Genomic DNA, 57,671 nt, shown 5'->3' with positions numbered 1-57,671 from the left:
ATTTACTAAGTTAAAATTTTCATAACCTTTACGGTCTTCATCCATCGCATCGAGTGCAACACCTAAACTTACTGTCGTATTTGGCAGCAGTTCTTTACCTGTCCAACGGAAATCAGCACCATAATAATTACGTTCAAAATCAATCACGCCACCAGCATGATTAATGCTGGCATCTTGTGCTGACTTAGGAATAGATTGATATTGAGTAACTTGGCGATTGCCTAAATATGCCATGGCATAGAGTTCATTTTTATCATTAATAGGCTTAGACCATGTCACCCCTGTCTGGGTTTGCTCAATGTCTTTTCGAACCTTATAAATGTTTTTTGAATCATTAACCTGTTTGGGATTCGCATTCCACTGAGCATGAGTTAAACCTTGCGGGTCATCTGCATTGATTTTGACATAGTTAGTCACCCAGTTGATTTTGCTTCCATCGTCAAGGTTCCAACTGAGCTTGGCGTTATTTAAGATTTTATTTGCACCGCTATGATCTCGGTAACCGTCGGTATCGAAGTACGATGAACTAATAATATAGCTTGGTTCATTCGCACCCTTTGCCCCACCTTGTAGTACTAACCCTGCTCGGCTTTTATCATGGCTACCTCCCGAATAGCTCAGCTCGATTGAGTCTTTTCCTTGACCTTCTTTAGTAGACGTTAAAATTGTCCCACCCGATGAGTTTCCATATAGTGAGGAAAAAGGTCCCGTTAGAACTTCAACATGATCGAGACTACTTAAATCAATATTAGAGGTTTGGCCTTGCCCATCTGGCATTGTTGCGGGAATACCATCCACATATAGACGAATACCTCGGACACCAAAAGTAGAACGTGCGCCAAAACCACGCATAGATAGCTGCAAATCTTGCGCATAATTTTCACGATTACGAATCTGTAAGCTCGGTATCCCTTTCACAACTTCAGTTAAATTCACTTGTGAAGAGCTATCAGCTTGAGGTGCATCTATTCGAAAAACTGAAGCAGGTGTTTGTAAGTAAGTGGTATCGGTACGCGTTGCTTCCACATGTAAAGTAGGCAATTTGGCAACGTCTGAATTTAGGTCTTCTGCCCATACAATTGGACTAGAAATACAGCCCATACTCATCAAAATACAGTAATGAAGTCGGTCTAAGCGTAATAAGGACATGCTTATTTCCTTTATTTATATTGTAGTTATGATAACAAAAAGCAGTGTCTTGTCTGGATATTGAATTCGATCTGCATTGTTGTAAATCTAGAACACTATATCGTTATTTAAAAATTAATTTCTAAATTTGGATTATCGGCTCAAAGATGGATGATCTTTCCAGCAATACCGTTCAGGCCAGTCTTTTGCCTCTTCAGCATAGTCAATTCCAATACGTGGTGTTAAAACAACTTCTGGTTGTTTAGTGGCTGCTTCAATCCATAGCCCAGATTCTTCACCTAGAGTCTGGCCTTTTAAACTACGGTCAATACCCAAATAACGTGTCAGTTTGCCCGGTCCAGCTAAAAGCTTATATTCTTTTTTTGTTGAAGCATTACTTAAAAATACAGCCCGAATCATTACTCCTTCAGGCACACCTTCTGTTTGAGTAATAATATTAAGCATTTCATACATGCCATAAATTAGGTAGACGTAAATACTACCACCATGGCCATACATTACCTCAGTTCGAGCTGTTCGTTTATCATTGTAACTATGGCAAGCTTTATCTCGAACGCCCAAATAAGCTTCTGTTTCACTAATTGTGCAACGGATGATTTGACCATCGGGCTGTCGCTTACATAATACACAGCCGATCAAATCATAAGCCACTTCTGAAGTTTCTCGTTGAAACCAGCTTAATGGTAAAATATCTGACATAGTATTCTCTGAAATATTACATACCACACGTTATACTTGATTAATCCAGTATATCTGTTAATTCTGCGAGTTGGCATGCCTGAGTTACCCGAAGTCGAAACCACCAAAACCAGTTTATTTCCCTTATTGAATCAAAAAGTTCAAAGTGTAGAAGTCCGCAACTCTAGCTTACGCTGGCCTATACCAGATGATATTCAAAAACTTGTTGGGCAACGTCTCATTGGGTTAAACCGACGTTCAAAATATATTTTGGCAGAGTTTGAACAAGATCAAATGCTCTGGCATTTAGGCATGTCAGGAAGTTTTCGTCTCACCGAACCAAATGATGAACTAAGAAAACATGACCACCTGATTATTCAATTTGAAGATCAGCAGTTACGTTACCATGACCCACGCCGTTTCGGTTGCATCCTTTGGCTTAATTCGGAAACTCAAGGCAAACTCATAGATACTTTGGGGCCAGAGCCTTTAAGTACTGACTTTCATGCAGAATATTTAGCTTCTAAGCTAAAGAATAAATCTGTCGGCATAAAAATTGCACTCATGGATAATCATGTAGTGGTTGGTGTAGGCAATATCTATGCAACTGAAAGCTTATTTAATGTAGGCATTCACCCAGCTCAGCCTGCTGGCGATTTGACTATGCAACAAATTGAAAAACTCGTTGTCGAGATTAAACGAATTTTGAAATCGGCAATTGATTTAGGTGGCTCAACTTTACGCGATTACAGTAATGCCATGGGTGAAAATGGTTATTTCCAGCAAACACTTCTTGCTTATGGTCGTGCTGGAGAAATGTGTGTTAACTGTGAAACCCCATTAGAAAATTTAAAACTCGGTCAGCGTGCCAGTGTATTTTGCCCACAGTGCCAACCACTTAAAAAGCTGAGAAAGCCTTAATTTTTTGGAGGAAGACAACATGCAAACAGCAATTGTCCGACATATTTTAGTCAAAGATAAAGACTTAGCTGAACAGCTAAAAAAGAAGCTACAAAGTGGTGCAGACTTTGCCAAACTTGCCAAGCAATATTCCACCTGCAATTCAGCTAAACGTGGCGGTGAACTTGGCGAAGTTAAAAAAGGTCAATTAGTACCTGTTATCGACAAAGTTGTCTTTACAGCTGCTGAACGCGTGTTGCAAGGTCCTATTAAAAGCCAGTTTGGCTATCATCTTTTAGAAGTTAAATTCCGAATGGGCAGCTTACGCTGATTCCATTAATTTAATTATGGTTTTTCAGAAGTTTTAGCCTGTGCATTCATTTGATATGTCCAGGCTTTAATATATTCACCCGACTCTAGTTTTACATCTGCGATGACACGCTGGTATTGAAAACCTTCAAAATCATCCAGCATCTGCCAGTTTTCAGCAAGTTTTTCTGTGCTAAACACATAACCATCTATCCAATCGGCTTGCGAATCTAACTCAAGTGCTTTTAAACCCTTGTCTGGTCCCCAATCTAAAATATGAATCACGCCTCTTACACTGGCTTTTATCCAGTGACCATCGATTTGTTCTAAAATATGAGCATTAACTTGATTCGGACATAAAGTGCCATATACAAATAGCTGATTCATAATAACTTACCTTTACTAATATAAGTTTAATATTAATATCCTTTAAAAATTAGTCTTCTAAGATAACTTAAATGCAAAAAGACTATTAAGAATACTCTCATTTTGGTATTCTTTAAGCATAAAATAAATTGTATTTTACAAGCTAATAAAATGAATTATAAGTAGTTTTAGTTTAATGAATTTATTTTTAACTTTAATAAATATTTTACTTATCTAAGGAATTTTAAATGGGGATGTACACATATGTATCTTTACGAGTTTGGGTGCATGAAGAAAAACGCCCAGCTAATCGTGATGAAACACGTAAGATCATTCAAGCGTTATATGATGATGCACAATCAAATTCACATCATGAAGCTGAATATGCCTTTAATTTAGATGGTAACTCTGAAAATGAAGTAAAATGGTATAGCCTTGAAAAAGATATGCTTAATTTTAGCCAGAAATATCCTGAATACAGTTTTATTGTACAAGAGGAAGGGACTGGAGAGTTTGAAGGTAGTTATAATTTTAATACTTACTTCCAAGGTAATAGTTACCAATACGATCAATATTTTTATTTATTAGATTTCATTGATTTTGACTATTATGTCGAAGATTTATTTAACAAAAATTTTACTCTCTTTAACAATATTAAAGAAATTAAAGAAAATTTAATTATTAAACAAAATGATAAAACCCTTAAAATTTATATCCCTACAGTAACTGAACAACAGTCTGATCGAGTACACAGGATTTTAGAGTTTCAGGCTCAAAAAGATTTTTCAAAACTTGGCATAAATGTTTCTAAATATCATAACGATGAGCCTTCTAATTCTATTCTAATTGAATATTACTTACAGAATTGTACAGATAATCAAACTACTCAAGATATTATTTCTAATTGCTATGAAATTACTGAAAGATTCTTAATTGGAGAAGTTCGATAAAATAACTATAAAAAACGGTACGCTAGGTACCGTTTTTTATTTGAAATCTGCTTAAGCTTTCTTTTTCAACTCATCACGAATTTCGCGCAGTAATTGCACATCTTCAGGCGTTGCAGCTGGAGCTTCTGGCTCATTCTTATCACGGCGAAGTCTGTTTAATAATTTCACCATTAAGAATACAACCCAAGCTAAAATCAGGAAGTTAATTAAAATGGTCAGGAAGTTACCATAAGTTAATACATTGACACCTGCCTTTTGTAAGGCATCCAAAGACTGTAAATTGTTAGGGTTTGCACCCAACACAATGAATTTTTGTGTAAAATCAACGCCACCACCAGTAATTACACTGATAATTGGCATGATAATATCTTTCACCAAAGAGTCCACGATTTTGCCAAAAGCACCACCAATAATCACACCAATGGCTAAATCCATCATATTGCCTTTAATGGCAAATTCTTTAAATTCTTGAATAATACTCATCTAAACATCTCCAGATGTCGGGGGGTCGAAACACGTCATATTTTTCTTTTTCATTGGCATCTTATCGAATTAGATAGTACTCGCCATGATATTGATAATTTAATATTTTTATCAAAAAAAAGAAAACTATCTCACACTTTAACAACATATTCGTTTATAAGAAAAATATGAATTTAAGGTTAATTTAATTTCAAATATAACAATTAAAAAAACCGCTAAATTAATTTAGCGGTTTTTTCTTTTTCAATTAAGAAAAATTATTTATCACGGTTACGTTTACGTTCGTTTTCAGTCAAGTAACGTTTACGGATACGGATTGATTTAGGTGTTACTTCTACTAACTCGTCATCTTCAATGAATTCAAGCGCTTGTTCAAGCGTATATTCAATTGCAGGTACTAAAGTTAAAGCATCATCTGTACCAGATGCACGAACGTTAGTTAATTGTTTCGCTTTAGTTGGGTTTACAACCATATCGTCTGAACGAGAGTTAATACCCACGATCATACCTTCGTAAACTTCTAACTGTGGCTTAGCAAATAAACGACCACGGTCTTGTAAGCTGAACAATGCATAGCCCAAGCAAGTACCTTGAACCATAGAAATCAACACACCGTTTTGACGCTTCGCAACAGTACCTTGTTTAACAGGACCATAATGCGAGAAGCTTGAAGTCATGATCCCTGTACCAGAAGTCATGGTCAAGAATTCAGAACGGAAACCGATTAGGCCACGTGAAGGCACAGTCGCTTCAATACGGATACGGCCTTTACCGTCAACTTCCATATTAGTCATTTCGCCTTTACGGTGACCCATTTGTTCCATTACAGCACCTTGATGCTGTTCTTCAACGTCAAACGTTACGTTTTCGTAAGGCTCTTGTCTTTCACCATCAATTTCTTTGATGATTACTTGTGGACGTGATACGCCCATTTCAAAGCCTTCACGACGCATGTTTTCAATTAAAACTGAAAGATGAAGTTCACCACGACCAGATACTTTGAAGCGGTCTGGACTGTCAGTGTCTTCAACACGTAAAGCTACGTTATGGATTAATTCGCGATCAAGACGTTCACGGATATTACGTGAAGTTACGAATTTACCTTCTTTACCAGCAAACGGAGAGTTGTTTACTTGGAAAGTCATAGATACCGTAGGTTCATCTACAGATAAAGCTGGTAATGCTTCAACATTTTTCGGATCACAGATTGTGTCAGAAATGTTAAGTGCATCAATACCAGTAATACATACGATGTCACCAGCAGATGCTGAATCTACATCAATACGTTCTAAACCGTGGTAACCCATGATTTTTAAAATACGACCGTTACGTGTATTGCCATCTTTGTCAATTACAGTAACAGGAGTGTTTAATTTTACTGAACCACGTTGAATACGACCAACACCGATAACGCCTACGAAGCTGTTATAGTCAAGTGATGAAATCTGCATTTGGAATGGACCATCAACGTCAACTGCTGGTGGCTCAACGATGTCTACAATCGTTTCGAACAACGGAGTCATGTCTTCTGCAAGTTCTTCAGGAGCTGGACCCGCTACACCACGTAAACCTGATGCATAAACGATTGGGAAATCTAATTGCTCATCAGTTGCACCAAGGTTATCAAACAAATCAAATACTTGATCGATTACCCAGTCTGGACGTGCACTTGGTTTATCAACTTTGTTGATAATAACGATTGGCTTCAAACCACGAGCAAAGGCTTTTTGCGTTACAAAACGAGTTTGTGGCATTGGGCCTTCTTGAGAGTCAACAAGAAGTAATACGCAGTCAACCATCGACATAACACGTTCTACTTCACCACCGAAGTCGGCGTGTCCCGGGGTGTCCACGATGTTGATACGGTAAGTTGTATCAGTACGCTTATCCAACCAAGTAATAGAAGTGTTTTTCGCTAAGATGGTAATACCACGTTCACTTTCAAGCGCATTCGAGTCCATGACACGCTCAATCTCGCCTGCTCGGTCACCGAGAGCACCTGATTGCTGAAGTAGTTTATCGACAAGTGTGGTTTTCCCGTGGTCGACGTGCGCAATAATTGCGATATTACGGAGATTTTTGATATCTGACATGAAAATTAGAAACGCCTGAAATTTGAGGGCAAATTATACAGAAAAACACTACTCTTGAGTAGTGACAGTTTATTGACATTGACAAAAAAATTTCCCAATAGCCTGTATTTCGTTTTGTAAAGATAGGTATCTCGATTAGAATAGCGCCAATTTGCGAAATTGTGGCGTATTTACTCCCATGTCCAATCAACCATCACCAGACCATCTTGACCTTGTTTATGGATTAGATGACCGACCAAAACCCTTCGTGGCTTTTTTAGCTGCTTTTCAACATTTGCTTGCAATTATTGTCCCAATTATTACACCTGGGCTTCTTATTTGTTTAGCTTTGGGTGTTTCACGTACCGAAACCAACATGATTTTATCCATGTCTTTGGTCATTTCAGGAATTGCAACTTTCTTACAATGCAAAAAAGTTGGTCCTTTCGGTGCAGGTCTACTCATTGTTCAGGGTACTAGTTTTAACTTTATTGGCCCAATTATTGGTATTGGGAGTGCAATGGTTGCCGCAGGTACACCAGTAAATCAGGTTATGGCTGCTATTTTTGGTGTGGTGATTGCTGGTTCATTTATTGAAATGGGTGTGTCACAAATCCTACCATGGGTAAAAAGACTTATTACTCCGCTTGTGACAGGTATTGTTGTACTGCTGATTGGTTTAACGCTTATTAAAGAAGGCCTCATTAGTATGGGTGGTGGTTACCAAGCTATGCAAGATCATACTTTTGCAAGTTCTGATAACCTTATAATGTCTTGTACAGTTCTAGCTATTATTATTGTTTTAAATCGCATACGCGTAGTGTGGATTAAAAGCTCAGCTATTTTGATTGCTTTGGTTATTGGCTACATTCTTGCCGGCTTCATGGGGTACCTAGATTTTTCTGGTCTAAAAGACGCGCCAGTTATTCAAATTCCAACACCAATGCACTTTGGCTTAAGCTTCTCATGGGGCTTATTTATTCCAATGGCATTCATTTATTTGGTGACTTCATTAGAAGCAATTGGTGATGTCACAGCAACCAGTAAACTTTCAAACCAACCTGTAGATGGTCCTCAGTGGATGCAACGCATCAAAGGTGGCGTGTTAGTGAATGGCGCAAACTCTTTACTTGCAGGATTATTTAACACCTTCCCTAGTTCTGTTTTTGCCCAAAATAATGGTGTAATTCAACTCACTGGTGTGGCAAGTCGTTACGTAGGGATCTGGATTGCTGCTTTACTCATTATATTAGGTCTATTCCCTGCTGTAGCAGGTGTAATACAAGCCGTACCACAGGCGGTATTAGGCGGAGCAGTTATGGTAATGTTTGGTGCGGTTGCTGCCTCAGGCATTAACATTCTTTCATCTATTCATTTAGACCGTCGTGCCCTTTTAATTATCGCGATTTCACTTGCACTAGGTTTAGGTGTTGCTCAAGTTCCACAAATTTTGGAACACTTACCAGAGTTATTTAAAAATATTTTTAGTTCTGGTGTAGCAACAGGCGGTATTGCGGCATTAATTTTAAATGTTGTGCTGCCTGAAACACATAAATAACCCTTTTTTAATTTTTTGATTACTGCCCAGTTCCCACTGGGCATTCTTCTTCATGAGAGATGTACATGGATCCTAGAAGTGAAGTGGTATTAAGACAACAAGACTATTTAAAAGGTAGACTCTTGTTGATTAATGCACCCAATGATGCCTTAGTCAGTCAATTACCATCTGGGGTTGATGCATCAGTCTGGACGTGGAATTATGTGGACTATAAAGGCTTTGTTAATGCAGGCACGACAGCACATTTCTCGGTTGAGTTTCCATCACAAGAATTTGATCAGGCTATAATTTTTGTTCCAAAATCAAAAGAGCTTTTAAATTATATATTGCATGTGGTGATGAGCCATCTAAAAACTGACCAATCAGTTTTTTTAGTAGGTGAAAAAAAAGGTGGTGTTGAAAGAGCTGCTAAACAACTACAAAGTTTTGGCAAAATTCTTAAACTTGATAGCGCTCGACATTGTCAGTTATGGCATTTAAAAATTGAGAAAACTGAAAAGCTCAAACCTCTTGAAAGCTGGTTAAAAACCTATACTGTTCAAGCAAATGGACATGAACTTACCATTTGTGCTCTACCGGGGGTTTTCAGTCAAAATCATCTAGATGTGGGAACTGCTGTTTTACTCCCTTATCTTAATCAGATGAAATCAGGTAGAATTGCCGACTTCGGGTGTGGTGCGGGAATTATCAGTTGTTATTTGGCAAAAATAAATTCAAGTAATATTATTCATGCCTTAGATATTGATGCTTTCGCTTTACGGTCAACGGAAATGACTTTTAGTCGAAATGGAATAGGTTCAGACCAGTTGAGATTGCAACCTGTTATAGGAATTGCAGACGCCCCAACAGAACTTGATGCCATTGTCAGTAATCCTCCCTTTCATCAAGGTATTCATACCAACTATGATGCAAGTGAAGGACTCTGCCAGAACGCTAAAAAACATTTAAAGGCATCGGGTGAGCTATGGATTGTAGCAAACCGTTTTTTAAACTATCCGATCTTAATTGAGAAGCACTTTGGTCAGTGTGAGATTAAAACTGATCTTCAAGGCTTTAAGGTGTTATATGCCTGTGCATAACAAACTATGTAAGGAATCTCCATGAGCGAAACACATGCTCCTGAAAAACTCCAGCGAAAGCTTGGAGCTCGTCATCTGAATATGATCGCCATTGGTGGTTCTATTGGTACAGGTCTCTTCCTTGCTTCTGGATCAACCATTGCAAACGCAGGCCCTGGTGGGGCTCTACTCGCTTACTCTCTTATTGGTATTATGATTTACTTCTTAATGACCAGTTTAGGTGAGCTTGCGACTCATACCCCAACATCTGGTGCATTTTTTACCTATGGCAGTCGCTATGTTGAAGATGGCTTTGGTTTCGCTCTAGGCTGGAATTATTGGTACAACTGGGCAATTACGGTTGCATTTGAACTTGTTGCTGTACAGTTTATTATGAAATTCTGGTTTCCAGATATTCCCGGTTTTTACTGGAGTGCCCTTTTCCTCGTTATCATTTTCATGATTAACGCAATGAGTGTAAAAGGTTTCGGTGAAAGTGAATTCTGGTTCTCAATGGTTAAAGTTATTGCAATTATTGCCTTCATTATCATTGGTATCGCCATGATAATTAAGCTCATGTTGACACCGGGCGTAGCTACTTTTGGCAACTGGACTTACAAAGACGCACCTTTTGTGGGTGGTTTGCAGGCTATGATTGGGGTCGCCATGATTGCAGGGTTCTCATTTCAGGGAACCGAAATGGTGGGTGTTGCTGCGGGTGAATCGAAAGATCCAAAGAAAACTATTCCACTTGCAATTAAACAGATTTTCTGGCGAATTTTATTATTCTATATCTTGTGTATTTTCATTATCGGCACACTTATCGCCTATGATGATCCAAATTTATTACAAGCTGCAACAACAGAAAATGTTGCCCTTTCTCCTTTTACCTTGCTTTATGAAAAGGTAGGCTTTGCTTTCGCTGCGAGCTTAATGAACGCGGTTATTTTGACTGCTATTTTGTCGGCAGGTAACTCGGGCATGTATTCTTCTACCCGTATGTTATTTGACATGGCTCAACAAGGCCGTGCACCAAAATGGTTTGCAAAACTCGATAATCGTGGTGTTCCAATGAATGCGCTATATGCAACGACATTTATTGCTGCATTCTGTTTCTTAACGACATTTATTGGTGAAAAACAAGTCTTTAACTGGCTACTCAACATGTCAGGGATGTGTGGTTTTATTGTCTGGTTAGGTATTGCAATTTCACATTATCGCTTCCGTAAAGGTTATATCGCTCAAGGGTATAAACTTGAAGATTTAGCATATCGTGCCAAGTTTTTCCCATTTGCACCTTGGTTCGCATTCATTCTGTGTTCAATCATTATCTTAGGCCAAAATTATCAAGCTATTTTGGGTGGAAAAATTGATTGGATCGGCTTACTTTCTACTTATATTAGTTTGCCTTTATTCTTAGTAATTTGGCTCGGATATAAATGGAAATATAAAACTAAATTAATTAGTTACGACAAAATGAATGTAAAACCAGAGCAAGATTAACAGTAAGTTTAAGTCGTTAATTAAAGTAAGCTGAAGATCCGAAGCTTGATCTTTAGTTAAAAACAGGTAAAATGCCGTTCAAATTTTCAACGGCACTTTTTAAAAAGGAGGACATCATGCCAACACTACAAGGTAAAAAACAGTAACGATTTGGCACGATGTCAGCTCACGGACAAGTGTACAAATTTAATTCACTTGTCCGAATGCTCGAATTTAAGACCTAGCATTCGCTAGGTTTTTTTATGCCTATTCGGACAGAAAAATAAGAGAAAAATTATGGGCATACAAAAAATATTAAACGAAGAGGCACTTTACGGTGTCCCCGTTAAAATTTTCACTCAAGATATAGACAGTGAAAGTATTGAACAATTGAAGAAAATGGCACAACTGCAATTTATATATTCACATATTGCTGTTATGCCAGATGTTCACGTAGGAAAAGGTGCGACTGTAGGAAGTGTTATTCCGACTAAACATGCCATTATTCCAGCTGCAGTCGGTGTAGACATTGGCTGTGGAATGAATGCAATTCGTTTAAGTCTAAAGGCTTCACAGCTTCCTGATAACTTGAGTCGTTTACGTGATGCAATTGAACGTAAAGTACCAGTTGGATTTGCTTTACATAAGCAGGTCAAGGCTAAAGCATCGAGTATTATTCCACTCGAAAAGCGTTTACAACCGATTGTAAAAAAGCATCCTGGTTTAATTAGAATGCTTCGGCAGTTTGATGCGACTTGGCAAAAACAATTAGGCACATTAGGAGGTGGCAATCACTTTATAGAGTTATGTATTGATGAAAATCAAGATGTATGGGTAATGCTACATTCAGGTAGTCGAGGACTTGGTAACGTCATTGGTACTTATTTTATTGAACTTGCCAAGAAAGAAGCACAACATCGCTTTGGGCATGTACCTGATAAAGACTTAAGTTATTTTGCTGAAGGTTCAAACAGTTTTAATGATTATGTAGAAGCTGTGGAGTGGGCCCAAGAATATGCTTTTGAAAATCGTAAAGAAATGATGCGATTAGTCTTAGAAGCAATCCGACCTATTCTACCGTCGTTTCAAATGACAAAAGAAGCAATTAATTGTCATCATAATTATGTAAGTCGAGAAACCCATTTTGGTGAAAATCTTTTAGTTACCAGGAAAGGGGCGATTAGAGCAGGTTTAGATGAGTTAGGAATTATTCCTGGCTCTATGGGAGCACGCTCTTATATTGTTAGAGGAAAAGCTAATCCTGAGTCTTTTTGTTCATGTTCTCACGGCGCTGGGCGTAAAATGAGCCGCAGCAAGGCAAAAATTCTTTTTAATCAACAAGACTTAATTGAGCAAACCAAAGGTATTGAGTGCCGTAAAGATAGTGGCGTTGTCGATGAGATCCCAAGTGCTTACAAGGATATTGATGAAGTCATGGCGAACCAATCAGATCTTATTGAAGTGGTCCATACACTTAAACAAGTTTTATGTATTAAAGGTTAAAACATGAAAATTAAAGAAATGCCAAAAATTAAGGTCCGTAACCACGTAGCTCTGTCCCCTTTACTTCAAAAAGGTGGTATGCATGAGACAGAAAAACCTCGTGCACAGCATCGTCGAGATAGACAAGATACTAAACAGCAATTAAAAAAAGGTGTTTGGTAAAAACTTATCTATAAACAATTAACTGAATAGATATTATTGAGGAGATATAGAAATGAAAAAATATTTGAAAAATCGCAATAAAAAAAGCGACTCGTTAGAGTCGCTTTTTTACTGTTCAGAAACTCAAATTATTGAGCTTGTTGACCAGGTTGAACTACTACAGTACGGCTACCAGTGATTGTCGCGAATACACGACGGTTCATAGCACGACCTTCTTTAGTTTTGTTGTCAGCAATCGGTTGATCCCAAGCGAAACCTTGAGTAGACAAACGAGAAGCGTCAACATTGTATTCGTTTACAAGAGCTGATTTAACAGAGTTAGCACGAGCTAAAGATAAACGTTCGTTCAACTTACGTGGACCAGTGTTATCTGTGTGACCTTCGATACGTGCAGTAGCGTTAGGGTATTCAGTTAACTTCTCAGCAACTTTAGCGATTTCTGGCTTGTATTGGTCTTTGATGTTTGACTTGTTAGTATCAAAGAACACACGAAGTTCCATGTTAAGGTCTTCAGTTAACTCTTGTGGTTGTGGAGCAACTGGAGTTGGTTCAACTGGAGCAACTTCTACTACAGGAGCAGCAGGCTTCAAGTGACCACCAAGAACTACGTTTAAACCAGCAAGAGCTGTATAGTTCCAGAATTGTTCGTCAAAGTTATAAGTACCACGAGCTTCTGTACGAAGAGATAAAGCATCGTTGATGCGATAGAACGCACCGATACCAGCATTACCTAAAGTACCTTCTTCGCTAGTGTGGTAACCAAGATCAGGAATATCGTATTTGTAGTGACCAGCACCTAACAATACGTATGGCTTGAATTTGCTGTCATAGTTTTTAGTAATCAAATCAGAAGTAACATAGAAGTTACCATTGATTTGTTTTTGTTTGTATTCAGCATTTGGAGCACTAGGAATGCCTTTTACATCACCTTTAACTTGGTTATATTCAGCTTCAAAACCTAACCATGGTGTTAACTCAATACCTAAAGCTGCACCAACGAATAAATCGTCTTGTAACTCAGGTCCGTTAGTTAAACTACCTTTGTCACCACCGTTATTGTGTTGGCTGTCTTGGAAAGTGTAACCAAGCAATAATGGAGTAACTGTTACGCCAGCATTAGCAGCAGCTAATGGAGCAGCAACAAGCATAGTAGCAAGTGCAATACGACTCAATTTCATGGATATCCTCCAGAGATAACAATTGTTGTTCAAGCTCAGCCTAAATTTATTGGCCCCTGAGATATTTTTACCCCAGTATTATTTTTAAGCTATTCACATTTGAATCATACAAACACTTGATAAACTTTCCAAGTGCTTGATAATTTTAATCAAGTAAATTATTGACAAAATTACTTACAATTTCCGTTGTAATTCGGTAATTTTTTACTCAACTAGCAAAAATGAATAACTTCTTTGTTTCGCTTGCGGTGATTTTACCAGTATTCTAGCCAACTGATAACCCTTATTTAATTTTGTGTTTCCTTATTATAAAAAATAATATAAATCATTGTCAGAAAACATAAAATTGCTCTATTTATACATATATTAAGGTTTCTTAATGTTTAAATCTCCCGGTTTTACTATAGTTGAACTCTCTATAACCCTCGTAATTATTGTAATTATGTCAGTTATAGCCATTCCTTTATACCATCAATTTATGGCATCTGCAGAATTAAAAAATACTCCGCGTGTACTCACAATTCATATACAAAAAGCCAAATATGACGCGATTGTTAGGCATACAAACATTGTTCTGTGTCCCAGTTCCGATCAATTCATTTGTAATACGAACTGGAATAGTCAACTCATTAGCTTTGTAGACAATAATCGTAATCTACAACATGATTTAAATGAAGAGTTATTAACTTCCGTAGATCTTAACCATCATTATGGTTCTATGAAATTACAACGTTTTGGAAAAAAACAAAATAGTATTGTTTTTCAGGGCAGTTCCGGACTTCCAATCGAGTCTAATGGCAGTTTTATTTATTGTTCTTATGATCAGCTTAAAAATTTTAAGTTAATTCTCAGTAAAATGGGGCACGTCCGCTTAGAAGAATCTCAAAATTGTTAGAACTCTACAGTCTAATGCAGAACCCAATAGCATCCCCATTTTGCAATATACTGCTTAAGTTTTAATGTTTTCTTAATTTGAGATAAAGAACAATCGGAGATTACAACAATGACTGACATCGTAATTGTTAATGGTGCTCGTACTGCTATGGGTGGTTTTCAAGGATCACTGTCTGGTCTAACTGCTCCCGAACTAGGTGCAGTAACAATTAAAGAAGCAATCGCACGAGCAGGTTTGCAGCCTACTGATGTTGAAGAAGTCATTATGGGATGTGTTCTTCCTGCTGGTTTAAAACAAGGCCCTGCTCGTCAAGCGATGCGTAAAGCTGGTTTACCAGACTCTACAGGTGCAGTGACGATTAATAAACTTTGTGGTTCAGGCATGAAAGCCGTAATGCAAGCAGCCGATATGATCAAAGCAGGCAGTGCTGAAATTGTGGTTGCAGGTGGTATGGAGTCGATGACAAATGCCCCTTATGTTTTACCTAAAGCACGTGCTGGTTACCGTATGGGTCATGGCGAAATTAAAGACCACATGTTTCTTGATGGACTTGAAGATGCTGAAACAGGTCGTTTAATGGGTTCTTTTGCTCAAGATATGGCAAATACTCGTGGCTATACACGTGAGCAAATGGATGACTTTGCAATTCGCTCTTTAAAACGTGCTCAAACTGCAATTACCGAAGGCTATTTCAAAGATGAAATCGTTCCTGTTACCGTACCTAGCCGTAAAGGTGATGTCGTTGTTGATCAAGATGAACAACCTTTAAATGCAAAGATCGACAAAATTCCTTCGCTTAAACCAGCTTTTGCAAAAGACGGTACAATTACCGCAGCAAACGCAAGCTCTATTTCGGATGGTGCATCTGCATTAGTATTAACTTCAAGTGAGGTTGCTAGTCAACGTGGTTTAAAGCCACTGGCAAAAATTATTGCAACAGCTTCAAACTCTCAACATCCTTCAGAATTTACAATTGCTCCTGTTGGTGCCATTGAAAAAGTTCTAAAAAAAGCAGGATGGAATGCTCAAGATGTCGATCTTTGGGAAATTAATGAAGCCTTTGCTATGGTTACAATGTGTCCAATTGATGATTTCAAACTTGATGCAGAGAAAGTGAATATCAATGGCGGTGCTTGTGCACTAGGTCACCCAGTAGGCTCAACAGGTTCACGTATTATTCTTACCCTGATTCATGCTCTTAAACGTACTGGCGGTAAAAAAGGTATTGCAGCACTCTGTATTGGTGGTGGCGAAGCAACAGCCGTTGCGATTGAACTTATTTAATTAAAATTAATTATTTTAAAATCCCACTTCGGTGGGATTTTTCATGAAAAAATTACAAAAAAAGACCCACAAAATCACTTTTAAGTTTTAACTTATTCCTCTAAATGAAAACAACAATGGACAATAACAATGCAACTCAATCACTATCTCAACTTTCAAGGTCAGGCGGAACAAGCGTTTAACTTTTATAAATCAGTATTTGGTGGAGAGTTTGCCATGCTGAGTCGCTATGGTGATATGCCCGCTTCCGAAGGTGTAACCTTATCAGAAGCCAATAAAAACCTGATTTTACATGTGTCTTTACCCATTAACGAATTCACAGTACTTATGGCATCAGATACCAATGATCAGTTCTGTACTCCTAACAGTGTTTTTACTCAAGGCACTAATCACTACATTGCAATAAACCTTGAAAAAGATGAGCAAGAGAAAGCAAAGCAGCTTTTTGATAAGCTATCTGTAAATGGCCAAATTGAAATGCCTCTAGAAAAGACTTTTTGGGGAGCATTGTATGGTGCTTTTACTGATCAGTTCGGCATAAAGTGGATGGTTAATTGCCAATTAGACACTTAATTTCCAACATAAAAAATCCCGCAAATTGCGGGATTTTTTATGTCAGCATATCTTAAGCACCAGTTTGGTAGCTCGCTTTTGGCACAGCAGTTGAAGCTTGATACGGATTGGTAAAATCTTGCAAACCTGCCGCAGCTTCTTGTACGTCTTTGCCTTCTTTTACGATAAAGCTATCAAAACCAGAACGCTTTAAGTAGTTTAAAACATCCTTAAACACATCACCTGTTGCACGTAACTCACCTTTGAAACCTTGGCGGCGCAATAGTGCTGCAAATGAGTAACCTCGGCCATCGCCAAAACCTGCAAACTCAATGAAGATTGCATCAAGTTCATTTAATGGAAATGTATGATCTTCAGGTGAATCATTTACAGTCACATATAAAGCTTTTTTGCCTTGAACGTTAGCTAACTGGTCTAGTTGAGCTGTTGTTACAACTACATCACCTTGAGGAACAACACCATCTTCAGCAATGATTTGATAAGTATTATCTGCAATCGTGCCATCTTTATAAAGCACTGGTAGAGCTATATTAAGCATATGCACGCTCCTTAAATGGTTGAATTCCTACACGGCGATATGTATCGACGAAACGCTCACCTTCAGTACGCAAATCAAGATAAGTATTTAGTACTTCTTCAATTACGTCAGGCACAGCATCTGCTGCAAATGATGGCCCTAAGATGTCACCGATTGAGGCATCATGGTCCGAATTACCACCTAATGTAATTTGGTAGAACTCAGCACCTTTTTTATCTACACCTAAAATACCGATGTTACCAACGTGGTGGTGACCACAAGCATTCATACAACCAGAAATATTTAGATCTAAATGACCAAGATCATAAACTTTGTCTAAGTCATCGAAACGACGTGTAATTGCTTCAGCAATTGGAATTGATTTCGCATTTGCAAGTGAACAGAAATCACCGCCCGGGCAACTAATAATATCGGTAATAAAGCCAATATGTGCACGTGCCATATTTTGTTGTTCAAGCGCTTGCCATACATCGAACAAGTCTTTTTGAGGTACATCTGCCAAAGCAATATTTTGTTCGTGAGTGGTGCGAAGTTCACCGAAAGTATATTTATCAGCAAGATCTGCAATAAAGTTCATTTCTTCAGTAGTCATATCGCCCGGTGCAATACCTGCACGTTTTAGAGAAATCGTAACAATACGATAGCCCTTCACTTTATGCGCATGCGTGTTGATGTTGAACCACTGTTTGAATTTTGGATGCTCAGCAAATAAAGCGGTAAAGTCCTCATCTGCCAAATCTTGATAATCAAACGGGGTGAATTCTTCATCCAGTTTTTTCAAAATTTCTGGCTGAATTTTCAATGCTTCACGTGTATGTTCAAATTCAGCTTCAACTTTCTGAGCAAATACTTCAGGCGTTAATGCCTTAACTAGAATTTTAATACGTGCTTTATATTTATTATCACGACGGCCATGCAAGTTATAAACACGTAGAACTGCTTCTAAGTAAGCAATTAAATCTTCACGTGGTAAAAACTCGCGAATAACGCTACCAATGATTGGAGTACGGCCTAAACCACCACCAGCCATAATTTTATAGCCAATTTCACCCACTTCATTACGCACGATGTAAACACCAATATCGTGGAATGCCGTTGCTGCACGATCTTTTTCTTCAAGTGCAGAAACGGCAATTTTGAACTTACGTGGCAAGAATGCAAATTCAGGGTGGAATGTACTCCACTGACGAATCAATTCACATGTTGGACGTGGGTCTGCAATTTCACCAGCAACCACACCAGCATATTGGTCAGTTGTTGTGTTACGAATACAGTTACCACTCGTTTGAATGGCATGCATTTGTACAGTTGCAAGCTCAGCCAAAATATCTGGTACGTCTTCAAGTGCAGGCCAGTTTAACTGAATGTTTTGACGCGTAGATACATGCGCATAGCCACGGTCATAAGCAGTTGAAACTTCAGCAACTTTACGTAATTGTTTAGAATTCATTAAGCCATACGGCACAGCAATACGCAGCATAGGCGCATAACGTTGCACATATAAACCATTTTGCAAACGTAATGGACGATATTCATCTTCAGAAAGTTTGCCAGCTAAATAGCGTTCAGTCTGATCACGGAACTGAGCAACTCGTTCATTAACCAGCTGCTGGTCGAAATCGGTATATAAATACATGGCGTATGGCTAGTAGATTCATTATTAAGGCGGATAGCATAGCGAGCTTTTATTCATCAATAAAATGCTTTTTTTGCATATTTAATAACGGTTTTATTGATAAGCTTTAATATAAATCAATATAAAAAAAGCCCAGATCAATCTGGGCTTTTTTTAGAGCAAAGGTTTATTTGTTATCTGGCAATGCATAAGCTACTAAATAGTCGCCCATTTTTGTACCAAATGAACCATGACCACCGGCCATGATCACAACATATTGCTTACCATTAATTTCATAAGTCATTGGTGTTGCTTGTCCACCGGCTGGTAAACGCGCTTCCCAAAGTTTCTTACCATTCGTAACGTTAAAGGCACGGATGTAGTTATCTTGAGTTGCACCAACAAACATGACATTACCTGCGGTAGAAATTGAACCACCTAAACCAGGAACACCAATTTTCACAGCTGGTAATTGGAATAGTTTTGGCAAGCTATCACGGATAGTACCAATACGTTTTTTCCATACAACCTGATGCGTTTTCAAATCTACACCAGCTACATAACCCCAAGCTGGTTGTTTACAAGGTAAACCAAGTGGAGATAAGAATGCGCTGATTTCGACACCATAAGGTACGCCATACATTGGCTGAATACCCTGCTCAGTTCCTGCACCTTTTGCAGTTTGTGCACGGTTTGGATCTTCAGGAATTAAACGGCTTACGAATGGCAGACCAATCGGGTTCATTACAGCAACCTGACGATCAGGGTTAACTGACATACCGCCCCATTCAAACACGCCTAGGTTACCAGGGAAAACTAAAGTACCGTTTTCTGATGGTGGTGTATAAATACCATCGTAATTTAGACGTTTGAAAGATACACGACACATGAGCTGATCAAGCATTGTGGCACCCCACATATCTTTATCAGTCAATTTATCTTGTGGTGCCAAGTTCAAGTCAGAGAATGGCTGAGTTTTTGAATAGTGCTCGCCTTTGGTTTGTGGACCGCGCTTAACTGTTTGTGGAACTGGTTTTTCAGTTACAGGAACAATCGGCTGACCATTACGACGATCAAGAACAAAAGCATTACCTGTTTTAGTCAATACATAGATTGCTGGAACAGTTTTACCTGCTTTATCTTTAATATCTGCCAAAGATGGCTGAGATGGCACGTCCATATCCCACAAGTCATGATGAGTGGTCTGGAAGTTCCATATCAATTTACCAGTCGAAGCATTAATCGCTAACATTGAGTTCGCATAACGTTCTTTCAACTCAGTACGGTCACCACCCCAGATATCTGGAGTACCTACGCCTGTTGGAACATAAACGATATCAAGTTTGGCATCGTATGCTAAAGGTGCCCAAGCATTTGGAGAGTTATGAACAAATGTTGTACCTTGTCCAGGCATAGCATTTGGATCTGCTGCACCAGTGTCAAATACCCAAAGAAGCTTACCAGTATTTACGTCATAACCACGAATAACACCTGATGGCTCTTTATTTGAGTAGTTATCTGTTACAGAACCAGCAATTACGACAGTTGAACCTGTCACAACACCCGGAGATGTTGGGTTATAACCACCCGGATAAGCATATGGCATAAACTCTTGCAAGTTCACTTCACCATTTTGACCAAAGTCAGTACATGCTTTACCAGTGTCAGCATTTACAGCAACTAAACGTCCATCATTGACTGGAACAAAGACTTTACGAGGACATTGAGTTGAAGTCGACTTCTTAGTTTGCAAGCTTGTCGCAAACTCAGTTGTGTTGTTTGCATCGTAGTACATTACACCACGGCACGTTAAATGCTGGAACGATTTATCCGTTTTAAGCTTCGGATCAAAACGCCATTTTTCTTTACCAGTCGCTGGATCAATCGCAATTAACTGTTGGTGAGCTGTACAGATAAACATGTTATTGCCAATTTTAATTGGCGTAACCTGATTGGTTGTTTCACCCGAATCATTATCTGTCTTGAAATCGCCAGTACGTAGTGTCCAAGCCACTTTCAAATCTTTGACATTTTGGTCATTAATCTGTTTAAGTGGAGAATAACGTTCGCCTGCTTGAGTACGACCATAAGCTGGCCAGTCACTCTCAGCTACACCTGGAACGGCTTGAGCAGTTTCTGGTTGTGGTGTTTTAATCTCACCATTAATTTCTTGCGGATCGTTAAAGATAGAATAAACCATCAATACGATTGCAATCACTAAAGTTGAAGATAAGGCAACTTTACTTGATCCAAGGTTGTTGATTCCACGAGTCACAGCCGGAACCAATAACCATAAACCAAGAATACCTAAAATATCTAAACGTGGTGCAAGCGCCCAAAAGTCTGTTCCAACTTCCCAGACACTCCAGATAATGGTACCTAGCATTAATGCGGCATAAACCCACAAAGCAGTTGAAGCGCGCTTGTAGAGTTGCCATGTAACAATGAGAAGCAAGACTCCAGCTACAATGTAGTAAATTGAACCGCCTAGTGTAGCGAGCCAAATACCTCCAATTAGCAGGAATAACGCCAATAACCCAATAATGATTACGGTAAAAGTCGTTAAACCTGATCTTGAAGAAGGTTGATTCATAAACCACCTCTTATTAATCATCATTTTTATCGGAAAGATGTGCCAAAAACCTTATAGAGAAATGGCATCACCAATACATCTAAAACAAAATTCAGGCATAAAGAAAAAAACGGAAGGTCTGGATACTTCAATTAATGATTTAGCCATCGACAATCCGTTTTTCGGAATAGTTACTTAGAATACGGTTGAGAATTTAATACCGCCTACCCAAGTGTTATCACCATTTTTTAATGCACCAACATGACGAACATATTGCACATTTGGACGAATAGTTAGCCAGTTAGTGGCATGAATACCGTAGTAAAGCTCGGTATTGTATTCAGTGTCATATTCTTTGGCTTGAATATCGCTCCAGTCATCATTGATATGAATACGAGCAACACCAAGTGCTAATTCATCTTGAGGACGTTGATTGAGCAAACCTTTGTAGACCAAGCCTACATTTTGCATGTTGTCGACTTTATTGGTATCTGAGTCATGGAAAGTCAGATTCACAAAACCTGTTAAACCACGATCAGTTTGGTCAGCTGGTTGGAATAGTTTTTGTTTTGCAGTTACCCAAACACCTTGTTTATGCGATGTTTTAGTTGGATTGGTAATTTCCTCTGCATCAGCAGTGCTGTAGTAATAACCTAAACGGTATTCACCAGGCATGCTTTGCACACCTAATTTAGGTGACCAAACGACCTCTGCTGGAATAATTGCACCGTGAGATCCGTCTGTGCTCAGGTTAAAGCCTTTGCCTCGTTCCAAGTTCTCTGGGTTATATTCATATACACCGACTTGCGTATATAGATCAGGTTGCACGTTATATTTAACACGCATTGCCCATTGGCTCACTGGCCAGTTATACCATTGGTCGCCAACCCAGTTACCCACTTGTGAACCACAAAGTGCCAAGTTCTGGAAGTCACAGTCAAAACTATTAAAGTCTTCACCTTCACCAAAACGACCAACTTTCACATCTAACTTTTGATCAAGGAATTTTTTCTTAATCCATAAATCAGTTAAACGCCAAGTTTGCTCACGACCCCACACTTCTTGTGCAGAACTAATGTGTCCAGCTAAAGCTGGAGAATGTTCAGAAAGTGATTGCCCATCACGATAAGTTAACGTGATTTGAGCTTCTGTATCTTGCCACCCTAAAATTTTACCTAGGTCCAAATGCGAACCTAAAGCGAGTTGCCCTGTATAAGCACTGCCATGCGAAGAAGTATTCTTTGAATCTAAAATACCGGCATATTCACCGGTATATCCAAAAGAAAAATCATAACCTTGTGCTTGTAACGCTGTGCGTTGCCCGTTCCAATCACCCAACATCCAAGAACCATTTGGGTCAAATGCAGCAGCAGCTTGTGCATGCTGAACAAAAAGAGTAATTGATAAAACGGATAAACAGGAAACCATCAAAGATTTATGCGTTTTCATGTTTACGTACCTTTTATGTCTTTGTTTATAAAGGTTACGCTAATTTTATGTAAAGAAATTATTCAAAATGTTAATCAATTGATTAATCAGATAATAATCTTAATACATACTGTATAAGAAATAGCCCTAAGACATTACCACTGTCCCTCGCCAAGCTTTTGACCTACAAAGGAATATCGCATTTGTGAACGTGAAAACTTAATTGGGCATGCGATCTGTGGTTCTGTATCTGTTGTATTATTTTGCAAAGGAACATCCACAATCCATCCACGTTGTTGTGCTAATGGCGAGTTTAAAGCCTCACTCAAACTCAATACTGGCTCTACACAAACATCCAAATTTGCAAAAATTTCATGCCATTCTTTAAACGTTTTGCTTTTAATTTTTTCTTGAATGGCTTGCTTAACGTCCTGTCGATCTTGGACATCTAATGAAGCGCCTTTTTGCAACAGCACAGGTAAATCTAATGCAGCAGACAACCCAGCCATAAATTGTGGCTCAAGACTACCAATAGAAAGATAACGCCCATCTTGAGTTATATAATAGTCATAGAAAATGCCACCGTTGAGCATGCCCTGCTCTGGTGCCTGTTCAACTTGTCCTGCAAGTGCGGCTGATGCTGCCATGCTATTTAGACTCGCCACACAGTCAGTCATCGAAATATCAATATATTGTCCCATACCGCTACGACTGCGTTCGACGACCGCAGCCAAAATAGCAATAACTGCATGTAATGATCCGCCTGCAATATCGGCAACTTGAATGCCAAGCGGTGGTGGACCACTATCTTGTCGGCCACTATATCCAGCAATACCCGCTAAAGCTAAATAATTAATGTCGTGTCCTGCTCGATCTTTATAGTTTCCAGTTTGTCCATAACCTGTGATCGAGCAATAAATTAAACGCGGATTAATTTCTGCAAGCGTTGCATAGTCTAGCCCTAAGCGACGCATAACATCTGGCCGAAACTGTTCTATGACAATATCAAACTCGGAAATCTTGGCTTTTATAAGATCAATACTGGCAGCATCTTTTAAATCGAGAACAATCGACTGTTTATTTCGATTTAAATAACTATGTGCAGTCGCTTGTCCATTGGCATAGGGCGGCATAATCCGAATGAGATCTGGACGTGATGGGGATTCGATATGGATAACTTCTGCGCCCATATCGGCTAAGTACATTGTGGCAAAAGGTCCAGGTAAGAGCGTAGAGAAATCGAGAACTTTAAGTCCGTTTAATGCTGTCGTCATCGTATTTTTAACCACTATTATTCGAATTTTCTTTTATATTAGTTAAGCAAATATTCTAAAACAATGTCATGTTCAGCCATTTACCTTGATCATTTCGGCAATTTAACATGTAAAAAGTGCTTTTACACTGTTGTAAATCGCCAATTTATTTTTTTAGACGGTCATTTAGGTCAATTTAAAGTGAACATCAAAGAGACTGAAGGATTCAATATGAGTCGCGATACGATTAGCATCCACTTCGTGAATGCGGCTTTGACAGGCGTAAAACGCCTTGGCATGGATGTCGAGACGTTACTTTCACATGTGGGTATCGAAGCGGAACTATTACGTCAACCTAAAGCTCGAATCTCACCAGAACAATATACCCGTTTTATAAAAATGCTATGGATGGTCACCCAAGACGAACACGTCGGTTTTGATGTACAACCGCGTCGTTTGGGCACTTTTGCCATTATGTGTCAGTTGATTATTCATGCAAAAACTTTAGGACAAGCTCTCGAACTTTCATCTCAATTTTACAAGTTATTTGGTGATGAATGGTCGGTAACACTTGAACGTGACAAACACGAAGCGCGTTTGGTTCCTCTCATTCCAAAAACATTAGATCCAGATCATTTCATTACTGAAAGTATGCTCATGATTTGGCACGGTCTAGCATCATGGCTCATTGAACGTCGTTTGCCATTAGAGCGTGTTCATTTTAGCTACCCACGTCCTGCGCATGCTGATGAATATGATGCATTATTTTTTGCACCAGTCATGCAGTTTGATGCACCTCGCACCGAAATAACTTTTGCAGCTGATTATCTTGATTTACCAATCCGCCAAGATGAAAAAACGCTAGAAGAGTTCCTAAAGGCAGCTCCTGCTCAGCTTTTAGTAAAATTCAAAAACACCAACTCGTTGACTTCTCGTATTCGTGACGTACTTAAGAGTCAAATTGGTGAAGAAATGCCAACGCTTAATGACGTTGCATCAATGCTGTATTTATCTCCGCAAACCTTACGCCGCCGCTTGGCTGCTGAAGGTAAAAGCTACCAAGGCGTAAAAGACGCTTTACGTCGAGATGCTGCTATTCACTTGTTGCTCAACCCTGAATTAACACTTGAAGATGTTGCTCAACAAGTAGGCTTTAGTGAAACCAGTACTTTCCACCGTGCATTTAAAAAGTGGACGGGTGTAACACCAGGTTTATATCGTCAGCTACACGGTTACCACTAATTCTTAAATCTCTTCAGTTTCAAATTTAGCCCAAGTTCAACTTGGGCTTTTTTGTATTTCTATTGGCAAAAATCATCACCTGACTGGTGCGCTTATCGTCATTGCACTCGCTCTTAAAACCAGTACACTCAAAACACAAATAAATTTTAAGCAATAAAAAAGGAACTGTTATGAGCGAGGCTTATATTATTGATGCCATTCGCACACCACGCGGAAAAGGAAAAAAAGACGGCTCTCTTTACGAAGTAAAACCAATCACATTACTCACCACCCTATTAAACGAATTACAGCAACGCCATCAGCTTGATACATCTAAAGTGGACGACATTGTTTTGGGCTGCGTAACACCAATTGGTGACCAAGGCGGCGATATTGCCAAAACCGCAGCAATTGCCGCAGGCTGGAATGATGATGTTGCTGGTGTACAAATTAACCGCTTTTGTGCTTCAGGTTTAGAAGCAGTCAACATGGCAGCAATGAAAGTCCGCTCTGGTTGGGAAGATTTAGTGGTTGCTGGTGGCGTTGAATCAATGTCACGCATTCCAATGGGTTCTGATGGCGGACCGTGGGCTTTAGACCCAGAAACAAATCTTAAGTCATCATTTGTTCCACAAGGTATCGGGGCTGACCTTATTGCAACTTTAGATGGCTATAACCGTGAAGATGTCGATAACTTTGCAGTGAAGTCACAACAAAAAGCAGCGGCAGCTCAAGCAAATGGTTATTTCAATCACTCAGTCGTACCAGTAAAAGATCACGCAGGCGTGGTGATTTTAGAGAAAGATGAATTCATCAAAGGCAATACCACACTAGAAGGTCTTGCAAAGCTCAACCCAAGTTTTGAAATGATGGGGCAAATGGGCTTTGATGCAGTTGCTTTACAAAAATATCCAGAAGCACAAAAAATCAATCATGTTCATCACGCAGGTAACTCATCAGGTATTGTCGATGGAGCAGCTGTCGTTTTATTAGCTTCAGAAAAAGCAGTAAAAGAACAAAATTTAAAACCACGCGCTAAAGTTTTGGCGACTGCATTAGTTGGTACTGACCCAACCATTATGCTGACTGGCCCTGCGCCAGCCGCACGTAAAGCATTGGAAAAAGCTGGTCTAACAATTGATGATATTGACCTATTTGAAGTCAATGAAGCATTCGCGGCAGTTGTTATGCGTTTTATTAATGAGCTCAACGTCCCCGCTGAAAAAGTCAACGTAAATGGCGGTGCGATTGCTTTAGGCCATCCGCTAGGAGCAACAGGTGCCATGATTTTGGGCACACTACTTGATGAGCTTGAACGACAAGATAAAAAGCGTGGTCTAGCAACGCTCTGTGTTGGCGGTGGTATGGGTATTGCCACCATTATTGAACGCGTATAAAAATTAGGGATATAAAAAAATGAGTGCAATTCAATACGAAAAAAATGCCGACAATATTGTCATCTTGACACTTGATTCAACTGGTCAATCTGCAAACACCATGAATGCTGAGTTTCGTGACTCACTTGATGAGGTCACTCAGAAACTTAAAGCAGAAACAGAACTTTCAGGCGTTATTTTCCGTTCGGCTAAGAAAACGTTCTTTGCAGGCGGTGATTTAGATGAGCTAATTCAAGTTCAGCCGGAACATGCGACTGACTTTTTCAATATGGTTGAAAAACTAAAAGGTCATTTACGCACAATTGAAATGCTAGGCATTCCAGTCGTTGCAGCATTGAATGGAACGGCACTGGGCGGGGGATGGGAAATTGCATTAAGTTGCCATCACCGTATTGCAATCAATGACTCGAAAAGCAAATTTGGCCTGCCAGAAGTTACTTTAGGTTTATTACCGGGCGGCGGCGGTATTGTGCGTATGGTACGCCTATTAGGACTTCAAAATGCGTTCCCATTTTTAATGGAAGGCAAACAGTTCGGTGTTGATAAAGCCAAGTCTTTAGGCTTAATCCACGATACTGCCGAAAATGAACAAGAGCTTTTAGATAAAGCAATTGCTTGGATAAAGGCAAATCCGAAATCTCAACAACCTTTTGATGTGAAAGGCTACAAAATCCCAGGTGGTGATCCAAAAACTCCGGCAGTTGCACAAGTTCTTGCCATTGCTCCAGCCATATTAAAAGACAAAACTAAAGGCTGCTACCCTGCCCCTGAAGCGATTATGGCTGCCGCAGTTGAAGGTACTCAAGTCGATGTTGATACTGCACTGCGTATTGAGTCGCGCTACTTTACTCAGCTTACAACAGGTCAAATTTCTAAAAATATGATTGGCACGTTCTGGCATGGTCTAAATGCAATTAAGTCTGGTGCGAGCCGCCCTGCCGACGTTGCAAAATGGCAAGCCACTAAAGTGGGTGTGTTGGGTGCAGGCATGATGGGTGCTGGTATTGCATATTCAACAGCCATTAAAGGCATTCCAGTTGTACTTAAAGATGTATCTGTTGAGAATGCTGAGAAAGGCAAAGCTTACTCACAAAAACTTCTTGATAAACGTGTTTCACAAGGCCGCATGACCGCAGAAAAACGTGATCAGGTTTTATCTCTGATTAGGGCTACAGCGTCAGCTCAAGACCTTCAAGGCTGTGATTTAATTATTGAAGCTGTATTTGAAAATCAAGAACTCAAAGCGAAAGTCACTCAAGAAGCCGAACAATACCTAGCGCCTAATGGCGTAATGGCATCGAATACATCGACCCTGCCAATTACAGGTTTAGCGCAAGCAAGTAAAGATGATAAAGCGTTTATTGGTCTGCATTTCTTTAGCCCTGTCGACAAAATGCAGTTGGTTGAGATTATTAAAGGTAAAAACACCTCGGCAGAGACACTTGCGAAAGCCTACGACTTTGTACAGCAAATTGGAAAAACACCAATTGTTGTCAATGATAGCCGTGGCTTCTTTACCAGTCGTGTGTTTGGTACTTTTATTCAAGAAGGTATGCGCTTGCTTGCCGAAGGTGTCCACCCAGCACGTATTGAAATGGCAGCACTGAAAGCAGGCATGCCTGTGGGACCACTTGCGATTCAAGATGAAGTGTCTTTAACCTTAACCGAGCATGTTGCTAGCGAAGCACGTAAAGCTTTACAAGCCGAAGGCAAAGAGCTACCGAAAACACCAGTAGATGAAGTGATTCATACCATGATTCATGAATTAAACCGTAAAGGTAAAGCTGCTGGCGCAGGTTTCTATGACTATCCTGAAAATGGCAAAAAACACCTATGGGAAGGCTTAAACCGCTGGCAGAAAGATCATGATATTTCCGAGCAAGATATAATTGATCGTATTTTGTTTGTACAAGCCTTAGATACCTTACGTTGTTACGAAGAAGGTGTATTGGAATCGGTTATTGACGCCAATGTCGGTTCTATTTTTGGAATTGGTTATGCCCCTTGGACTGGTGGAGCGATTCAATTCCTCAATCAATATGGTATTGAGAAAGCAGAAAAACGCTCCGAAGAGTTAGCTACCAAATATGGTGAGAGATTCACACCACCAGCATTACTCAAAACCAAAGCTGAGCAGAAACAAAATATTCAATAATTTAAATCTATTAAATATTTAAAAACTGCATAAACCTTACCCATATAAATATATTTTATTTATATGGGTTTTTCTTTATGTTCTTTAAGATTTCTGCCTACAGCCTAAATATGCTATAAATAGACTTCATTTTTGTGCTTCTACAGCACATTCGAGAAATCCTTATGTCCGATAAAAATTCTTCCGAATCAGCAGTTTTAGGCTGGAAATTTGTTCTGATCGTTGGTGTTTTAAGTGCGATTTTCCTTGGCTTTTTCTATTTAGCAATGAGTAATGAACCTGACTATATGCCAGGTGCTCAGCGCAAAGCTCAACAGCACGAAATGCAACAAAAAGCTGAAAAGTCGAAAGATCAACAAAGTCAGCATGACAACATGCCTGGAATGGACATGCAAGAACATCAGCATTCACATCAGTAATCAGATATTTTTCAAATGACAGATTTTTCCCGCAATGCACTAGTTGTAGAAGGTGGAGGCATGCGTGGTGCCTTTACCAGTGGTGTACTTGATGCTTTTCTACAACAGCAGTTCAATCCTTTTGACTTATACGTTGGTGTATCTTCTGGTTCGACCAATGTGGCTAACTACTTAGCAGGTCAACAAGGTCGGACTTTAACCTTTTATATTGATCATTCCCTCCGTCCTGAATTTATTGATTATAAGCGCTTCTTTAAAGGTGGCGATTTACTTGATTTAAAATGGATGTGGGAAATTGGCGAGCAAGAACATCCTCTTGATCAACAGAGCCTTTTTGCCAAAAATCCAGATTTTTATATGGTGTTGACGCATGCCAAAACTGGTCATGCTGAGTATCTTCGTGCTGGTAAAGATAATCTGTTAAATGCACTGCGTGCTTCTAGCTCAATTCCGGTTTTAACGCGTCATCCCGTCGATATTATGGGTGAACCATACTTTGATGGCGGCGTTGCAGATGCCCTACCCGTTCGCTGGACAGCACAGCAAAGTGGCGTTAAAAAGCTGTTAGTTTTACGTACTCGTCCTAAAAATTACTTTAAGGGCAGTAGCCGAGGGGATCAATTCCTCGCAAAATATGCGTTTAAACATTACTATGGTTTTGCAAGCAGTTTACGAAACCGTTGTGCCCGTTATAACGCTTCGGTAGATTTTGTTCGTGGCAATAATCCAGACCAGCAAATTTTAGAAGTTTGCCCACCGCCACTTAAAAATATGGCTGGACGTTTAACCACAAATCCGAAAAAGCTTCGTTATAGTTACGAAGTTGGTTTAGAGACTGGCTTACAAGCCATCGAAAACTGGAATGCGATGAAGTAATTCAAAGTTGAGATTTCTATAAAGGAATCTCAACTTAACGCTAAAATCATATTGATATGTGGAATACCACAATCTTGGTAAACTTCACCCTGCACGTTAAAACCTAGAGCCTCATAAAAAGCTGTCACATAAGTTTGCGCGGAAAGCTTTAAATAAGGCAGTTTCTGGTTACGCGCATAGTCAATAATATGCTGCATTAAAATTTTACCTATACCCTGCTTTCGATAAGGTATTAAAACAGCAACACGTCCTACACTATGCTGCGGTAACAAACGTGCTGTAGCAATAGGCTGCTCTTTGTCATACACCATAAAGTGCACAGCAGTGGCATCAAAATCATCCCATTCATCTTCGGATGCAATGCCTTGCTCTTGAATAAAGACTTGCTCACGGATGTATTTCGCATCTTTCTCAAGCTGTTCCCAACCACCCGCTATAACTTCATACATCCTACTCGCCTTCTTAGCATTTGCAGCCAATATTTTCGATTGGCAACTGATCTTGTAACAACAATTCTAAGGTCTGTTTTTTAATGCCGTACATTTCTTTTAATGCTTGGATTTGAGCCATAATCTTTGCATCAGGTTGTGAAACATTCTTGCGTTTTGTTGCCAAAATCATTTTGTTTTTGCTGGTATGCTCAAGCGATACAAACTCAAAAACTTTAGTTTCATAACCATACGCTTTTAAAAGTAACGCACGTAATGTATCGGTCAACATCTCAGCTTGTTGCCCAGCATGAATACCAAACTGTAGCATCGGTTGTAGAACTTCAGGACTATGTAGTTGTGGACGTAATTCTTTGTGACAGCACGGCGCGCACATAATCATTGAAGCGTTCAAACGAATTCCGGTATGAATAGCAAAGTCAGTCGCAATATCACACGCATGCAAAGCAATCATAACGTCCAGTTTTTCTGGCTGATAACTACGAACATCGCCTTCAAAAAAGTCCAAATGATTAAAATGCACTTTGTCTGCCACATTCTGGCAAAATTCCACTAAGTTACGGCGCAGCTCTACACCAGTAATCAGTGGAATCTTTTGTTGTTCCTGTAAATAATCATACAAAGCAAAAGTTAAATAACCTTTTCCTGAACCAAAATCGACGATGCGTAATTCTTTTTGCTCTGCATCAATTTGTTCATACGCGCTCGCAAAAATTTCGATAAATTTATTAATCTGCTTCCATTTACGAGCCATACTTGGAATGATTTGAGCTTTCTCATCAGTAATACCAAGCTCTTTTAAAAATGCACTACTCTGCTGTACATAACGCTGTTTCTCACGATCATGCGCTTGTACAGTTGGAGCCGTATTCGTACTTTGTTTTTTCCCAATGTTAAGCATGGCTTTTTTCTTATTTTTTTTAAGCTGAACTTCTTGCAGAGTTGAAAATAAATTTGCTTGTTTGCATTGAACAATCAACGTTGCGATCTGTTCTAGACCCTCTTCAAAGGTATAGTTTTTGGTCACATCTTGAGTAGTATAATGATATAAAGCTGAAAGCTGCTTTTTCCCATTTAACTCTACAATGCGGAAAGTGATTTTTTCTAGCTGTGCCAACTCTCCTTTATATTGGCTCAAAATCAAACGCTCAAAACTCTGCTCATCAAGCATTTGTTTGATTTCATGAAAGAATTGCTGTTCTTGCTCAAAGGAGAAAACCGACACAGATATACCTAAAGAATGGTGACACATATAAACTGAAAGTTTAAAGGGTATAGGATTAAAAATAAAATAACTTTACGACTGTTTTGTATTTCTATACATTTGTATTTTTAATCAAAAAATAAACTTATGAGTAAATCGGTGTTAGAAACTTACGACCCCAAAGAAGAACTTTTTAATGCCTATAGCCATGGTGCTGGCGTTATTATGGCCGTGGTTGCCGCTATCCTTTTAATTATAAAAGGATCTTATCTTCCAACTGCTCAGTGGGTAGGTTTGTGGGTATACGCTTTTAGCCTAACTCTCGTTTTTACCAGTTCGACTCTTTATCACTTTGCGCAAACCCAAAACTTACGTTACTGGTATAAAAAACTCGATCACACTGCTATTTATTACTTAATTGCAGGAACATATACCCCGTTTTTAAGTATTGCGATACCTACATCGAAAGCACATATATTACTTATCGCACTTTGGGCGATTGCTGCAATTGGTACACTTTTCAAGTTAGTTTTCATTCACCGTTTTCAGAAAATCTCATTACTTGCTTATGTTCTAATGGGATGGCTTGCCGTTTTTGTAATGGATGATATGCGTACTTATTTAAGTAAAGATGCTTTGATGTTCTTAATTACTGGGGGCTTAGCTTACACTGTTGGAGCATTGTTTTACGCATTAAAAAAGGTAAGATATACCCATGCAATCTGGCATATTTTTGTGCTTTTAGGTGCAGGAGCACACTTTCTTGCAATCTATTGGTACGTTATTTAGTCCATTTTTCACTCATATTCAGTGATCCTGAAAGAGTCATGGATGATGTTCTTTCACGCTATTCTTTAAGAAAATTATCTTTTAAAAAAGGATAGCAAACTAAAAATAAATTTTAATTGATATAAGGACTTATATGGAGTCAACCTCTGCGACTGCTGCTCCTGTAGTAGCCACTAATTCAAAAGCACGAGTTTTATTTGCAAGCTTAGTCGGTACAACCATTGAGTTCTTCGACTTTTATATCTATGCAACTGCTGCCGTGATTATCTTTCCACATCTGTTTTTCCCTGCCAGCAGTGGCAGTGCCGCAGTCTTACAGTCTCTGGCAACCTTTGCGATTGCCTTTATTGCCCGTCCTATTGGTGCAGCACTATTTGGTCACTTAGGAGATCGTATTGGCCGTAAAGCAACACTAGTGGCAGCTTTGCTGACCATGGGTATATCAACGGTATGTATTGGCCTACTTCCAACTTATGCACAAATCGGGATTGTGGCTCCCTTACTACTAGCGGCTTGCCGTCTAGGACAAGGTTTAGGTTTAGGAGGCGAATGGAGTGGCGCTGTACTACTTGCAACTGAAAATGCACCAGAAGGTAAGCGTGCATGGTATGGCATGTTCCCACAGCTTGGCGCCCCTATTGGTTTTATTTTAGCAACTGGATCATTCTTACTTTTAAGTGCGGCTATTCCTGAACAGGCATTCATGCAATGGGGCTGGCGTATTCCATTTATTGCGAGTGCAATTTTGGTCATTGTTGGTTTATATATCCGTTTAAAACTCCATGAAACTCCAGCTTTCCAGAAAGTTTTAGATAAACAAAAAGAAGTTAATATTCCATTTAAAGAAGTTGTCACGAAACATACGGGTAAGCTTATTCTCGGCACGATTGCAGCGATCTGTACATTCGTTGTGTTTTATCTCACTACAGTGTTCGCGCTTAACTGGGGAACGACGAAACTGGGGTATGCACGTGGTGAGTTTTTAGAACTTCAACTTTTTGCGACACTTTGTTTTGCAGCATTCATTCCTTTATCTGCTATTTTTGCAGAAAAATTTGGACGTAAAGCCACTTCAGTTGGCGTATGTATTGCTGCTGCGATCTTCGGTTTATTCTTCTCTAGCATGCTAGAGTCTGGAAATACTCTTATCGTTTTTCTTTTCTTATGTACTGGCCTATCAATTATGGGTTTAACCTATGGCCCAATTGGTACGGTTCTTTCTGAGATTTTCCCAATTTCAGTTCGTTATACAGGTTCAGCATTAACCTTTAACTTAGCTGGTATTTTTGGCGCATCGTTTGCTCCACTGATTGCCACAAAACTTGCTGAAACTTACGGTTTATATGCTGTAGGTTATTATCTGACAACAGCATCACTTTTATCATTGGTCGCGTTCTTATTAATACGTGAAACAAAAAATGACGATGTAAATAATCAGATTTAAATATTTTCAAACACTCTAATATAAAAAAGCCGGTTCAAAATTGACCGGCTTTTTTTATATATGAAAATTAATTCATTGATGCAGGGTTTGCTGGCGCAACACCGTTTGTCGCCGCTGGAGCACTTACATTATTTGCTGCTACAGCTGCTGCACCCGCAACTGCGGCTTCACCAATTAAAGCAATTTTTGCTTTTTCTTGGCTTTTCGCAGACAACGCTGGGTTAGTTGCAACAATACGATTAATGTTTGCAGAGTTTGCAGGAGCAATCGCAGCAGTTTGTAAAATGATTGGGCGATTACCTGTATTACCCAATGTATAACGAATACCTGTACGAGGGCTAATTACCGTCGTATTTTCTTGCTTCACTACAGCCTGAGCCGAAGTTGGACCAGTTGCTGCACGAACTTTAGCAACCGTTGTTGTTTGAGGGGCTGAAGTTGTTTCTGCTGCGAAAACAAAACTTGGCACAGCAAGAACAGCTAAAAATAAGGGTTGTAATACTTTTTTCATTGTCTTTCCAACATACACTCTGGATGAGAAGTAAATAGCATTTAATGCTTAAAACTGCAAACATTATTCACAGGCTTACTACAAACCCAAGAAAAGCAGAACAATTGTTCTGCTTTTCTTATCAAGCAAATTAAATTTTGCCGTGACACTGCTTATATTTTAAACCAGAACCACATGGACATGGTGCATTGCGACTTTCAGGAACAGGGAACATTTGTTGGTTATCAACCGACTCATTGAGTGTTTCCTGAGAAGCAGTCACTTCACCAGTTAAGCCATCAACATCATCATGCTCAAAAGAAAGCTTCATTGCTTCTGCTTGCTGTTGTTGTTGAGCTTCCATTTCTGCAAGTTCTTCTGGTGTTGGGATATGCACACGAGACAAATCAGTCACAACATCAGTTTTAATGACACCCAACATGTTTACAAACAAGTTAAATGCTTCTTTTTTGTATTCCTGCTCTGGATTCTTTTGCGCGTAGCCACGTAAGTGGATACCTTGACGCAAATAATCCATTGCAGCCAAATGGTCTTTCCAATGACGATCAAGAGAATTTAGTACGAAATGACGTTCAAGCATTGCTGCCGACTCATCACCCATCTGTGCACGACGCTGACGATAACGAGTAAGCACTTCATCGCTAATACGTTCAACTAGACCTTCTTCATCAAGACGACGATCTTGCTCTAACCATTCCTGAACTGGTAACTCAATACCTAAATCAATACGTAAAGCATTTTCCAAGCCTTCCACATCCCATTGGTCATGAATTGACTCTGGTGGAATAAAGTTAGCAATCATGGCTTGCATGACTTCATGATGCATTTCTTCAACGTATTCTTGTAAAGTGTTTTCCGCTAACACTTCATCACGTTGTGAATAAATGATCTTACGTTGTTCATTATTCACGTCATCGTATTTCAATAGGTTCTTACGAATATCGAAGTTACGTGCTTCAACTTTACGTTGTGCATTTTCGATAGAACGGCTTACCATTTTGTGTTCAATCGCTTCATTTTCCTGTAAGCCCATTGCACGCATCATGGCAACAACACGGTCACCTGCGAAAATACGCATGAGGTCATCTTCAAGAGATAAATAGAAGCGAGAAACACCAGGGTCACCTTGACGACCCGCACGACCACGTAACTGGTTGTCAATACGGCGTGATTCATGGCGCTCAGAACCAATAATATGCAAACCACCTGCTTGCAATACATCTTCGTGGTCTTGTTCCCATTGTGCTTTCAGATGAGCTTCATCTTCTGCTGTCGGGTTTTCAAGCTTGGCAAGTTTCGCCTTCCAGTTACCACCTAAGATAATATCTGTACCACGACCAGCCATGTTGGTTGCAATTGTTACTGCATTCGGGCTACCCGCCTGAGCAATAATGTCTGCTTCACGCTCGTGCTGTTTAGCGTTCAACACTTCGTGGTGAATACCAGCTTGCATCAACTTAGAAGATAGAATTTCACTAGCTTCAATGGTTGCTGTACCAATTAGAATCGGTGCAACACCTTTTTCGCGAATATTCATAATTTCTTGAATAATCGCATTATATTTACCATTACGGTTTAAGTAGATTAAATCGTTTTGGTCGTTACGAATCATTGGTCGGTGAGTCGGAATAATGACAACATCAAGACCGTAAATCTCTTTCATTTCCGCAGCTTCAGTATCAGCAGTACCTGTCATACCTGAAAGCTTTTTATAAAGACGGAAATAGTTCTGGAATGTAGTTGTTGCTAAAGTTTGGTTTTCAGGCTGAATTTCTAAGCCTTCTTTTGCTTCAACTGCTTGGTGCAAGCCTTCTGACCAACGACGACCCGGCATTGTACGGCCAGTGTGCTCATCAACAATGATCACTTCACCATCATGAATAATATAGTGAACATCACGTTGGAATAGGAAGTGTGCACGAATAGCAGCAGATACATGGTGAACAAGGTTTAAGTTTGTTGCTGAATATAAGCTTTCGCCTTCAGCCAACAAGCCCATTTGAATGAGTTCTTGTTCTACAGTTTCATAACCGATTTCAGTCATTTCAACTGAACGCTGCTTTTCATCAATCCAGAAATGTCCACCATCGGCAACTTTTTCTTCTTTTTGCGGACGTAATTTTGGTGGAATCGTATTGATTGCAGTATAGAGGTGTGAAGAGTCTTCACTTTGACCAGAAATAATTAATGGAGTACGCGCCTCATCAATCAAGATTGAATCAACTTCGTCGATAATGGCATAGTGCAAACCACGTTGTTTCTTTTCTGCTAAAGAAAACACCATGTTGTCACGTAAGTAGTCAAAACCAAATTCGTTGTTGGTACCATAGGTAATGTCAGCAAGGTAAGCCGCTGCTTTTTCTGACGGTTCTTGCATTGAATAAATTGTACCAATGCTTAAACCTAAGAACTCAAATAATGGACGGTTTAACTCAGCATCACGCTGTGCCAAGTAATCGTTCACAGTAATCACATGAACGCCTTCGCCACTTAATGCGTTTAAATAACACGCCAAAGTACCCATAAGGGTTTTACCTTCACCGGTACGCATTTCGGCAATTTTGCCTTCGTGTAGAGTAATACCACCAATCAATTGCACATCATAGTGACGCATGCCCATTACACGTTTTGCTGCCTCACGACAAACTGCAAACGCTTCAGGGAGTAACTTATCTAAACTTTCGCCATTGTTATAACGTTGTTTGAATTCTGGAGTTTTTGCAGATAAGTCTGCATCGCTTAAAGCTGATATCGTCGGCTCGAGCGCATTGACTTGCTCAACAATTTTGCGCATGCGTTTGAGTTCACGCTCATTTTTTGTACCGAAGATACCTCCGATCAGACTTGCCAACATGGATAAACTCTCTAAATCTTGCTTGGTCAAATGAATAAATTTTTTCTCAGTCGTTTATTATGGTGCCAGAAATTTGAAGTACAAGGGTTTTGCACAAAACCCATAAAAAAAATCTGATAGTTAGACAAACGGTTTCAACCTTTCTCTAAGGCCGCTGAATATGTCCGGCACCTAAAAACTCAATATTAACGCTCATCTATTGAACACAACTTCCGAGAAATCTAATTTAGCAAATTTATCTTAAAGTTACATTGATTCAGTTCTTAAATTAGTGAGTTTTAGTCATATATATTTACACTTATATAAAAAATTCATAATAAAATAAAAAAACAATAATTTTAATAATAAATAAATTGCGTCATATTCATTTCAGCACATAACAAATTTTAAGCAACTGAGGAAAGATCATGACATTACGATTAGGAGACACTGCCCCTGATTTTCAACAAGAATCAAGCGAAGGCACAATTCATTTTTATGATTTTTTAGGCGATAGTTGGGGCATTTTATTTTCACATCCCGCTGACTATACGCCTGTATGTACAACAGAGTTAGGTTATACAGCAAAATTAAAAGACGAATTTGAAAAACGTAATGTTAAAGCGATTGCCCTATCTGTAGATAATGTTGAATCGCATAAAGGCTGGATTAACGACATTAACGAAACTCAAAATACTACGGTTAATTTTCCAATTATTGCTGACAAAGACCGTAAAGTGTCTGAACTTTACGATTTCATTCATCCAAATGCGAGTGAAACACTTACAGTTCGTTCTTTAGTCATTATTGATCCAAACAAGAAAGTTCGTTTAATTATAACCTACCCTGCTTCAACTGGTCGTAACTTCAACGAAGTCTTACGTGTCGTGGATTCATTACAATTAACAGATAAGCATAAAGTGGCTACGCCTGCGAACTGGAAACAAGGTGAAGATGTTGTGATTGTTCCTTCTTTAAAAGATGAAGAAGAAATTAAACAGCGCTTCCCTAAAGGCTATACCGCAGTAAAACCTTATTTGCGCCTCACACCCCAACCTGATGAGTGAGGATAAAGCGAGCATCGCTCGCTCTGAACGCAAGACGAACAGCTATGCTGTGAGTTAGATTAAAGCCTTTAAAAAGGCTTTAATCGAAGCGCAAGACAAACGTAGTGCGTAGGCAAGCATCTGAAATGCTTATTTTCAAGACAAGCAAACTGCGTAACCAATAATCAAAAAAGCATAAAGAAAACTAGCCCAAACATAGAACCAAATGTTTCCATCTCCAAGCCATCTCACCCGATGGCTTTTTTTCATTATTGAATACACATGGTTTTTAGTGTCGAGATCAGTTATAACTTCCAAGGAGTTTGTTCAAAAAACAACAATCATGATCCATAAAATTCATCATTTAAAATGCGGCAGTATGTGTCCTGTCTGCGCGCCTTTATTTGGGCAGAAAGGCTGGAAAGCTGAAGTGGTATGCCATTGTCTTTTAGTAGAGACGGACCGTGGGCTTGTACTCATTGATACAGGATTTGGTCTACAAGACTATTTACACATGCAACAACGCCTTGGCTCGTTAGTTAAACGTTTGGGGAAAATTGAGACGAATCTTGAATTCAGTGCAATCCAGCAAATACAAAAACTAGGTTTTCATCCTAAAGATGTACAGCACATCTTTGTGACTCACCTCGACTTTGACCATGCAGGTGGCATTTCTGACTTTCCTCATGCCACAGTTCATGTCTTAGCCACTGAATATAATGCTGCGCAATTACCTAATTTTAAAGGTAAACTTCGCTATAGAACCAATCAATATAATCAGCATCGATACTGGAATTTCGTTGAATATCAGCAAGGTGAAAAATGGTTTAATCTTGAAAAAGTAAAAGGTTTTCCGTTATTCCAAGATGAAATTTTAATGGTGCCATTATTAGGCCACTCCGCTGGACATTGTGGTATTGCCATCAAACAACAAAATCAGTGGTTGTTGTTCTGCGGAGATGCTTATTACTCACATCTAGAGTTAAATCCAGCAAATAAATTAAGATCGCTAACCCTTCTGGAAAAAACGTTTGCAGAAGATAATGAAAAGCGTCTTATTAACCTTAAAAAATTACAGCATTTGGCTCAACATGAGCCAACGATTGAAATTATTTGTGCCCATGACCCTCATGAGCTTCGACGGTATCAAACATGAAAAAAATCTCCCTCATCGCCCTTGTTCTGTGTCTAAACCTACAGGGATGTATGCAACATGAAAGCATTGCACATGAGCATAGACCCAAAGATTGGGGAACTTTAGTTTCTCAAACACATAATTTCTATCAAGTGAGCAATGATGTTTTTCGTAGCGAACAACCAAATGCTGCAATGATTCCCGAATTAAAACGTCATGAAATCGGAACCATTATTAATTTAAGAGCAAAAGACTCAGACGAATTACTATTTAAAAATGAGAATTTTAATCTTGTTCACATTCCTATCGATACATGGGCAATTAACAGACAAGACCTGTTAGAAGTCATGCAGCAAATTAAAATTGCTAAACAAAATAATCAACGTGTTTTATTACACTGCTACCACGGTTCAGACCGTACTGGTGCTAGCGTAGCGATGTATCGAATTATTTTTGAACATTGGGCAATTGATGATGCAGTTAAAGAAATGAAGCAAGGCGGATACGGTTATCATATTATTTGGAAAAATATTGACCGTTTATTTACCCCTGAAAATGTAAAATGGATTCAACAACAATTGTCGAATCCATCTTAATTAGATCTTGAATCAACCTTAGATCAGATTAGCGCTGATCTAAGGGCACCCAATCAATGACCCAAGCTGACTTCATGTTTAAACTGGAGTCAGAGGTAATTTTCTTACGAGCTGCATCTGCGGTATCACGGTCTTTCGCAGGTCCAACCATAATACGGATACCTTTACTGGTCGGACTTGTCGTAACCTTATAACCTTTAGCACGTAGTTTAGAGACAACAGCATCTGCATTTGCCTGATTGGCAGCCAATGCAACTTGTACCATCCACTTTTTATCGCCATTTTCAAGCAGCTCACGCGCTTTCTCTGCTTCAGCTTTTTTCTCAGCGTCAGCTTTGTGCTTAGCTTCTGCTGTTTTCTTTTCTGCTTCAGCATGCTTCTTAGCTTCAGCTTTTTTGTCTGCCTCGGCTTGATGTTTAGCTTCTGCCGCTTTTTTCTCGGCTTCAGCTTTGTGTTTAGCTTCAGCAGCTTTCTTATCAGCTTCTGCTTGCTTCTTGGCTTCTGCTGCTTTTTTATCAACTTCAGCCTGACGTTTTGCCTCAGCGGCTTTTTTATCGACTTCCGCTTGTTTCTTTGCTTCAGCAGCTTTTTTATCGGCTTCTGCTTTAGCTGTATCTACTGACTTTTTTGTATCAGTTTGCTGTCCTTTTGTCTTTCCATCCGAACCTGCAACTTCAGGAGGAATGTTATCTGAGCTTTCTTGAGCAGCAGCTCGGCGAGCATTAATTGCAGCATATTCGGCAGCAGCTTTACGGGCTGCATCTGCTTCTGCCTGTTGTTGCATTGCCAAGAATTCGGCAGCACGAGCCTCTTGCTCAGCAACCGCTTTTTCACGAGAACGGCGTTGTTCTTCAAGAAGACGTTTTTCTGTTTCTACATCCACTGCAAGCGGTTGTAGCTGTACCATCTGCCCTTCTTGTGCTGATGGCTTTGATTTAGCGTGTAATTTCGGTGATGTTGAGGTCTGTGGTTCAGCGCCCACATGTTTTATTTCTTCATTTCCTTTTAGAAGTAATGCTGCCAATAAAACACCACCACCTAATAAAACAACGCCACCCATCCAGCGTTGTTTGTTATTCATTGACATTCTTCCAAATACTCCCAAATCGCTTCTAAAGTATGAAACGAACCACAGGCTAAAATCAGCTGATTGTTATTTGTTTGCTCAAGCGCTGATTTAAAAGCCTCTTTGATATTGCCAAATTGTTGTATTGTCTGGCCTTGTAGGGCGTCATTCAACTGCTGAATCGGTGCAGCACGCGGCACATTCAACTCAGCAATTTTCCAATGTAAAACAGTAGGTTTCAATAAATCCACTACTGATTTTATATCTTTATCTGCCAGCATTGAAAATACTGCGACAACTTCTGTGTACTGTTTATTGTATTCTAAGAAATTTCGCAATTGCTTTAACAAAAATTCAACACCATGTGGATTATGTCCGGCATCAAAAATTATGGTTTTTCCATTAACTTGGCGCACTTCAAAACGGCCTGCTAAGCGTGCATTTTCAATACCCTGCTCTAGCGCGCGTTGCGAGATTTCAAGTCCGCTATTTAATACAGCAGCAACTGCCCCTGCAATATTTTCAATTGCAAGCGACCCTAGTGGTAATTTTAAAGTAGTTCCTTCACTTGCAAAATACCAGTGATTTCCATCATTTGCGAGTTTATAAAAATAATCTCTATTGATCGCGTATAGTTTCGCTTGTGAAGTATTGGCTTTATCTTGAATAGCTTGAGGTAAAGATTGTTCACCTGCAAAAATCACTGGAATGTCAGGGCGAATAATACCTGCTTTTTCAAAAGCAATTTTCTCAATGGTATCGCCTAACCAGTCAGTATGATCAAGACCGATATTGGTGATTACAGCAATATTAGGATCAATGACGTTGACGACATCAAGACGCCCGCCTAAACCGACTTCAAGCACCCATACATCGCATTGTTGTTGCTTAAAAATGACAAAAGCAGCCAAAGTGGTTGCTTCAAAAAAAGATAAGCTTAAATCGCAATCACGACGAGCCTGATCAACTTGCACAAAAGCATCAATCAGGCTTTGATCATCAACCTCGACTCCACCTAACTTGACTCGTTCGTTAAAACGATAGATATGCGGTGATTGATACAACCCAACTTTGTAACCTTGCGCTTTTAATATAGATGCAAGTGTTGTTGTAGTTGAACCTTTCCCGTTCGTTCCAGCAACAGTAAAAACTTTAGCAGTGGGTTTAGTCACTCCTAATTTTTCTGCTACCGGAATAACACGTTCCAGACCAAGATCGATCCCTGTAACGTGAACATGGCTCCAATAATTGAGCCATGTATCTAAAGAGTCTGTTGAAAGTGGAGCTTGTTGTTTCAAGGTAAGTTCATCAATTTCGATACAAGTCGAGATACAGTATCACGTAAAGCATGACGATGAACAATCTGATCGATTACACCATGATCAAGCAAATATTCAGCACGTTGGAATGGTTCTTCCAATGTTTCACGTACAGTTTGCTCAATTACACGTTTACCAGCAAAGCCAATCATTGCTTTAGGTTCTGCAATATGGATGTCACCCAACATTGCTAAAGAAGCTGTTACACCACCATAAACTGGATGTGTTAACACCACGATATAAGGTAAACCAGCATCTTTTAATTTTTGAATCGCAGCAGAAGTACGCGCCATTTGCATAAGCGACAACATACCTTCTTGCATACGCGCACCACCAGAAGCTGCAAAGCAGATTAATGGTTGGCGTTTTTCAATTGCAAGCTCAGCCGCCTGAACGAAACGGTCACCTACTACAGTACCCATTGAGCCACCCATAAAGTCGAACTCAAAAGCACATGCAATCATGTCTACGCCATTTAAGTTACCTTGCATGGCAATTAAAGCTTCCGTTTCACCAGTTTTAGTTTGCGCTTCACGCATACGTTCTGGATACGGTTTGCTATCAACAAACTTTAATGGATCTTTCGCACTAAACTCTTGACCTAATTCAGTCACAACATTGTCGAAGAACCAGTTTAAGCGATCGCGAGCTTTCATTTTTAAGTGTTCGTCACACTGTGGACATACATACGCGTTAAAAGATATAGCTGTACGTGTCACTAAAGCATGACATTCAGGGCACTCAATAGTCGGCTCAGTAAATGTTGCTTTGAGAGTCTGTTGCTCATCTGCAACTTCAATACCTGGAACTGGTCGTTGTGTCCATGGTGTCGAAGGGCTAAGAACTTTCCCTGATTTCACTTCTTGATTCATACTAACTCATCGAGCGCTGCTCGAAGCTCCTTGACTTTATTCACCGTCTGTTCAACAGCTTCTTCAGCTGTCAACGTTGCAAAAGATTTAACGAAAGCACTACCTACAATCACGGCATCTGCAGCACTACCCATCGCTTTCGCAGAAGCAGCATCACTAATACCAAAACCAACGCCAACAGGAACGTTAGTCATACTCTTGATTTTCTCAATACGTGCAGCAGCTTCAGAAGTATCTAATGTCGCTGCACCAGTAACACCTTTAAGTGAAACATAGTAGATAAACCCACTTGCCTGATTCGCTACGTGTTGAATACGTTGATCAGTTGAAGTTGGTGCAAGTAAGAAGATTTGGTCCATATCATGCTGTTTTAAGATTGCACCAAATTCTTTTGACTCTTCTGGTGGTAAGTCCACAAGTAATAAGCCATCTACACCACATTGTTTCGCATAAGAAACAAATTTTTCATAACCAATTACTTCAACAGGATTGAGATAACCCATTAAAACTACAGGTGTTTCCTGATCCTGTTCACGAAACTCTTTTACCATGTTCAATGCATCTAAGGTATTAGTCCCTGCTGCAAGTGCACGTTCAGCCGCAAGCGCAATTACTGGCCCATCAGCCATTGGATCTGAAAATGGTAAACCAAGCTCAATGACGTCTACTCCTGCCTCAACCATTTTATGAAGTAACGGTACCGTTACTTGTGGCTGTGGATCACCCGCCATGACGTAAGATACAAGTGCTTTACGCTGTTGGGACTGCAACTTTTCAAAACGGGTGGCAAGACGTGACATAGGGTTGTGCTTTCCTTGAATTATTTAAAATTGAGGAGTTGTTTGTAGAAATACAAGAACATCGCATTTTAACGCTATTTTTTGCTCATTGAACAGGTCTAACGTTATGGCGATATTCGATTGTATGATTCATACAACCCATGGCGTACATTTATCAATATTTTGAAACTTTTCTCAATGATCAAAGCTTCCTATTTTTGAGTCATTATTTATTTGCAATTTGAGCAAAAAAACATCAAAAACTCTATTACTCTGTATTTTTATGGGCGAGTTGCAATTGCTTTTTACGAGTGAGTAACGTTTGTCCTGTTAAGTTTTTATGTGCTCTTGCAAGTGCAGACTGATCGGAATAACCCAACTGGTCAGCAATTGCTGTAAGACTTTCATTTTGACTTAACAATATCTCGCAGCGCTTCATACGCTCAGCATCTAAAATTAATTTAAATGAAGTGTTTAATGCCTGTAGTTGGCGTTGCAAGCTCCTCACTGAAACATTGAGCTCGATGGCAATATCTTCTATTTTGGGTGCTTGCTGTTTATGCTTGAAATATTCTTGTACGATCCAATGTATTTGCTGAACTAAATCGGTATGTACTTTTCTTTGAACCAAAGCTTCTTCGGCTTGTTTTACTAAAAGCTGTACTAAAGTTGGGTCTGCATGCTGGGGACGAACATTTAAACTTTCACTTGCAAAAGTTAATGCATAGTAAGGTCGGTCAAATGACAATTTACACTGAAAGAACCGTTGATAATGAACCAGCGCACCTCGAGGTCGATGTACAAATTCAATATGCTGTAAAAGAAAATCATGTAAGGGAGCAATCTCTTTAGCGAGCTGTACCATTGCTGCTAAAGTTAACTCACTAAGTACAATATTACTGGCATCAACTAAAGGCCAATACAATCGAATTTTAGAAGCATCTTGCTCAATTTGTATAGGTACAACTTGCTCGCCATCTATGACTAAGCGGTGAAACTTAGCAATATACTGAACCACTTGCCCCAAAGTATCACTTCTAGATGCCATGTAACCCAGCACCCCAAAGTTGGCAGGTGTAATACAGGCTGCCATTTCTAAAGCCAAATTGGTCACTTGTAATCGAGATTCAGTCAATTCTAAAAGCTCAATGAAAAGATGCAAAGAAGATTGAGCATCAATAGAGGCAGACAAAATATTTTGAACTTGGCGAGTTTGAGTGTCATTTAAATTAAGTGTCTGCCAAGCGACTCCCTTTTCTTTTAAATACGTATTCCAAAGATAAAAGTATCCATTAGAGATCGTAAATTCTTGCATGGCGTTTCCTTTTTTTACTGCCATCTTGTCGCAAACTGTATAAAAATTGGCGATAACTGTCAAAACAAAGCCGACCATTCACGACATACTAAGGAAAAGCTTAGTTGCGAGAAATACAAAGATGAACGCACATGTTTCTTATCAGGTCGAGCCAGTGGTTCGCAAAGATCTAGATTTTCATTTAAATGAAGCACCACGATTTTGGTTTAATAACGATCCCTTTTTGACTCGTATGTTTGATGCACTCAGCTTAACCTTTCCAGACGGAGAGCGTTACTTCATTGAATGTGTACGAATGTTCCGTGACAAAATTGATGACCCGGAACTACAAAAGCGAGTGGCAGATTTTATTAAACAAGAAGCTCAACATGGTATTGCCCATGACAAAATGAATCAGCTCATGAAAGAGCAAGGTATGCCTGTAGATGAGTTCACAAGCACACTTAAAAGAATTTTCCGTTTTGAGCTTACCCAACGTTCACCACAATACAATATTGCCATGACAGCAGCAGCTGAACATTTAACAGCATTAATGGCGGAAACTTTTTATAGCAATAAAAAAACTTTGGAAAATGCACATCCTTATGTTCGTGCATTATTTGCATGGCATGCCATTGAAGAAATGGAACATCGCGATGTGGCATTTGATGTTATGAGACAGGTGGGCGAAGTTCCAGAGTCGACTCGTCGTTTTGTATTGGTTCTGACGACAGTACTCATGTTTGGTTTCACACTCTATAGAACCAACATTATGTTGAAATGTGATGGCTTTAGCCCTAAAGAAAGGTTATCGATGACACTCAAAGGTTTACCTTGGTTCTTTGGGAAAAATGGCACATTAACCGCCATGAAAAAACAATATCTGGACTGGTTTAAAAAAGATTTTCACCCAAGCCAACACCCAGTTATTCGTCAGTATCCTGTTTGGATTGAAACTTTAGAAAAAACAAATGACCCAATCGCAGCGGGTGAAGCATTTTGGCAAGCAGGTTTATAACCTGCTTGTTACCATTTTGCATAATGTTGTTCTAGTAGCCCGTATTGCTCATTGCAAGTGATTGTATCAATTGCCTCATGTTCAATACTGCCGCTAATTTTAGCTTGCCACTGATTGAACTGACTTCCAATCATCCTTAGATTAATGTTTTCGTATCGACACCAACCAATATGGACTTGCAGATTAAGCTTTTGATCTAAAGAGCTAATTTGCCAAAGTTCATCATTTACTTTTTCAAATAAAACATCAGTCAGTGGGTATAGAACTCCGTTAACCCATAAGCAATTTTCATTACCAAAGCTTTCATTAACCCCTGAAGCTAAATTTAGACCAATACGTCGGCCTTGTTCATCCCAGAAATTACATGAAAGCCAGAACCAAGCCGTTTCAGGTCGCAAAAAACCACAAGTATCATCTAACGATGCAAAAGTCTTTTCATCAAATTGTACGACTTGGTTTTGTTTATTAATGAACATCCCTTCTACACCCAGCGTGGTCTGCTTTTGAGTATAGGTCCACCCATTAATTCCCGTTGGAGTACATAAACTTAAGATATCGGTTCCAGCACAAAAAATTCGAGCGCTGAGTTGAATCTCACCATATTTAGTAACTCGAATATATCGAACGCCATTGGCATGCTGGATATCAAACTGATAAGGCGATTTAGAAAAATAGCTTTGATTAAACAATGGCTGTTCATCAAGATAGGTTTTATGACCTAAAGGCTGAATCGCATTCCACTCAATGACTTGCCCTGTTTCATGATCATAAACATAGAAAAAACCATGGCCTACCCAGCCAATATCTGCAATCGCAAGACCAATACTATAATGTTTGTGCTGAATGCCGCAGAATTTAAATTTTTTATACTTTAATTGCTTCCGCCAGCCCTTTAAGGCTTTACCATAAGGTGTTTTATAAATATAACGTTGTACATGAATGGTCGACGGTACAGATTCAAAACGCCCATAACGAGGCTGTCCATTTTCTTGAATTAAATCCATTATTTATTATCCGTTGATTTCCTGCTCATCTATTGACTAATAATAGACTGATCACTAACCAATTGGCTACTTATCTGTTTTGATCTTCAAATAAGTTTTGTTGAGCGATAAAAAAAGAGCATATTAATATGCTCTTTTTTCTATTATTCACTTAAATCGATATACGATAACTTAAACTCTTTGAGGGTCTATTGCAGTAGCTATGACCCAATCCATCAACAAAATCAAATTCAACTCATGATTTAAGTGCAATTCAATTTCTAAAAGTTAAGCGTCATCATCACTTGCTTGTTCTGGTTCTGACTCTTGCTCGTTACTGTCCTGATTTTCCAATTTTTTCTCAGCGATTTTTGCTGCTTCATAGCCAGCAAAGGCACCTGCTGCTTTTTCTAGAAAACCTGCATCTGGATCTAATTTATCGACGCCTTGTTCTGCGATAATTGCACCAGCAATTTTACCTACTTCATCTAGAAGACCCATTTTGATTACTCCAAAGAGCTTATGTTGAGCTTCTAGTCTAAGCAGATGAATTGTAAATAGTGCTACAAAAAAGTTGCGATTTGAGAGAGCTATACATGAGATCAGCAATTTTTTATATTTTATTTTTGCCTTTAAGCCTTTTTTAAGAACACTTAGAGAAGTAAATAAGTATTTTCCCAACGCGTTGGATTGAACTCACCTTGTACTAGTTGGATATAACGACCTGCAATATGGTCAATCGGAATGCAATCATCAATATCCACTACACGGTCGGTATGTGGCTTATACCACTCTTGATCAATAAACTGCTTACCTAATTGTTTTGCACTTACCGCATTAGGTGCAACTACCAAATGATAACTATGTAACTCACCAAAAGCATTAGGTGTATAGCCACCCAGATTAATCAAATACAACTTTAGATCTGAAGCTGATGGGGCTGCATCGGTAAACTGGATTTGATAGTTCTGCCCTTGAGAGCTAACCCCTGAAAGCTTGGCCCAAGCATCGATATGTAACCCTTGAGCCTCACCAAACCAGGCCTGTTTAAGTTGAGGGTAAACTTCTTCTAAAGTATCCCCTACAGCCATAACGATGTCATGGACTTCTGTATTGGCACGCGCATGACGGCCACCCAACATTACCATAAACAAACTTGGCATTTTTTTCCTCTTACATCTCAACCATTTCTACGCCATCAATGCGTGCAACTGTCATTAAATCTTTATCGCCACGGCCTGAAACAGTCGCAATAATAATCTGATCTTTAGACATGGTTGGTGCAAGCTTAGATACATATGCCATAGCATGTGAGCTTTCAAGCGCAGGAATAATCCCTTCGATTTTGGTTAAGTCACGGAAACCTTGCAGCGCCTCAGTATCATTAATTGGCACGTATTCTACGCGCTTCATATCTTTCAAGAAGCTATGTTCAGGACCAACACCCGGATAGTCCAAACCTGCCGAAATACTATGTGTCTCGATAATTTGGCCTTGTGCATCACTCATGAGGTAAGTACGGTTACCGTGTAACACGCCAACATGACCTGCATTTAATGGTGCAGAGTGTTTTCCAGTTTCAATACCAAAACCAGCAGCTTCAACGCCATACATTTTCACGTTGGCATCATTTAAGAATGGATAGAACAAGCCCATTGCATTTGAACCACCACCCACACATGCAACTAACGCATCTGGTAAGCGACCGGCTTGCTCTAGGATCTGTTTACGTGCTTCACGGCCAATAATAGATTGAAAGTCACGAACGAGTTGAGGATATGGATGTGGTCCAGCAACTGTACCAATCACATAGTAAGTACTATCAACATTGGTTACCCAGTCACGCATTGCTTCGTTCATGGCATCTTTTAATGTTTTTGAACCGCTTTGCACAGGTACAACTGTAGCACCCAACAAACGCATACGATAAACGTTCATAGCTTGACGCTTAACGTCTTCAGCACCCATATACACAACACATTCAAGACCTAAACGTGCTGCAATTGTTGCTGTTGCTACACCATGTTGGCCTGCACCAGTCTCAGCAATAATACGTTTTTTGCCAGAAAGCTTTGCCAATAATGCCTGACCAATCGTGTTATTTACCTTGTGTGAGCCTGTATGGTTCAAATCTTCACGTTTAAGATAAATTTGCGCACCACCTAACTCTTTTGACCATCGCTCAGCATAATAAAGTGGACTAGGACGACCTACATAGTAGGCGAGGTCACGGTCGAATTCTGCCAGAAACTGTTCATCATTTTTCATGCGGGAATAGAGATTTTCTAAATCTTCTAATGCCGCCATGAGTGTTTCTGACACAAAACGTCCGCCATGGATACCGAAATGCCCATTTGCATCTGGGAATTGGGTATAGTCAATCACATTATTTTGCTGATCCACGTTGGACTCCTTGCATAAATCGTTCAATGAGTTGTTGGTCTTTTATACCTTTTGCGGACTCTACGCCTCCGCTCACATCTACTGCAAAAGCACCGGTAGTATGAATAGCGTCAATGACATTGTCAGGGGTTAAACCACCTGCCAAAATTAATGGAATATCAAGTTTTGGGAATTTAGACCAGTCAAACTGATGTCCTGTGCCCCCTTTGAGCTCAGGATGCCATGCATCGAGCAATACAGCACTGGCACCAGCTGCCTGATATTTTTGAATTTCAGCAACTACATCCAGATCAGGTTTGACCTGAATCGCTTTATACCAGCGACGTTTACAATGGCGAGCAATATCTTGGCATTGTTCTGGAGTTTCATCGCCATGTAGTTGTAATACATCTAGGGGAACACAATCAAGTACATCCTGAATTTCAGTGGAACTCGCATTTACAAACAAACCCACCATTTGTACATAAGGCGGAACGTGTTTTGCTAATTCTTGTGCTTGTTCAACTGTTACATTTCTTGGACTTGGCGGGAAAAAAACAAAACCTATCGCATCTGCTCCAGCAGTAATCACTGCCTGAACATCTTGCTTACGAGTAATTCCACAGATTTTTGCTCGTGTACGTTTTTGGTTTGATTGGCTCATGATCTGCCTAAACTACAACCATTTTTTAAAATAAGCGCCATTGTAATGCAATTTTTGTCCCTTGCGTAAAAGTTCTCTGGGAATTGGTCGAAATGACATTGTCGGAAGTAATTCGGCACTTTATACTGCGTTCAAATGGAAGCAAGTGTAAGCAATTGATGCTTTAGGGAAGCTGGTGAAAGTCCGGCACTGCCCCCGCAACGGTAACAATGTAAAGCATATTTTTTAAGTCGAGATCGACTTACACCACTGCAGTGATGTGGGAAGGTGAATATGTCCATAAATGATTTATGGCGCTGAAGTCCGGAGACCTGCTTGTTTCATCTATCTACCCGATCATTCACGTGGGGTGAATGTATGGAGCATGTTATGTCTAAGTCTTTTCAACCTACTCGTCTGGTAGGGGCTATCGCTATTGCGATGGGGTGTTCACCTGTTATTTTTGCTGAAGATACAACTACCACAACTCAGCTCGATCCAATTGTAGTGACGGCATCTAAAAGTGCTGAAAAAGCGAGTGAAGTTCCGGCACGTATTTCAGTAATTTCTAAAGAAGAAATTGAAAAAAATCCTATTTTAAATTTATCTGATGTATTACAAAAAGATCCATCTATTTATATAAAACAATCTGGTGGCGTTGGTCAGCTTACAGACCTATCTTTACGCGGTGGACAAACGGGCTCAACATTATTATTAAAAAATGGCGCTCGCTTAAATACTCAAAATGGCTTAGGTCCTGTTTCACCTGAATTTATTAACCTATCAGATGTAGACCAAATCGAAATTTTAAAAGGCCCAGCATCTGTTCAATATGGTTCAGATGCTATTAGTGGCGTAGTACAATTAATTTCCAATAATCCAACAAAATCTGGAGCAAGTTTAACAGGTGTATATGGTGAAAACCGTACTTATAAGACACTTGTAAATGCCGATTATGTAGATGACAGTGGTTTTTATGCAAGTATCGGTGGTCAACGGATGGAGACTGATGGTACTAGTATTATCAATATACAAGATAAAAGTGAAAAAGCAGCGTTTGACCAAAAAGGATATAACGCAAAAATTGGTTATAGTAATGATGTAATTAACACAAGCTTAGCAATTGACCAAAATCAAGGTACGAATAACTATACTACGAACTATTCGACGAACAATGCAAAACGTAATTTTGAAAATCGTCTAGTAAATTGGCTGGCTAGTTATAAGGCTTCTTCTGATTTAGTCTTAAATGCACGTTATTCTCACTATCTTGATAAAATCGAACAAGTAATTTATCAAAGCCACTTTAATACAACCTCTGATGAAGGGGACATAAATGCCAAATGGAATTTTGTACCAAATCAGAATATTTTAGGGGGTGTTACATACAATCGATCAAAATATGATGCTAGCTCATCTCCTGAAGCTGTAAGAGATATCAGCTCTACAGGTTATTATTTACAGCATCAATATAACGATAATGGTATTCATACTCAGGTTGGTGTCCGAGTTGAAGATAATGATTGGTTTGGTACACATACAGTTGGACAAGCTGCAATTCGTTATCAAATCTCTCCTCTAACAAGTATCTACACTAACATTGGTACTGCATTCAAAGCACCAACTCTTGAACATCTATATGGCTCTTACGGCTATGATTTTTATAGTAACCCTGACCTAAAACCTGAAGAAAGCAAGTCATATGAAATTGGTATAGATCAGAAATTTAATTATGGTCTTTCTGCCTATCTTTCTGGCTACTATACAGATGTTAAAAATTTAATTAGTTATGGTGCTATAAATGGTAGAACAACATATATCAACTTAAATAAAGCTGATATGAAAGGTGGTGAAATAGGTCTAAAGTGGTCTAAGGATAATATCTTTGTTAATGCTGAATACGCTTATGTAGAAGCTAGAGATAAAGATAAAGACATAGATGTCCCTTATCGTCCCCGTCAAACATATACTTTAACTGCAGGCTATGATGATGGTATTTATGGGGTGAATGCTTCTCTAGTCTCTCGCTCTAAAGCAAACGCACAAAATATTGAAAACTCAGTTAAAGTTCCAGGCTATGCAACTGTTGATTTAAATGCTTTTTGGAATATGAATCCAAATATAAAGTTATTTACGAACATCCAGAATATTGGTGATGTACGTTATAACACTGCATATAATGCTCAATCTTCATTCTCTCCAGAATACTGGTATATCAACGGTGGCCGCCAAGCTTCTGTTGGCGTAACTTTCCGTTATTAATTTTCACTCTAGATTATAAAAATATTTTCTTAACTCCAGTTTCGGGGTAATGTTTTGACCGACATTATCCCCTTTTTTATGTTCAGGATATCCATCATGGGACACCGTTTAAGTAAAATCTATACACGCACAGGCGACTCAGGTACAACAGGTTTAGGCGATGGCTCTCGTGTTGCCAAAGATGATTTACGAATTGCGGCGCTTGGTGATGTCGATGAACTCAATGCCATTATTGGTGTACTACGCGCACAAATCACAGCCAGCCAAGTGACTAATAAAGCAGATTGGGACAAGAGTCTAAGCCTAATTCAACATTGGCTTTTCGATTTAGGTGGCGAAGTTTGTATTCCAAACTACAATTTACTTCAGCCCCTTTGTATTGAGTTTCTGGAAAAAGAAATTGACCGTATGAATGAAGATTTGCCTATGCTGAAAGAGTTTATTCTGCCATCTGGCTCTTTATCTTGCAGCTACGCTCATCAAGCGCGTGCTGTTTGTCGTCGTGCAGAACGATCTCTGCTGTCGGTACAAACTCGTGATCAAAATATTCAAGCCACAGCGCTCCAACTTTTAAACCGTCTATCTGACTGGTTATTTGTCGCATCTCGTGCTTTACAACGTGCCGAAGGTGGACAAGAAGTCCTTTGGCAAAAAAATATTAATGAGATTATTTAAAAATAGACTAATTTAAGTATGGTCTCTGCTTTTTAAGAGACCATAACCAACAATAACTGAATAGAAGAAAATTATGCGCATTATTGGTCATCGTGGTGCACGCCGAGAAGCTCCTGAAAATACATTAGGTGGTTTTCAGCACATAAAAAACTTAGGTATTCGTGGTGTCGAATTTGATATTCGTCAGCTTCAAGACCAAGAGCTGATCGTTATTCATGACGATAATTTTTTACGTACAGCTGGAGTCGATCAAATTGTTGAGCAATCTACTTTAGCTCAAGCTTTAACATTTGATCATCGTCAAAACTGGCCCAATTGGCCAAATCCAGAGCCAACACCAACTCTTACAGGTGTTTTAAAATTGCTTGATAACTTCGAGCATATTGAAGTTGAAGTTAAAGCAGTAAGAGATATGGCATTTGCAGAAAAGTTAGTTCAAAAGCTTGAGACTGAGTTACAGGGTTATGAAAAAGTCGTGACTATCACAAGTTTCGATCTTCAAATTTTAACTGCCTTACGTGACATCGACTCACAATTTAAACGCGGCTTGTTAGTTGAAATTCCAGTGGGAGGCGCAGCAATTGAACTCGCTCATCAATATGGTTGCGGTCATATTGGTTGGCACGACCAACTTGCTACAGATGAAATGATTCAACTATCTCATCAAGCAGGTTTAAACATTAGTGTATGGACAGTAAATGATGTAGAAAGAGCGAAAAGGCTCCGTGATTTAGATATTCAAGGTTTAATTACGGATATTCCTACAACAATGCTCGAAGCGCTTTAAATAGAAAAAAGGTGGTATTAACCACCTTTTATTTTTTCTCTGCCTGAATTAGACGTTGTCCGTTCTGATCAAGTAAATACAAGGTATTACCTACCAACTGGAAGCGTTGAATACGTTGTAAGGAATCAACTAATTCTGCTTCTTGAGCCAAAGCGCCATCACAACTCGAATGACCGGCATTAACTTCCATATCTAGTTTCTTTTGGTTGAAGTCGAAAGTATATCGGCCAAAAATACGATTGCACCCAGTATGACCAGACACAGTTTTGACTGCTGAGTTCAATGAAAGAGTCGGCCATTGGTTAAAGAATTTTGCCTTATGCCCGTTGATCTGAGTAATTTGCCAGTCAATGTCTTGAACACCTTCTGGGCTCACTTTCTTCTTGACTACTTGGGTTTGTACATGGTGTGTGGGCTTTACATGGCCTTTTTGAATATTTTGTTGCGGCGTGCTTTGACATGCTGCCAATACAAGGCTGATTGTGATGAAAAGACATTTCAATGGCAATTTCTTTGCAATATCAATGCTATTCATTTTTCTCAATCGCTGTATTTTCATTACACAACTTCTCCTATCTGAAATGTTGCCAAGCATGGTTTAATTCTGTTACGGTTCTTTCAGTACATCTGTACAATAATATTAGTGATTCTCACTAAGCACATGCTAATATAATGTTCAAAATAGCAATAAATCTTGATGATTGGTTTTGCTATGTCGTTTTGTCTTTTTACCTTGTTTAACAAGGTTTCTAGGAGCGCTGCCGGATATGACTTCCGCCCCACTCAAGGCCCCAATTAACTGGACCGCTAGCATTACCTTAATTGGTTTACCAATTCTTGCTGCAAGCATAATCCCGATTTATGCGTATTATTATGATTTTAGTGTAAGCGCATGGGTAAGCTTATTTTTTCTTTTAGCTTTAAGTAGCATGGGGATTACTGCTGGTTACCACCGTCTTTGGGCACACCGTGCTTATGAAGCGTCATTACCACTTAAAATTCTTTTAATGATTGCAGGCACATTTGCTGTACAAAACAGTATTCTGTTTTGGGCATCTGGTCACCGTACTCACCATCGTCATGTTGACCATGTGGATGAAGATCCATACTCAATTGAACGTGGTTTTTGGTATGCCCATATGGGTTGGATGATCCGCGATCATTCTCCATCTAAACCTGACTTTAAAAATGCACCTGATTTGCTCAATGACAAACTAGTGATGTTCCAACATAAATACTACGGTCTAATGGTTGTAGCAGTTCATGTGGGTATTTTAGGTTTAGTTGGCTGGGCAACTGGTGACTTATGGGGAGTTGTACTTCTCGGTGGTTTATTGCGTTTAATCATTAGCCATCAAGTAACATTCTTCATTAACTCACTTTGCCATATGTTTGGTAAACGCCCTTATACCGATGAAAACTCAGCACGCGATAACTTCTGGTTAGCGATTGCAACATGGGGCGAGGGTTATCATAACTATCACCATATTTTCCAATACGATTATCGTAATGGTGTGAAGTGGTGGCAATATGACCCAACTAAATGGTTAATCTGGACATGTTCTAAAGTTGGTTTAGCAAAGAACTTACGTCGTATTCCAAGCTTTAATATTAAAAAAGCAGAATTGGCAATGAAGTTTAAATATGCTGAACAAGACCTTGCTATTTATGGTCATGATGTAAATGCTGACATGAGCCAAATGAAGCAACGCATTGCTCAAGAATATGAAGCATTTACCCACACTTTAAATGACTGGGCGAAACTCAAAGAACAAGAGTTACAAGCAAAGAAAGCAGCTATGGCTGAAAAGATTCATAAAATGGATCATAAGTTAAAGGTTGATTTCCAATTGCTTGAACATCGTTTGAGTCACCACCGTGAGTGTTTAGAAACTTTAATGCGCAACATTAAAAAGAACACAAACGTCGTACCAGACTAATACGACTCTAGTTCGTAATAGCGCCTGTAAAAGCCATGCTTTACAGGCGCTATTTTTTTGGCTGGTTTTTAACTATGGTATAGTGAAGTTCGCCTCAAATATTTAATCCAGTCTATGCATTTTAATCCGCTTTATTCATCACTCAATCCTAAGCTTTTTCATATACAGCAGCCCACCCCTCTTCGTGGTGCGAAAGCTGGACACTTCAATTTAGCTTTAGCCGAAGAACTACAATGGACGGATGAAGAAAAAGAGGCATGGGTAGAAATTTGCAGTGGTCAGCGGACTTTCTCAGAGTTTCCACCTTTAGCAATGGTTTATGCAGGCCATCAATTTGGGCAATGGACAGGTCAGCTAGGCGATGGACGTGGTTTACTCATTGGACAAATTCTGAATAAAAATGGCCAAACCATCGATTTACATTTAAAGGGTGCAGGCCCTACCCCTTATTCACGTATGGGAGATGGTCGAGCAGTTTTACGCTCTGTTATTCGTGAATATTTAGCAGGTCATGCATTAAATGCTCTAGGAGTCGCTTCAAGTCATGCAGTAGGTTTTACAAGCTCTGCTCAAGGTGTACAGCGTGAAAAACTAGAACCTGGCGCAATGCTGCTCAGAACATCTGAATGTCATATTCGTTTAGGGCACTTTGAATGGATCAATCAATATGCACCTGAGTTATTAAAAGAGTTCACTCAAAAATGTATTGAATGGCACTATCCAGAATGCCAGCAAGAAGCACAACCTATTTTAGCTTTTGCTAAAGCTGTGATTAGAAATACAGCCATCATGATTGCTAAATGGCAATTGGTCGGTTTTGCTCATGGCGTAATGAATACCGACAACTTAAATATTACAGGCTCTACACTCGATTTTGGCCCATATGGTTTTATGGAACGTTTCCGCCCGAACTGGATTAACAACCATTCCGACTACCAAGGGCGCTATACCTATCAAAACCAGCCAAGTATTGCGCACTGGAATTTATGGACTTGGTTAAATAATCTAGTTCCACTTGCTGAACCTGAACAAAAAGAGCAATTCAAAGAAGAATTAGCTGCTTGCTTAGAAGGGTTTGAGCCCACCTTTATTGAGCACTACACCACTGGATTGTGTCAAAAAATGGGCCTTCCTCATTTCCATAAAGATAGCCTTGATTGTAGTTTTGCTTTTTTAAGAATCTTACAAACCGAGCAGCTAGATTACACTCAAAGTTTTATTCGACTGCAAAATAAAGAGTATAAGGCTCTACGTGATGATTGCCTCGATATTCGACAGTTCGACGAGTTCCTTAGCCAATATGAAAATATCCGTGAACATCAAGATACAGATGAACTTGATGCAAATATGCAAGAAGCAAATCCGATTTATATTTTACGTAATCATATGGCACAGCGAGCGATTGAAGCAGCGGAGCGAGATGATTTTAGTGAGGTAGACCGTTTGTTTAAGCTACTCAATCATCCTTATATAAGACAGCCAGATTTGGAAAAACCAGAAGATTTAGGCCCCTTACCAAGTGATGTGCCTGATGTAGCGGTGAGCTGTTCGTCTTAATATAAAAAAAACT

The 57,671-nt window shown here is 39.3% G+C and carries 53 protein-coding genes and 1 riboswitch (1 of these 54 only partly in view); of the genes, 27 read left to right on the top strand and 26 right to left on the bottom strand.

All coding sequences use genetic code 11. From position 1 onward, the window contains the following. Positions 1-1,149, bottom strand: partial view of a TonB-dependent receptor family protein gene (locus tag F985_RS23110; protein ID WP_004705749.1) — the 5' portion only. The gene continues 984 nt to the left of window position 1, outside the view; 1,149 of the gene's 2,133 nt are visible here — the first part of the coding sequence; its start codon is at positions 1,147-1,149; its stop codon lies beyond the left edge, outside the window. A 132-nt stretch (positions 1,150-1,281) separates the two neighbouring features. Continuing rightward, entirely contained in the window at positions 1,282-1,848 is a 567-nt protein-coding gene (locus F985_RS23105; protein WP_004705748.1) for a DNA-3-methyladenine glycosylase, read from the bottom strand. Between the two features lie 75 nt (positions 1,849-1,923). Between F985_RS23105 and mutM the strand changes: the two genes are divergently transcribed. Continuing rightward, the gene (gene mutM / locus F985_RS23100) at positions 1,924-2,748 is read left to right on the top strand and encodes a bifunctional DNA-formamidopyrimidine glycosylase/DNA-(apurinic or apyrimidinic site) lyase (RefSeq protein ID WP_004705747.1); all 825 of its coding nucleotides are present in this window, start codon (positions 1,924-1,926) and stop codon (positions 2,746-2,748) included. 19 nt (positions 2,749-2,767) lie between these two features. Then, positions 2,768-3,058 (top strand): peptidylprolyl isomerase, encoded by a 291-nt coding sequence (locus F985_RS23095; RefSeq protein WP_002051379.1) that lies wholly within the window; start codon positions 2,768-2,770, stop codon positions 3,056-3,058. A gap of 14 nt (positions 3,059-3,072) precedes the next feature. On the opposite strand, the gene F985_RS23090 is transcribed toward F985_RS23095, so the two are convergent. Then, complete coding sequence (locus F985_RS23090; protein WP_004705746.1) at positions 3,073-3,423, bottom strand: gamma-glutamylcyclotransferase family protein; 351 nt, start codon at positions 3,421-3,423, stop codon at positions 3,073-3,075. A gap of 227 nt (positions 3,424-3,650) precedes the next feature. Between F985_RS23090 and F985_RS23085 the strand changes: the two genes are divergently transcribed. Beyond that, positions 3,651-4,352 carry a hypothetical protein gene (locus F985_RS23085; RefSeq protein ID WP_004705745.1) on the top strand — a complete coding sequence of 234 codons (702 nt, stop codon included), beginning with the start codon at positions 3,651-3,653 and terminating at the stop codon, positions 4,350-4,352. A 51-nt stretch (positions 4,353-4,403) separates the two neighbouring features. On the opposite strand, the gene mscL is transcribed toward F985_RS23085, so the two are convergent. Both mscL and typA read right to left on the bottom strand, forming a co-directional pair. Further along, positions 4,404-4,835, bottom strand: coding sequence for a large conductance mechanosensitive channel protein MscL (gene mscL / locus F985_RS23080; RefSeq protein ID WP_004705743.1), 432 nt, complete (start codon positions 4,833-4,835; stop codon positions 4,404-4,406). Positions 4,836-5,092: 257 nt separating this feature from the next. Continuing rightward, entirely contained in the window at positions 5,093-6,928 is a 1,836-nt protein-coding gene (gene typA / locus F985_RS23075) for a translational GTPase TypA (RefSeq protein ID WP_004705742.1), read from the bottom strand. Between the two features lie 178 nt (positions 6,929-7,106). On the opposite strand from typA, the gene F985_RS23070 reads away from it, so the two are divergent. The 5 genes from F985_RS23070 to F985_RS25945 all read left to right on the top strand — a co-directional run bounded on the left by F985_RS23070 (position 7,107) and on the right by F985_RS25945 (position 12,670). Continuing rightward, positions 7,107-8,465 (top strand): uracil-xanthine permease family protein, encoded by a 1,359-nt coding sequence (locus F985_RS23070; protein WP_004705741.1) that lies wholly within the window; start codon positions 7,107-7,109, stop codon positions 8,463-8,465. Positions 8,466-8,530: 65 nt separating this feature from the next. Continuing rightward, positions 8,531-9,544, top strand: a complete 1,014-nt coding sequence (locus F985_RS23065; protein WP_004705740.1) for a class I SAM-dependent methyltransferase — start codon at positions 8,531-8,533, stop codon at positions 9,542-9,544. A 21-nt stretch (positions 9,545-9,565) separates the two neighbouring features. Further along, positions 9,566-11,026: an amino acid permease gene (locus F985_RS23060; RefSeq protein WP_004705739.1), complete on the top strand. Its 1,461-nt coding sequence runs from the start codon at positions 9,566-9,568 to the stop codon at positions 11,024-11,026. A gap of 276 nt (positions 11,027-11,302) precedes the next feature. Beyond that, entirely contained in the window at positions 11,303-12,508 is a 1,206-nt protein-coding gene (locus F985_RS23055; protein ID WP_004705738.1) for an RtcB family protein, read from the top strand. A gap of 18 nt (positions 12,509-12,526) precedes the next feature. After that, complete coding sequence (locus tag F985_RS25945) at positions 12,527-12,670, top strand: hypothetical protein (protein WP_166739898.1); 144 nt, start codon at positions 12,527-12,529, stop codon at positions 12,668-12,670. A gap of 128 nt (positions 12,671-12,798) precedes the next feature. Here the strand turns inward: F985_RS25945 and omp38 are convergent, their stop codons facing one another. Further along, positions 12,799-13,848 carry an outer membrane protein Omp38 gene (omp38, locus tag F985_RS23045; RefSeq protein ID WP_004705735.1) on the bottom strand — a complete coding sequence of 350 codons (1,050 nt, stop codon included), beginning with the start codon at positions 13,846-13,848 and terminating at the stop codon, positions 12,799-12,801. A gap of 379 nt (positions 13,849-14,227) precedes the next feature. On the opposite strand from omp38, the gene F985_RS23040 reads away from it, so the two are divergent. From F985_RS23040 to F985_RS23030, 3 genes are all read left to right on the top strand, one after another. Then, the gene (locus F985_RS23040) at positions 14,228-14,743 is read left to right on the top strand and encodes a GspH/FimT family pseudopilin (RefSeq protein ID WP_004705734.1); all 516 of its coding nucleotides are present in this window, start codon (positions 14,228-14,230) and stop codon (positions 14,741-14,743) included. A 108-nt stretch (positions 14,744-14,851) separates the two neighbouring features. Then, positions 14,852-16,027: a thiolase family protein gene (locus F985_RS23035; protein WP_004705733.1), complete on the top strand. Its 1,176-nt coding sequence runs from the start codon at positions 14,852-14,854 to the stop codon at positions 16,025-16,027. Positions 16,028-16,156: 129 nt separating this feature from the next. Then, positions 16,157-16,600, top strand: a complete 444-nt coding sequence (locus F985_RS23030; RefSeq protein WP_004705732.1) for a VOC family protein — start codon at positions 16,157-16,159, stop codon at positions 16,598-16,600. A gap of 52 nt (positions 16,601-16,652) precedes the next feature. On the opposite strand, the gene F985_RS23025 is transcribed toward F985_RS23030, so the two are convergent. From F985_RS23025 to F985_RS23005, 5 genes are all read right to left on the bottom strand, one after another. After that, a complete protein-coding gene (locus F985_RS23025) occupies positions 16,653-17,138 on the bottom strand; it encodes a DUF934 domain-containing protein (protein WP_004705731.1) in 486 nt (161 codons plus the stop codon). Further along, positions 17,131-18,774 (bottom strand): nitrite/sulfite reductase, encoded by a 1,644-nt coding sequence (locus tag F985_RS23020; protein WP_004705730.1) that lies wholly within the window; start codon positions 18,772-18,774, stop codon positions 17,131-17,133. The genes F985_RS23025 and F985_RS23020 overlap by 8 nt, the downstream gene beginning before the upstream one ends. Positions 18,775-18,940: 166 nt before the next feature. Then, a complete protein-coding gene (locus F985_RS23015; protein WP_004705728.1) occupies positions 18,941-21,346 on the bottom strand; it encodes a glucose/quinate/shikimate family membrane-bound PQQ-dependent dehydrogenase in 2,406 nt (801 codons plus the stop codon). Positions 21,347-21,520: 174 nt separating this feature from the next. Further along, a complete protein-coding gene (locus F985_RS23010; protein ID WP_077168775.1) occupies positions 21,521-22,753 on the bottom strand; it encodes a carbohydrate porin in 1,233 nt (410 codons plus the stop codon). 155 nt (positions 22,754-22,908) lie between these two features. Further along, the gene (locus F985_RS23005; protein ID WP_004705726.1) at positions 22,909-24,027 is read right to left on the bottom strand and encodes a CaiB/BaiF CoA transferase family protein; all 1,119 of its coding nucleotides are present in this window, start codon (positions 24,025-24,027) and stop codon (positions 22,909-22,911) included. 210 nt (positions 24,028-24,237) lie between these two features. On the opposite strand from F985_RS23005, the gene F985_RS23000 reads away from it, so the two are divergent. The 5 genes from F985_RS23000 to F985_RS22980 all read left to right on the top strand — a co-directional run bounded on the left by F985_RS23000 (position 24,238) and on the right by F985_RS22980 (position 30,074). Further along, positions 24,238-25,248, top strand: a complete 1,011-nt coding sequence (locus F985_RS23000) for an AraC family transcriptional regulator (RefSeq protein ID WP_002051267.1) — start codon at positions 24,238-24,240, stop codon at positions 25,246-25,248. A gap of 170 nt (positions 25,249-25,418) precedes the next feature. Then, positions 25,419-26,624 carry an acetyl-CoA C-acetyltransferase gene (locus tag F985_RS22995; protein ID WP_004705725.1) on the top strand — a complete coding sequence of 402 codons (1,206 nt, stop codon included), beginning with the start codon at positions 25,419-25,421 and terminating at the stop codon, positions 26,622-26,624. A gap of 19 nt (positions 26,625-26,643) precedes the next feature. Further along, complete coding sequence (locus F985_RS22990) at positions 26,644-28,779, top strand: 3-hydroxyacyl-CoA dehydrogenase NAD-binding domain-containing protein (RefSeq protein WP_004705724.1); 2,136 nt, start codon at positions 26,644-26,646, stop codon at positions 28,777-28,779. Between the two features lie 164 nt (positions 28,780-28,943). Then, positions 28,944-29,198, top strand: coding sequence for a hypothetical protein (locus F985_RS22985; protein WP_004705723.1), 255 nt, complete (start codon positions 28,944-28,946; stop codon positions 29,196-29,198). A 15-nt stretch (positions 29,199-29,213) separates the two neighbouring features. Beyond that, positions 29,214-30,074: a patatin-like phospholipase family protein gene (locus F985_RS22980; RefSeq protein WP_004705722.1), complete on the top strand. Its 861-nt coding sequence runs from the start codon at positions 29,214-29,216 to the stop codon at positions 30,072-30,074. A 29-nt stretch (positions 30,075-30,103) separates the two neighbouring features. On the opposite strand, the gene F985_RS22975 is transcribed toward F985_RS22980, so the two are convergent. Both F985_RS22975 and F985_RS22970 read right to left on the bottom strand, forming a co-directional pair. Continuing rightward, positions 30,104-30,523 (bottom strand): GNAT family N-acetyltransferase, encoded by a 420-nt coding sequence (locus tag F985_RS22975; RefSeq protein ID WP_004705721.1) that lies wholly within the window; start codon positions 30,521-30,523, stop codon positions 30,104-30,106. Between the two features lie 13 nt (positions 30,524-30,536). After that, positions 30,537-31,748, bottom strand: a complete 1,212-nt coding sequence (locus F985_RS22970) for a class I SAM-dependent methyltransferase (RefSeq protein ID WP_025469255.1) — start codon at positions 31,746-31,748, stop codon at positions 30,537-30,539. A gap of 126 nt (positions 31,749-31,874) precedes the next feature. On the opposite strand from F985_RS22970, the gene trhA reads away from it, so the two are divergent. Both trhA and F985_RS22960 read left to right on the top strand, forming a co-directional pair. Continuing rightward, on the top strand, positions 31,875-32,516 hold the full coding sequence (trhA, locus tag F985_RS22965; protein WP_004705719.1) for a PAQR family membrane homeostasis protein TrhA: 642 nt from the start codon (positions 31,875-31,877) through the stop codon (positions 32,514-32,516). 133 nt (positions 32,517-32,649) lie between these two features. Then, complete coding sequence (locus F985_RS22960; protein WP_004705717.1) at positions 32,650-33,960, top strand: MFS transporter; 1,311 nt, start codon at positions 32,650-32,652, stop codon at positions 33,958-33,960. A 67-nt stretch (positions 33,961-34,027) separates the two neighbouring features. Here F985_RS22960 and F985_RS22955 read toward each other — a convergent pair whose 3' ends face one another. Together F985_RS22955 and secA are read right to left on the bottom strand one after the other, a co-directional pair. Further along, a complete protein-coding gene (locus F985_RS22955) occupies positions 34,028-34,471 on the bottom strand; it encodes a hypothetical protein (RefSeq protein WP_004705716.1) in 444 nt (147 codons plus the stop codon). A gap of 130 nt (positions 34,472-34,601) precedes the next feature. Then, positions 34,602-37,325 (bottom strand): preprotein translocase subunit SecA, encoded by a 2,724-nt coding sequence (gene secA, locus F985_RS22950; RefSeq protein WP_004705715.1) that lies wholly within the window; start codon positions 37,323-37,325, stop codon positions 34,602-34,604. A gap of 407 nt (positions 37,326-37,732) precedes the next feature. Here secA and F985_RS22945 point away from each other — a divergent pair, with 407 nt between their 5' ends. From F985_RS22945 to F985_RS22935, 3 genes are all read left to right on the top strand, one after another. Then, complete coding sequence (locus F985_RS22945; RefSeq protein WP_004705714.1) at positions 37,733-38,371, top strand: peroxiredoxin; 639 nt, start codon at positions 37,733-37,735, stop codon at positions 38,369-38,371. A gap of 322 nt (positions 38,372-38,693) precedes the next feature. Continuing rightward, positions 38,694-39,506, top strand: a complete 813-nt coding sequence (locus F985_RS22940) for an MBL fold metallo-hydrolase (protein ID WP_004705713.1) — start codon at positions 38,694-38,696, stop codon at positions 39,504-39,506. After that, entirely contained in the window at positions 39,503-40,081 is a 579-nt protein-coding gene (locus F985_RS22935; protein ID WP_025469252.1) for a dual specificity protein phosphatase family protein, read from the top strand. Before F985_RS22940 ends, F985_RS22935 begins: the two co-directional genes overlap by 4 nt. Positions 40,082-40,109: 28 nt before the next feature. On the opposite strand, the gene F985_RS22930 is transcribed toward F985_RS22935, so the two are convergent. The 5 genes from F985_RS22930 to F985_RS22910 form a co-directional block, all read right to left on the bottom strand. Continuing rightward, positions 40,110-41,168 (bottom strand): SPOR domain-containing protein, encoded by a 1,059-nt coding sequence (locus tag F985_RS22930; RefSeq protein ID WP_004705711.1) that lies wholly within the window; start codon positions 41,166-41,168, stop codon positions 40,110-40,112. Beyond that, complete coding sequence (gene folC, locus F985_RS22925; protein ID WP_004705710.1) at positions 41,159-42,445, bottom strand: bifunctional tetrahydrofolate synthase/dihydrofolate synthase; 1,287 nt, start codon at positions 42,443-42,445, stop codon at positions 41,159-41,161. Before folC ends, F985_RS22930 begins: the two co-directional genes overlap by 10 nt. Beyond that, positions 42,442-43,338, bottom strand: coding sequence for an acetyl-CoA carboxylase, carboxyltransferase subunit beta (gene accD, locus F985_RS22920; RefSeq protein WP_004705709.1), 897 nt, complete (start codon positions 43,336-43,338; stop codon positions 42,442-42,444). Before accD ends, folC begins: the two co-directional genes overlap by 4 nt. Further along, entirely contained in the window at positions 43,335-44,138 is an 804-nt protein-coding gene (trpA, locus tag F985_RS22915; RefSeq protein WP_004705707.1) for a tryptophan synthase subunit alpha, read from the bottom strand. The genes accD and trpA overlap by 4 nt, the downstream gene beginning before the upstream one ends. 247 nt (positions 44,139-44,385) lie before the next feature. After that, the gene (locus tag F985_RS22910) at positions 44,386-45,432 is read right to left on the bottom strand and encodes an AraC family transcriptional regulator (RefSeq protein WP_004705705.1); all 1,047 of its coding nucleotides are present in this window, start codon (positions 45,430-45,432) and stop codon (positions 44,386-44,388) included. Positions 45,433-45,553: 121 nt separating this feature from the next. Between F985_RS22910 and F985_RS22905 the strand changes: the two genes are divergently transcribed. Further along, positions 45,554-46,429: a metal-dependent hydrolase gene (locus tag F985_RS22905; RefSeq protein ID WP_004705704.1), complete on the top strand. Its 876-nt coding sequence runs from the start codon at positions 45,554-45,556 to the stop codon at positions 46,427-46,429. Between the two features lie 8 nt (positions 46,430-46,437). Here F985_RS22905 and F985_RS22900 read toward each other — a convergent pair whose 3' ends face one another. The 5 genes from F985_RS22900 to F985_RS22880 form a co-directional block, all read right to left on the bottom strand. Next, positions 46,438-47,433 carry a DUF2804 domain-containing protein gene (locus tag F985_RS22900; protein ID WP_004705703.1) on the bottom strand — a complete coding sequence of 332 codons (996 nt, stop codon included), beginning with the start codon at positions 47,431-47,433 and terminating at the stop codon, positions 46,438-46,440. 267 nt (positions 47,434-47,700) lie between these two features. Next, positions 47,701-47,913 (bottom strand): hypothetical protein, encoded by a 213-nt coding sequence (locus F985_RS22895; protein ID WP_002051387.1) that lies wholly within the window; start codon positions 47,911-47,913, stop codon positions 47,701-47,703. 152 nt (positions 47,914-48,065) lie between these two features. Continuing rightward, entirely contained in the window at positions 48,066-48,575 is a 510-nt protein-coding gene (locus F985_RS22890; RefSeq protein WP_004705702.1) for a DUF1543 domain-containing protein, read from the bottom strand. Between the two features lie 10 nt (positions 48,576-48,585). After that, the gene (gene trpB, locus F985_RS22885; protein ID WP_004705701.1) at positions 48,586-49,815 is read right to left on the bottom strand and encodes a tryptophan synthase subunit beta; all 1,230 of its coding nucleotides are present in this window, start codon (positions 49,813-49,815) and stop codon (positions 48,586-48,588) included. Further along, positions 49,799-50,458 (bottom strand): phosphoribosylanthranilate isomerase, encoded by a 660-nt coding sequence (locus tag F985_RS22880; protein WP_004705700.1) that lies wholly within the window; start codon positions 50,456-50,458, stop codon positions 49,799-49,801. Before F985_RS22880 ends, trpB begins: the two co-directional genes overlap by 17 nt. A gap of 126 nt (positions 50,459-50,584) precedes the next feature. Then, a riboswitch (cobalamin riboswitch) is annotated at positions 50,585-50,791 on the top strand. A 36-nt stretch (positions 50,792-50,827) separates the two neighbouring features. On the opposite strand from F985_RS22880, the gene F985_RS22875 reads away from it, so the two are divergent. From F985_RS22875 to F985_RS22865, 3 genes are all read left to right on the top strand, one after another. Then, positions 50,828-52,699: a TonB-dependent receptor plug domain-containing protein gene (locus tag F985_RS22875; protein ID WP_004705699.1), complete on the top strand. Its 1,872-nt coding sequence runs from the start codon at positions 50,828-50,830 to the stop codon at positions 52,697-52,699. Positions 52,700-52,795: 96 nt separating this feature from the next. Further along, entirely contained in the window at positions 52,796-53,374 is a 579-nt protein-coding gene (locus tag F985_RS22870; protein WP_004705698.1) for a cob(I)yrinic acid a,c-diamide adenosyltransferase, read from the top strand. A gap of 73 nt (positions 53,375-53,447) precedes the next feature. Further along, positions 53,448-54,161, top strand: a complete 714-nt coding sequence (locus F985_RS22865; RefSeq protein ID WP_004705697.1) for a glycerophosphodiester phosphodiesterase — start codon at positions 53,448-53,450, stop codon at positions 54,159-54,161. A gap of 28 nt (positions 54,162-54,189) precedes the next feature. Here the strand turns inward: F985_RS22865 and F985_RS22860 are convergent, their stop codons facing one another. Next, entirely contained in the window at positions 54,190-54,720 is a 531-nt protein-coding gene (locus tag F985_RS22860; RefSeq protein ID WP_004705696.1) for an META domain-containing protein, read from the bottom strand. Positions 54,721-54,928: 208 nt separating this feature from the next. On the opposite strand from F985_RS22860, the gene F985_RS22855 reads away from it, so the two are divergent. Beyond that, positions 54,929-56,101 (top strand): acyl-CoA desaturase, encoded by a 1,173-nt coding sequence (locus tag F985_RS22855; protein WP_004705695.1) that lies wholly within the window; start codon positions 54,929-54,931, stop codon positions 56,099-56,101. Positions 56,102-56,215: 114 nt separating this feature from the next. Beyond that, positions 56,216-57,658 carry a protein adenylyltransferase SelO gene (locus tag F985_RS22850; protein ID WP_004705694.1) on the top strand — a complete coding sequence of 481 codons (1,443 nt, stop codon included), beginning with the start codon at positions 56,216-56,218 and terminating at the stop codon, positions 57,656-57,658. The last annotated feature ends 13 nt before the right edge of the window (positions 57,659-57,671 follow it).

Origin of the sequence: Acinetobacter seifertii, assembly GCF_000368065.1 — a bacterium.
Classification (GTDB): Bacteria; Pseudomonadota; Gammaproteobacteria; order Pseudomonadales; family Moraxellaceae; genus Acinetobacter; species Acinetobacter seifertii.
This window is presented reverse-complemented; position numbering and strand designations above follow the sequence as displayed.

Coding starts and splice junctions, on each gene's coding strand:
- F985_RS23105 (WP_004705748.1), bottom strand. CDS start 1,848: ATGTCAGATATTTTACCATTAAGCTGGTTTCAACGAGAAACTTCAGAA.
- mutM (WP_004705747.1), top strand. CDS start 1,924: ATGCCTGAGTTACCCGAAGTCGAAACCACCAAAACCAGTTTATTTCCC.
- F985_RS23095 (WP_002051379.1), top strand. CDS start 2,768: ATGCAAACAGCAATTGTCCGACATATTTTAGTCAAAGATAAAGACTTA.
- F985_RS23090 (WP_004705746.1), bottom strand. CDS start 3,423: ATGAATCAGCTATTTGTATATGGCACTTTATGTCCGAATCAAGTTAAT.
- F985_RS23085 (WP_004705745.1), top strand. CDS start 3,651: ATGGGGATGTACACATATGTATCTTTACGAGTTTGGGTGCATGAAGAA.
- mscL (WP_004705743.1), bottom strand. CDS start 4,835: ATGAGTATTATTCAAGAATTTAAAGAATTTGCCATTAAAGGCAATATG.
- typA (WP_004705742.1), bottom strand. CDS start 6,928: ATGTCAGATATCAAAAATCTCCGTAATATCGCAATTATTGCGCACGTC.
- F985_RS23070 (WP_004705741.1), top strand. CDS start 7,107: ATGTCCAATCAACCATCACCAGACCATCTTGACCTTGTTTATGGATTA.
- F985_RS23065 (WP_004705740.1), top strand. CDS start 8,531: ATGGATCCTAGAAGTGAAGTGGTATTAAGACAACAAGACTATTTAAAA.
- F985_RS23060 (WP_004705739.1), top strand. CDS start 9,566: ATGAGCGAAACACATGCTCCTGAAAAACTCCAGCGAAAGCTTGGAGCT.
- F985_RS23055 (WP_004705738.1), top strand. CDS start 11,303: ATGGGCATACAAAAAATATTAAACGAAGAGGCACTTTACGGTGTCCCC.
- F985_RS25945 (WP_166739898.1), top strand. CDS start 12,527: ATGCCAAAAATTAAGGTCCGTAACCACGTAGCTCTGTCCCCTTTACTT.
- omp38 (WP_004705735.1), bottom strand. CDS start 13,848: ATGAAATTGAGTCGTATTGCACTTGCTACTATGCTTGTTGCTGCTCCA.
- F985_RS23040 (WP_004705734.1), top strand. CDS start 14,228: ATGTTTAAATCTCCCGGTTTTACTATAGTTGAACTCTCTATAACCCTC.
- F985_RS23035 (WP_004705733.1), top strand. CDS start 14,852: ATGACTGACATCGTAATTGTTAATGGTGCTCGTACTGCTATGGGTGGT.
- F985_RS23030 (WP_004705732.1), top strand. CDS start 16,157: ATGCAACTCAATCACTATCTCAACTTTCAAGGTCAGGCGGAACAAGCG.
- F985_RS23025 (WP_004705731.1), bottom strand. CDS start 17,138: ATGCTTAATATAGCTCTACCAGTGCTTTATAAAGATGGCACGATTGCA.
- F985_RS23020 (WP_004705730.1), bottom strand. CDS start 18,774: ATGTATTTATATACCGATTTCGACCAGCAGCTGGTTAATGAACGAGTT.
- F985_RS23015 (WP_004705728.1), bottom strand. CDS start 21,346: ATGAATCAACCTTCTTCAAGATCAGGTTTAACGACTTTTACCGTAATC.
- F985_RS23010 (WP_077168775.1), bottom strand. CDS start 22,753: ATGGTTTCCTGTTTATCCGTTTTATCAATTACTCTTTTTGTTCAGCAT.
- F985_RS23005 (WP_004705726.1), bottom strand. CDS start 24,027: ATGACGACAGCATTAAACGGACTTAAAGTTCTCGATTTCTCTACGCTC.
- F985_RS23000 (WP_002051267.1), top strand. CDS start 24,238: ATGAGTCGCGATACGATTAGCATCCACTTCGTGAATGCGGCTTTGACA.
- F985_RS22995 (WP_004705725.1), top strand. CDS start 25,419: ATGAGCGAGGCTTATATTATTGATGCCATTCGCACACCACGCGGAAAA.
- F985_RS22990 (WP_004705724.1), top strand. CDS start 26,644: ATGAGTGCAATTCAATACGAAAAAAATGCCGACAATATTGTCATCTTG.
- F985_RS22985 (WP_004705723.1), top strand. CDS start 28,944: ATGTCCGATAAAAATTCTTCCGAATCAGCAGTTTTAGGCTGGAAATTT.
- F985_RS22980 (WP_004705722.1), top strand. CDS start 29,214: ATGACAGATTTTTCCCGCAATGCACTAGTTGTAGAAGGTGGAGGCATG.
- F985_RS22975 (WP_004705721.1), bottom strand. CDS start 30,523: ATGTATGAAGTTATAGCGGGTGGTTGGGAACAGCTTGAGAAAGATGCG.
- trhA (WP_004705719.1), top strand. CDS start 31,875: ATGAGTAAATCGGTGTTAGAAACTTACGACCCCAAAGAAGAACTTTTT.
- F985_RS22960 (WP_004705717.1), top strand. CDS start 32,650: ATGGAGTCAACCTCTGCGACTGCTGCTCCTGTAGTAGCCACTAATTCA.
- F985_RS22955 (WP_004705716.1), bottom strand. CDS start 34,471: ATGAAAAAAGTATTACAACCCTTATTTTTAGCTGTTCTTGCTGTGCCA.
- secA (WP_004705715.1), bottom strand. CDS start 37,325: ATGTTGGCAAGTCTGATCGGAGGTATCTTCGGTACAAAAAATGAGCGT.
- F985_RS22945 (WP_004705714.1), top strand. CDS start 37,733: ATGACATTACGATTAGGAGACACTGCCCCTGATTTTCAACAAGAATCA.
- F985_RS22940 (WP_004705713.1), top strand. CDS start 38,694: ATGATCCATAAAATTCATCATTTAAAATGCGGCAGTATGTGTCCTGTC.
- F985_RS22935 (WP_025469252.1), top strand. CDS start 39,503: ATGAAAAAAATCTCCCTCATCGCCCTTGTTCTGTGTCTAAACCTACAG.
- F985_RS22930 (WP_004705711.1), bottom strand. CDS start 41,168: ATGTCAATGAATAACAAACAACGCTGGATGGGTGGCGTTGTTTTATTA.
- accD (WP_004705709.1), bottom strand. CDS start 43,338: ATGAATCAAGAAGTGAAATCAGGGAAAGTTCTTAGCCCTTCGACACCA.
- trpA (WP_004705707.1), bottom strand. CDS start 44,138: ATGTCACGTCTTGCCACCCGTTTTGAAAAGTTGCAGTCCCAACAGCGT.
- F985_RS22910 (WP_004705705.1), bottom strand. CDS start 45,432: ATGCAAGAATTTACGATCTCTAATGGATACTTTTATCTTTGGAATACG.
- F985_RS22905 (WP_004705704.1), top strand. CDS start 45,554: ATGAACGCACATGTTTCTTATCAGGTCGAGCCAGTGGTTCGCAAAGAT.
- F985_RS22900 (WP_004705703.1), bottom strand. CDS start 47,433: ATGGATTTAATTCAAGAAAATGGACAGCCTCGTTATGGGCGTTTTGAA.
- F985_RS22895 (WP_002051387.1), bottom strand. CDS start 47,913: ATGGGTCTTCTAGATGAAGTAGGTAAAATTGCTGGTGCAATTATCGCA.
- F985_RS22890 (WP_004705702.1), bottom strand. CDS start 48,575: ATGCCAAGTTTGTTTATGGTAATGTTGGGTGGCCGTCATGCGCGTGCC.
- F985_RS22880 (WP_004705700.1), bottom strand. CDS start 50,458: ATGAGCCAATCAAACCAAAAACGTACACGAGCAAAAATCTGTGGAATT.
- F985_RS22875 (WP_004705699.1), top strand. CDS start 50,828: ATGTCTAAGTCTTTTCAACCTACTCGTCTGGTAGGGGCTATCGCTATT.
- F985_RS22870 (WP_004705698.1), top strand. CDS start 52,796: ATGGGACACCGTTTAAGTAAAATCTATACACGCACAGGCGACTCAGGT.
- F985_RS22865 (WP_004705697.1), top strand. CDS start 53,448: ATGCGCATTATTGGTCATCGTGGTGCACGCCGAGAAGCTCCTGAAAAT.
- F985_RS22860 (WP_004705696.1), bottom strand. CDS start 54,720: ATGAAAATACAGCGATTGAGAAAAATGAATAGCATTGATATTGCAAAG.
- F985_RS22855 (WP_004705695.1), top strand. CDS start 54,929: ATGACTTCCGCCCCACTCAAGGCCCCAATTAACTGGACCGCTAGCATT.
- F985_RS22850 (WP_004705694.1), top strand. CDS start 56,216: ATGCATTTTAATCCGCTTTATTCATCACTCAATCCTAAGCTTTTTCAT.